This is a genomic window from Maribacter luteocoastalis (assembly GCF_048890225.1).
In the GTDB taxonomy this organism is placed as follows: domain Bacteria; phylum Bacteroidota; class Bacteroidia; order Flavobacteriales; family Flavobacteriaceae; genus Maribacter; species Maribacter luteocoastalis.
In genome coordinates this window covers 230,686-288,356 of the sequence record NZ_JBMFZG010000001.1, presented here as the reverse complement: position 1 = coordinate 288,356, position 57,671 = coordinate 230,686, and the positions used below count along the sequence as shown (strand labels likewise).

General features: G+C 37.1%; 45 protein-coding genes and 2 tRNA genes (2 of these 47 only partly in view). 23 read left to right on the top strand and 24 right to left on the bottom strand.

The genetic code is table 11. The features are described 5' to 3' along the window. The 5 genes from ACOCEA_RS01315 to ACOCEA_RS01295 form a co-directional block, all read right to left on the bottom strand. Window positions 1-930: the 5' portion of a hypothetical protein gene (locus ACOCEA_RS01315; protein ID WP_420754387.1), read on the bottom strand. It extends 1,221 nt beyond the left edge of the window; 930 of the gene's 2,151 nt are visible here — the first part of the coding sequence; the start codon lies at window positions 928-930; its stop codon lies beyond the left edge, outside the window. A gap of 158 nt (window positions 931-1,088) precedes the next feature. Then, on the bottom strand, window positions 1,089-1,403 hold the full coding sequence (rhaM, locus tag ACOCEA_RS01310; protein WP_420754386.1) for an L-rhamnose mutarotase: 315 nt from the start codon (window positions 1,401-1,403) through the stop codon (window positions 1,089-1,091). Between the two features lie 7 nt (window positions 1,404-1,410). Beyond that, window positions 1,411-2,772: a glycoside hydrolase family 88/105 protein gene (locus tag ACOCEA_RS01305; RefSeq protein ID WP_420754385.1), complete on the bottom strand. Its 1,362-nt coding sequence runs from the start codon at window positions 2,770-2,772 to the stop codon at window positions 1,411-1,413. Between the two features lie 24 nt (window positions 2,773-2,796). Then, window positions 2,797-4,071: a DUF4861 domain-containing protein gene (locus ACOCEA_RS01300; RefSeq protein WP_420754384.1), complete on the bottom strand. Its 1,275-nt coding sequence runs from the start codon at window positions 4,069-4,071 to the stop codon at window positions 2,797-2,799. A gap of 7 nt (window positions 4,072-4,078) precedes the next feature. Further along, window positions 4,079-4,435, bottom strand: coding sequence for a hypothetical protein (locus tag ACOCEA_RS01295; RefSeq protein ID WP_420754383.1), 357 nt, complete (start codon window positions 4,433-4,435; stop codon window positions 4,079-4,081). A gap of 376 nt (window positions 4,436-4,811) precedes the next feature. On the opposite strand from ACOCEA_RS01295, the gene ACOCEA_RS01290 reads away from it, so the two are divergent. From ACOCEA_RS01290 to ACOCEA_RS01275, 4 genes are read left to right on the top strand one after another with little or no spacing between them, the layout of a single operon-like run. Then, entirely contained in the window at window positions 4,812-7,550 is a 2,739-nt protein-coding gene (locus ACOCEA_RS01290; RefSeq protein WP_420754382.1) for a glycosyl hydrolase, read from the top strand. Further along, on the top strand, window positions 7,540-8,676 hold the full coding sequence (locus ACOCEA_RS01285; protein ID WP_420754381.1) for a glycoside hydrolase family 88/105 protein: 1,137 nt from the start codon (window positions 7,540-7,542) through the stop codon (window positions 8,674-8,676). Before ACOCEA_RS01290 ends, ACOCEA_RS01285 begins: the two co-directional genes overlap by 11 nt. A 23-nt stretch (window positions 8,677-8,699) precedes the next feature. Then, window positions 8,700-10,484, top strand: a complete 1,785-nt coding sequence (locus ACOCEA_RS01280; RefSeq protein ID WP_420754380.1) for a prolyl oligopeptidase family serine peptidase — start codon at window positions 8,700-8,702, stop codon at window positions 10,482-10,484. Continuing rightward, window positions 10,481-14,170: an alpha-L-rhamnosidase gene (locus ACOCEA_RS01275; protein ID WP_420754379.1), complete on the top strand. Its 3,690-nt coding sequence runs from the start codon at window positions 10,481-10,483 to the stop codon at window positions 14,168-14,170. Before ACOCEA_RS01280 ends, ACOCEA_RS01275 begins: the two co-directional genes overlap by 4 nt. A gap of 23 nt (window positions 14,171-14,193) precedes the next feature. On the opposite strand, the gene ACOCEA_RS01270 is transcribed toward ACOCEA_RS01275, so the two are convergent. Continuing rightward, entirely contained in the window at window positions 14,194-15,195 is a 1,002-nt protein-coding gene (locus tag ACOCEA_RS01270; RefSeq protein WP_420754378.1) for a Gfo/Idh/MocA family protein, read from the bottom strand. Between the two features lie 329 nt (window positions 15,196-15,524). On the opposite strand from ACOCEA_RS01270, the gene ACOCEA_RS01265 reads away from it, so the two are divergent. From ACOCEA_RS01265 to ACOCEA_RS01240, 6 genes are all read left to right on the top strand, one after another. Further along, the gene (locus tag ACOCEA_RS01265; RefSeq protein ID WP_420754377.1) at window positions 15,525-16,226 is read left to right on the top strand and encodes an NUDIX hydrolase; all 702 of its coding nucleotides are present in this window, start codon (window positions 15,525-15,527) and stop codon (window positions 16,224-16,226) included. 55 nt (window positions 16,227-16,281) lie between these two features. Next, window positions 16,282-17,199, top strand: a complete 918-nt coding sequence (locus ACOCEA_RS01260) for a sugar phosphate isomerase/epimerase family protein (protein WP_420754376.1) — start codon at window positions 16,282-16,284, stop codon at window positions 17,197-17,199. A 9-nt stretch (window positions 17,200-17,208) separates the two neighbouring features. Further along, complete coding sequence (locus tag ACOCEA_RS01255) at window positions 17,209-18,579, top strand: FAD-binding protein (protein WP_420754375.1); 1,371 nt, start codon at window positions 17,209-17,211, stop codon at window positions 18,577-18,579. A gap of 22 nt (window positions 18,580-18,601) precedes the next feature. After that, the gene (locus tag ACOCEA_RS01250) at window positions 18,602-20,221 is read left to right on the top strand and encodes a carboxylesterase/lipase family protein (RefSeq protein WP_420754374.1); all 1,620 of its coding nucleotides are present in this window, start codon (window positions 18,602-18,604) and stop codon (window positions 20,219-20,221) included. Between the two features lie 11 nt (window positions 20,222-20,232). Then, the gene (locus ACOCEA_RS01245) at window positions 20,233-22,530 is read left to right on the top strand and encodes a glycoside hydrolase family 3 protein (RefSeq protein WP_420754373.1); all 2,298 of its coding nucleotides are present in this window, start codon (window positions 20,233-20,235) and stop codon (window positions 22,528-22,530) included. 139 nt (window positions 22,531-22,669) lie between these two features. Next, window positions 22,670-23,176: a hypothetical protein gene (locus ACOCEA_RS01240; RefSeq protein WP_420754372.1), complete on the top strand. Its 507-nt coding sequence runs from the start codon at window positions 22,670-22,672 to the stop codon at window positions 23,174-23,176. Window positions 23,177-23,378: 202 nt separating this feature from the next. On the opposite strand, the gene ACOCEA_RS01235 is transcribed toward ACOCEA_RS01240, so the two are convergent. The 6 genes from ACOCEA_RS01235 to mutS all read right to left on the bottom strand — a co-directional run bounded on the left by ACOCEA_RS01235 (window position 23,379) and on the right by mutS (window position 30,779). After that, on the bottom strand, window positions 23,379-24,857 hold the full coding sequence (locus ACOCEA_RS01235) for a mannitol dehydrogenase family protein (RefSeq protein ID WP_420754371.1): 1,479 nt from the start codon (window positions 24,855-24,857) through the stop codon (window positions 23,379-23,381). 8 nt (window positions 24,858-24,865) lie between these two features. Then, window positions 24,866-26,587, bottom strand: coding sequence for a purine-cytosine permease family protein (locus tag ACOCEA_RS01230; RefSeq protein ID WP_420754370.1), 1,722 nt, complete (start codon window positions 26,585-26,587; stop codon window positions 24,866-24,868). A gap of 17 nt (window positions 26,588-26,604) precedes the next feature. Continuing rightward, a complete protein-coding gene (locus tag ACOCEA_RS01225) occupies window positions 26,605-27,648 on the bottom strand; it encodes a LacI family DNA-binding transcriptional regulator (RefSeq protein ID WP_420754369.1) in 1,044 nt (347 codons plus the stop codon). 208 nt (window positions 27,649-27,856) lie between these two features. Continuing rightward, window positions 27,857-27,940, bottom strand: a tRNA-Leu gene (locus ACOCEA_RS01220). 56 nt (window positions 27,941-27,996) lie between these two features. Continuing rightward, a tRNA-Gly gene (locus tag ACOCEA_RS01215) sits at window positions 27,997-28,072 on the bottom strand. Window positions 28,073-28,196: 124 nt separating this feature from the next. Further along, window positions 28,197-30,779, bottom strand: coding sequence for a DNA mismatch repair protein MutS (mutS, locus tag ACOCEA_RS01210; protein ID WP_420754368.1), 2,583 nt, complete (start codon window positions 30,777-30,779; stop codon window positions 28,197-28,199). Window positions 30,780-30,922: 143 nt separating this feature from the next. Here mutS and ACOCEA_RS01205 point away from each other — a divergent pair, with 143 nt between their 5' ends. Further along, window positions 30,923-31,453 carry an RNA methyltransferase gene (locus tag ACOCEA_RS01205; protein ID WP_420754367.1) on the top strand — a complete coding sequence of 177 codons (531 nt, stop codon included), beginning with the start codon at window positions 30,923-30,925 and terminating at the stop codon, window positions 31,451-31,453. A gap of 114 nt (window positions 31,454-31,567) precedes the next feature. Here the strand turns inward: ACOCEA_RS01205 and folK are convergent, their stop codons facing one another. Next, window positions 31,568-32,713, bottom strand: a complete 1,146-nt coding sequence (gene folK, locus ACOCEA_RS01200; protein WP_420754366.1) for a 2-amino-4-hydroxy-6-hydroxymethyldihydropteridine diphosphokinase — start codon at window positions 32,711-32,713, stop codon at window positions 31,568-31,570. 71 nt (window positions 32,714-32,784) lie between these two features. Here folK and sppA point away from each other — a divergent pair, with 71 nt between their 5' ends. Genes sppA through ACOCEA_RS01185 form a run of 3 tightly spaced genes read left to right on the top strand, consistent with a single transcriptional unit; the run spans window position 32,785 to window position 38,035 of the window. Next, the gene (gene sppA / locus ACOCEA_RS01195) at window positions 32,785-34,545 is read left to right on the top strand and encodes a signal peptide peptidase SppA (protein ID WP_420754365.1); all 1,761 of its coding nucleotides are present in this window, start codon (window positions 32,785-32,787) and stop codon (window positions 34,543-34,545) included. After that, a complete protein-coding gene (locus tag ACOCEA_RS01190; protein ID WP_420754364.1) occupies window positions 34,545-35,255 on the top strand; it encodes a queuosine precursor transporter in 711 nt (236 codons plus the stop codon). The genes sppA and ACOCEA_RS01190 overlap by 1 nt, the downstream gene beginning before the upstream one ends. A gap of 44 nt (window positions 35,256-35,299) precedes the next feature. Then, window positions 35,300-38,035, top strand: coding sequence for an AsmA-like C-terminal region-containing protein (locus ACOCEA_RS01185; RefSeq protein WP_420754363.1), 2,736 nt, complete (start codon window positions 35,300-35,302; stop codon window positions 38,033-38,035). On the opposite strand, the gene ACOCEA_RS01180 is transcribed toward ACOCEA_RS01185, so the two are convergent. Next, window positions 38,028-38,822 carry a DUF2797 domain-containing protein gene (locus ACOCEA_RS01180; RefSeq protein WP_420754362.1) on the bottom strand — a complete coding sequence of 265 codons (795 nt, stop codon included), beginning with the start codon at window positions 38,820-38,822 and terminating at the stop codon, window positions 38,028-38,030. The two genes, ACOCEA_RS01185 and ACOCEA_RS01180, sit on opposite strands and share 8 nt — an antisense overlap. A 77-nt stretch (window positions 38,823-38,899) precedes the next feature. Here ACOCEA_RS01180 and ACOCEA_RS01175 point away from each other — a divergent pair, with 77 nt between their 5' ends. Next, complete coding sequence (locus ACOCEA_RS01175; protein WP_420754361.1) at window positions 38,900-40,420, top strand: GH3 auxin-responsive promoter family protein; 1,521 nt, start codon at window positions 38,900-38,902, stop codon at window positions 40,418-40,420. 285 nt (window positions 40,421-40,705) lie between these two features. Beyond that, window positions 40,706-41,266 (top strand): hypothetical protein, encoded by a 561-nt coding sequence (locus ACOCEA_RS01170; protein WP_420754360.1) that lies wholly within the window; start codon window positions 40,706-40,708, stop codon window positions 41,264-41,266. On the opposite strand, the gene clpX is transcribed toward ACOCEA_RS01170, so the two are convergent. The 6 genes from clpX to ACOCEA_RS01140 all read right to left on the bottom strand — a co-directional run bounded on the left by clpX (window position 41,263) and on the right by ACOCEA_RS01140 (window position 46,667). Then, window positions 41,263-42,498 (bottom strand): ATP-dependent Clp protease ATP-binding subunit ClpX, encoded by a 1,236-nt coding sequence (gene clpX / locus ACOCEA_RS01165; protein WP_420754359.1) that lies wholly within the window; start codon window positions 42,496-42,498, stop codon window positions 41,263-41,265. The genes ACOCEA_RS01170 and clpX overlap by 4 nt on opposite strands. Before the next feature lie 84 nt (window positions 42,499-42,582). Then, window positions 42,583-43,263: an ATP-dependent Clp endopeptidase proteolytic subunit ClpP gene (clpP, locus tag ACOCEA_RS01160; protein WP_420754358.1), complete on the bottom strand. Its 681-nt coding sequence runs from the start codon at window positions 43,261-43,263 to the stop codon at window positions 42,583-42,585. A gap of 90 nt (window positions 43,264-43,353) precedes the next feature. Then, a complete protein-coding gene (tig, locus tag ACOCEA_RS01155; RefSeq protein WP_420754357.1) occupies window positions 43,354-44,676 on the bottom strand; it encodes a trigger factor in 1,323 nt (440 codons plus the stop codon). A gap of 105 nt (window positions 44,677-44,781) precedes the next feature. Further along, on the bottom strand, window positions 44,782-45,126 hold the full coding sequence (locus tag ACOCEA_RS01150) for a phage holin family protein (protein WP_420754356.1): 345 nt from the start codon (window positions 45,124-45,126) through the stop codon (window positions 44,782-44,784). A gap of 57 nt (window positions 45,127-45,183) precedes the next feature. Continuing rightward, a complete protein-coding gene (locus ACOCEA_RS01145; protein WP_420754355.1) occupies window positions 45,184-45,957 on the bottom strand; it encodes an alpha/beta fold hydrolase in 774 nt (257 codons plus the stop codon). Further along, on the bottom strand, window positions 45,954-46,667 hold the full coding sequence (locus tag ACOCEA_RS01140; protein ID WP_420754354.1) for a pyridoxine 5'-phosphate synthase: 714 nt from the start codon (window positions 46,665-46,667) through the stop codon (window positions 45,954-45,956). The genes ACOCEA_RS01145 and ACOCEA_RS01140 overlap by 4 nt, the downstream gene beginning before the upstream one ends. A gap of 99 nt (window positions 46,668-46,766) precedes the next feature. Here ACOCEA_RS01140 and ACOCEA_RS01135 point away from each other — a divergent pair, with 99 nt between their 5' ends. From ACOCEA_RS01135 to ACOCEA_RS01105, 7 genes are all read left to right on the top strand, one after another. After that, on the top strand, window positions 46,767-47,423 hold the full coding sequence (locus ACOCEA_RS01135; RefSeq protein WP_420754353.1) for a CBS domain-containing protein: 657 nt from the start codon (window positions 46,767-46,769) through the stop codon (window positions 47,421-47,423). 1 nt (window position 47,424) lies between these two features. After that, the gene (locus tag ACOCEA_RS01130; RefSeq protein ID WP_420754352.1) at window positions 47,425-48,306 is read left to right on the top strand and encodes an NAD kinase; all 882 of its coding nucleotides are present in this window, start codon (window positions 47,425-47,427) and stop codon (window positions 48,304-48,306) included. A 98-nt stretch (window positions 48,307-48,404) separates the two neighbouring features. Continuing rightward, window positions 48,405-49,091, top strand: a complete 687-nt coding sequence (porG, locus tag ACOCEA_RS01125; protein ID WP_420754351.1) for a type IX secretion system protein PorG — start codon at window positions 48,405-48,407, stop codon at window positions 49,089-49,091. An 8-nt stretch (window positions 49,092-49,099) separates the two neighbouring features. Then, window positions 49,100-49,840 carry an isoprenyl transferase gene (locus ACOCEA_RS01120; RefSeq protein ID WP_420754350.1) on the top strand — a complete coding sequence of 247 codons (741 nt, stop codon included), beginning with the start codon at window positions 49,100-49,102 and terminating at the stop codon, window positions 49,838-49,840. 4 nt (window positions 49,841-49,844) lie between these two features. Then, window positions 49,845-52,442 carry a BamA/OMP85 family outer membrane protein gene (locus tag ACOCEA_RS01115; protein ID WP_420754349.1) on the top strand — a complete coding sequence of 866 codons (2,598 nt, stop codon included), beginning with the start codon at window positions 49,845-49,847 and terminating at the stop codon, window positions 52,440-52,442. A gap of 104 nt (window positions 52,443-52,546) precedes the next feature. Beyond that, on the top strand, window positions 52,547-53,380 hold the full coding sequence (locus ACOCEA_RS01110; protein ID WP_420754348.1) for an OmpH/Skp family outer membrane protein: 834 nt from the start codon (window positions 52,547-52,549) through the stop codon (window positions 53,378-53,380). A 57-nt stretch (window positions 53,381-53,437) separates the two neighbouring features. After that, window positions 53,438-53,947 (top strand): OmpH/Skp family outer membrane protein, encoded by a 510-nt coding sequence (locus ACOCEA_RS01105; RefSeq protein ID WP_420754347.1) that lies wholly within the window; start codon window positions 53,438-53,440, stop codon window positions 53,945-53,947. A gap of 50 nt (window positions 53,948-53,997) precedes the next feature. Here ACOCEA_RS01105 and ACOCEA_RS01100 read toward each other — a convergent pair whose 3' ends face one another. The 4 genes from ACOCEA_RS01100 to gcvP form a co-directional block, all read right to left on the bottom strand. Then, window positions 53,998-54,852, bottom strand: coding sequence for a glycosyltransferase family 2 protein (locus ACOCEA_RS01100; protein ID WP_420754346.1), 855 nt, complete (start codon window positions 54,850-54,852; stop codon window positions 53,998-54,000). Further along, on the bottom strand, window positions 54,853-55,383 hold the full coding sequence (locus ACOCEA_RS01095) for a methyltransferase (protein ID WP_420754345.1): 531 nt from the start codon (window positions 55,381-55,383) through the stop codon (window positions 54,853-54,855). Between the two features lies 1 nt (window position 55,384). Further along, window positions 55,385-56,440 carry a 3-oxoacyl-ACP synthase III family protein gene (locus ACOCEA_RS01090; protein ID WP_420754344.1) on the bottom strand — a complete coding sequence of 352 codons (1,056 nt, stop codon included), beginning with the start codon at window positions 56,438-56,440 and terminating at the stop codon, window positions 55,385-55,387. Window positions 56,441-56,595: 155 nt separating this feature from the next. Further along, on the bottom strand, window positions 56,596-57,671 hold the 3' portion of the coding sequence (gene gcvP, locus ACOCEA_RS01085) for an aminomethyl-transferring glycine dehydrogenase (RefSeq protein ID WP_420754343.1). It continues 1,774 nt past the right edge of the window; 1,076 of the gene's 2,850 nt are visible here — the last part of the coding sequence; its start codon lies off the right edge, out of view; its stop codon occupies window positions 56,596-56,598.

Here is a 57,671-nt window from a genome sequence, read left to right as displayed (position 1 = left end):
GAAATCAGTGATGGCACTTTCAGGCGCGGTTTCACTGAATACTACCGTAGTTTCAAAACTTGTTGATGCTATAGGTGAAATGCTATAGTAATGGTCCTCTATTTTAGTAAGATCCCCCTTGTTTGAAAGTTTAACAGAAACAAAGTATTGATCATTGTCCAAAGTTCGGGTGAAGAGAAAATCTCTCCCTGTTTTATTGTCAATTATGGTACTGTGTTTTTCATGCCGGTCATAGTTGGTGCCTCTATCTGAAAATTCACCTGTAGGGTAGGTGAACCTGAATTTTAATTGTATTCTATTTTGGGATAAAAGAGGTGACTCTATTTTTACTGATATAGCATCCGTTTCTGCATCGCCGTATGTAACGGTTTTTATAGGAATACCTTCTACCTCAAAAGAACTTTCAATTTTGCCTGTCCAAAGGCTGAGTGTTTGGTTAATGTTTTTTAGGTCCGGGGGTTGCGCTTCAGAACCATCTTTTTTTAAAATAATCAATCCGACATTACCTAATTGAAGACGATGTGGATTTGCCCTAAAATAATCTGCCGCCGAATTATTCCGTTTATTTTCTTGGTCTTGAATGGCGTATAATGCATTGGGGTTCCCATTGAAATCAAATCCTTTTAAGGCTTCTTCGAATTTAAAATTATCAGTATTAGGGGCGGTATGCCAGCCCCATTCCGATTGTGTGCCCAAAGGCACACCATTTTGGTAATGTTCAGGAAAACTTTGTAACCCCGTAGCATCAACGGTAAAGGAAAACTTCCCATTGCCTACATTTAAGGAGCCTAAGGTGTCAATAGCTTTAATAGTTACATTATGTCTTGTTACCACCGCATTGCGGTCTATTTTAGCTTGACCGATGCCTGAATGTGACCATTGTAAGGCCAAAAAAACTACCGCTAAAAAGATGTGCTTTTTTATTGTCATAATTTTCTGTTCAATTACATGTTGTGTTTAGAAAATACAATATGGAAATGTAGCATCTGGACAATTTTATTCTATATTATTGATGAGTTTTCTTAGCTACTTTAAATCAGGTTGATAAAGGTTAATTTTATATTCATATGAAGTATTTAACTAGTTGTTTACGCCATATGAAAGACCTCTTTTAAAGAAAGTGAGACGGGTGAATTATCAGGATTAGTTTCCATAATATCCGCCATATAAGCCCACCATTTTTTAACAATAGGGTGATTGGGAATTGTATCTTCATCCAAATCTGCATTCAATTTTTGAAAAGCAAAAAGGGTCAAGGTCTCTTCATCCAGAAAAATAGAATATTCAGAAATGCCCGATTCTGACAAAAGGGTTGATAATTCTGGCCATATTTCGGCATGTCGCTTTTTATACTCCTTTTCAAAGCCTGGTTTTAATTTCATTTTAAAGGCGTTCCTTTTCATGGTATTCTTATAGTTTGGTTGATTTAACCTGTAATGAACTATCATTGATTTCAAAATCGTTGGCTTTTATCAATTTTATTATTTCTGAGCCTGCCAAAAGTACTGGTCCATAGCCATGAGCGGCATATACATTTATGGGTCTGTAAAAATAGAATGCAGGGTCAAAGCCCATTCCCGTACCTACACATGTACCTTCAACTTGGCCTTTTGCATTCACTTTTGTTGCTACGGCATTCCAACCTAACATTACAACTGGTGAAAATGCTAATTTATCTATGTAGCCATTATTGATAGCCTTTGCAATGGAATAGGTGTAAATAGCCGTTGCGGAGGTTTCTAAATAGGTGTCGTTGCGGTCTATGAGTTGATGCCAAAAACCAGTGCCGTCTTGGTATTGGACAAGGCCTTTTATGTGTGCCTGTAATTGTTTTAATACATCTTGATACCCTTCGTGTTCTTTTGGTAAAACATCCAATAATTCTACGAGGGTCATTACTGCCCAACCATTGGCACGCGCCCATCTAAATTCTGGATGGTCTTCCATGGCTTGTACCCAGCCATGCATATACAGTCCTTTTTCCTCATTGAACATTCTCTTGGAAAACTGACGTACTTGTTTTACGGCATCGTCATAGTATTTAATTTCACCGGTCAATTTTCCCATTTGGGCCAAAGCAGGTACACTCATAAACAAATCGTCTAACCACAGCGTGTTGGGTTGTGGTCTATTTCTAGCCAAGGTGCCATCAGGAAATCGAAATTGGGTATTACTTATATATGCTATGAAATTATCAATTAGTGGCTGCAAATCGGCATCTAGTCCAGCTCTTTTTGCCTTAATCATTGCCGCACAAATAGCGCCCGCATCATCTAAGGCATGAGGTTGCAACGATTGTTTTATTGGCGATGGGTAGTTTTTGTCCTTCTTATATTTTTCCAGATAAAAAGGAGCGATATCCGCTATCAATTTTAACCGTTTGTTGGTATATTCGGCATATTTTGGATTCCCTGTGGCCTCGGTTATTTGGGTCATTCCAGCATAAGTAACGCCCCATTCATAACTAGTTAACCTAAAGGCACCAGGCTCAAAAATACTATTCTTATCCAGTTTTTTAAGGTTGGTAATCTCTTTGTTGGTTTTTGAGTCTACCAATGTTGCTGCGGTTTCACTCTCGAGATAATCATATACCCTATCTAACGTACTTATAATTTCATCAATGGCTTGTACACCATAAGGGGTAGGGTAATCTGGCTGTAAAAGATGTAATGGCGTGGTAACATCGTTGGTAGGTTCTTGGGCCATTACTTGATGTTGAAAGGTCAACGATATAATTAAGATACCGAATACATAAAATAGGATGTTTTTCATTTTTTGGTGTTTTGTAGCATTGAATTATTTAATGGTTATTTCTGCAGAAAGTTGGTCTGCCAAATTTTTTACATAGCTCACAAACTTACTTCTATCAATAAAATCTTCGTTACTTAGTTCCCAGCCAGCAATAGCAAAGTAACTAATGGGTTCATAGTTTTTAATATCAAGTTTAGCCAAATAGGTATTGGATAGGTTGCCTGTTTTAGGTGCCTCTATATATCCTTTGTATTTTTCTTTTGGGAGAATTAAGGCCATGCCCAACCACCATTCTTTCTCGTATGATTGTTTGTCATGTGTTAATAGAACAACATATTTATCATTGTTTTCAAAAACTTCTAAAGGTTGGTCATTATTAATATTTACCAAACCAACAACTAAATTTTCATCGCCTTGTAATCCTTCAACAGAAACCGTGTTTTTATAACCGTAGGTACCTGGCCAGATGCTTGTGGTTTCAGATACATTATAAGTACGCTCATTTGGTTTCCAATTGCTAAACGTATACTCTAGAACAGAGTTTATAGGCCCCTCATTACGTATTTCGAAAGTTGTTTTTTCTATAGTGTTGATAGAATCGTTCACGGTAACCCCTAATCGCATCAGTTCATTCTCGGTAGCAAGTGCATAGCCGCCAAGCCCTACCGAATTGCCAACGGCCAAAATATCCCTGCCCCAGTCTTCCATTACATGGTAGTTGTCTTCAACAGCACCATTGGCATTAATGCCAACATTTTCAGGTGAAATTGCTGATGTCTTTTTGCCAAAAAGATCTTTTGCATTTCTACCATCTAAGTAATGCCTAAAACCAACCTTATCATTTTCCCAAGAAGGGCCATCGGTTTGGTATTGCTGGTAACCCAAACTTAGCGGAAGTTCATTGGCCAGCATCGTTTCTTTGGTTTGTGGGGCAACCTTTGTCTCAGCTGAGGCTCTTTTTCCAAATCTGGCACTGGTTCTTGCTTTATAGGTAGGTTTTTCAGTAACCCAGGCTACCGAAATTGTTTTTACTTCTTTAGGCTTAAAATCAATAACAAAGAAAAGTTCGTCCCAAGCTGAACTATTTCTAGATGTATTTACCTGAGATGGTATGGTGTCTTGTTCAAAAATAACAATGGGAAATAAGGAAGTAGTATCGGCTATGTTTAGTACCTTTCTTTCAATTGAAATAGGTTTGTCAAACAATTCAATATCTGAGGTATTGGTCAAAATTAATTCTTGGTTTTTTATCTCCTCATTATTGCAAGAAACTGTAATTGCAATTACTATCAATAAAAGATTTAGATGAAATGTTTTCATAGGATACTTATTTTATTTCTTGGTGAATTGGTACAATCATAATCATCTTATTTAGATGTTCTGTTCGATGAAAAAAAATGTATTTACTATCTGCAGTCCATTGTGGGTGTGTTTGGTACATTTTTGAGTTACTGTGTCTTGATGTAGTAAGTGCGTTAACCGTTACACCGGTAACTTCATCTTTAAAAGTGTAATTTTCTGATGGGAAACGTTGTCCAAAAATATCATCGCCTGCTATATCAAATGTTTTATAGACATTGGCAAGTTTAGAATAGTCTTTACCTTCTACTAGTTGTGAATACAATGCTTGACCGTTTAACATTGATCCTGCTAAAATTAGACTTACTCTGTTTTTTCCAATCATGGGTACTTTTATTTTATAATAAAAAAGACCCCATAACTTTAAAACAGGGTCTTAAACTAACTCAAACTAACTCATTCTTAATTATTTTTGGTATTCTAGATTGTATAAAATTTTAGTATTAGATTTCAATGCTATCTTTTAGTTAGACCTGTATTGGTTAAATTAGGATAGCTATTGTAATCGATTACAATTTATTTAATGGTTAATATATGCATTATAAATAACTTAGGTATCCTGTACTATGCTGAGGCATAATTTTTTGCTTTGTCAGTCAGCATAGCACAGGACACTAATTGTAATAAGTAAAGTTATTTTTAGGAAAATTATGAATGTTTGCATTTTTATGAACGCATAAAAATGAAAGATACACTGTAAAATGAAGTTTTTTATATTAAAATATGTTTTTTGCATCATTTTGTTTTCCTGTATAAATGCAGTTCATTCACAAAAAGATTCGGTCATTTTATATGATGAAGACTCAAGGGTTAAACCATGGACCCGTTGGTGGTGGATGGGAAGCGCTGTAGATAAGCAGAACATTCAATCTACATTACAATCCTACTCTAAAGCAGGTTTAGGCGGGGTAGAAATAACTCCTATTTATGGAGTACAGGGAGAAGATGCCAATAACATACCCTTTCTTTCCCAACAATGGCTAGGCCTGTTAGATTTCACCATAAAGACAGCCGGTAATCTGGGTATGCAGGTAGATATGAATTTGGGTGCCGGATGGCCCTATGGTGGGCCACAAGTGACGATTGATAATGCTGCCACGCGTTTGTTAGTAGATAGTTTGAAAGTGTCTAGAGGAAAACGTGTTAATGAAATACTAATGCCCACTAACCCTAAAGATACTTTAGGAGCTACTTTAAATTATGTATTGGCATATGGTAGCAATGGCAAGTATATTGATTTAACGTCTCTTGTAAAAGATGGGCGACTGCAATGGAAGGCTAAAAAGGACGACTATACGGTTTATAAGGTTTTTACAGGGAAAACAGGACAAATGGTAAAGCGGGCAGCACCTGGGGGCGAGGGTTACACGGTAGACCATTATTCTAATAAGGCTTTAGAGCAATATGTGACACGTTTTGATGCTGCTTTTGCAACCAGTGGCAAAGGATTACGATCAATTTTTAACGATAGTTATGAGGTGTACGAGACAGATTTTACCCCCGATTTTTTTATTGAGTTTGAAAGAAGAAGAGGGTATGATTTAAAACCCCAGTTGCAAAAACTATTATCTAAAACAGATAATGAGTTGAATAATCGTATCAAGAGCGATTATAGGGAAACACTAGGAGATTTATTATTGACCGAGTTTGATATCCCCTGGACAAATTGGGCGAACCAAAAAGGCTTTAAAACCAGATTGCAGGCACATGGTTCGCCAGGGAATTTAATAGATTATTATGCTTCGGCAGATATCCCGGAATGTGAGACCTTTGGTTCTATGCCCTACGATATTAAAGGTTTTAGACGAGAAATAGAGGATATTAGACAGGGTGATGCCGATCCAGTGATTTTGAAATTTTCTTCATCTGCCGCTCATGTTTCCGGTAAACCCTTAGTGTCCTCAGAAACCTTTACATGGTTGCGGGATCATTTTAAAACCGCATTATCACAGACCAAACCAGAAGCTGAAGATTTACTGCTTAATGGCGTAAATCATATTTTTTTACATGGTTCAACATATTCACCAGAGCGTGCCGCTTGGCCAGGATGGAAATTTTATGCGTCGGTAAATTTTAATGAGAACAACACCATATGGGAAGATGCTCCAAGTTTGTTCTCCTATATACAAAATTGCCAGAAGTTGCTTCAAAAGGGTAAACCTGATAATGAAATTTTATTGTATTGGCCTATTCACGATGTATGGGACAACTACCTAAAAGGAGATCTGTTCTTTCAGTTTAAAATACATTCTTTGAATGAATGGTTACACGGTACATCTTTCTATACAATAGCTAAAGAATTGGCTGCTGAAGGCTATTTGACCGATTTTATTTCTGATAGATTTATCGAGCAACTTTCTTTTGAAAATGGGCAATTGATGACACCGGGGGGTAGATATATGAGCTTAATTGTGCCAGATACCGATAAGATGCCTTTGCCTACCCTTGAGAAATTGATTCAACTGAAAAAACAAGGCGCCTCCATTATTTTTGATGGTCTCCCAGAATCGGTACCGGGTTTTGCCGATTATCAAAAAAAGAATAACAGGTTGGAGAAAATAATAGCTGAGAACGAAAATATCCTAAAAACATCTAAAACTATATTCGAAGATTTAACAGCAGTGGATATTCATCCTGAAACCATTGTTACATCGGGTCTAAAATACATTAGAAGGGATATAGATGGAAAAAAGAATTACTTTCTTGTGAACCACACTGGAGCCACTATAAAAGGAAGTTTTCCATTTCAAATAAAGAGTAATGAGATTGCCCTTTACGACCCTTTAACCGGCAAAGAGGGTATTGCTAATTCCTATATAAAGGATGGACAGACATTTATTCAATTGAACATTCCTTCAGGGGCATCCATATTTCTAAAGGAGAATGTAAATAAAGCTCTTTCAAACTGGCAGTATTTTGAAGAGTTGGAGACCGAGTATGTTATTAAAGGCGATTGGGATCTTACGTTCCTTAAGGGAGGTCCTGAACTTCCAAAGAAAAAAACCATTCAAGAATTAGATTCATGGACCAAACTGGGAGAAAAAGAAGTTTCTTTTTCTGGAACTGCACAATATGAAATTGTTTTTACTAATCCTGATGCAACAATAAAGTATTGGAAACTAAAGCTTGGTGAGGTAAGGGAAAGCGCCAAGGTTTGGTTGAACGATACTTATTTGGGTACGCTTTGGGCAAATCCTTTTGAAATGCAGATAATGGGATTAAAAGAGGGAGACAATAAGTTGCGCATAGAAGTCACCAACCTGCCAGCAAATAGAATCAGAGCCAAAGAACTACGTGGTGAAGAATGGAAGATTTTTAAGGAAATAAATATGGTGAACAAAGATTATAAAAAGTTCGATGCCACACTTTGGGACCCTATGCCTTCGGGTTTAATTGGCCCCGTAACGTTAACACCTTTAAAAACAAAAGATGAAAATTAGAATAAAATTTAGGAATGCAGTACTATGTGTATTGTTTTTTACAATACAGAAAGGTGTGCAATCCCAAGATATACATAGAGATTCTGTTTTGAAAAACATGCAATTGGCCAATGCTTATTTCATGGAAAAATGGCCCGATGTAGGCAAAACCATTATTACAAATAAAGAACGACCAAGTAATATTTGGACAAGGGGAGTGTATTATGAAGGACTAATGGCGTTACATGAAATTTATCCTAAAGAGGCGTACTATGAGTATGCCTATTCGTGGGCCGAATTTCATAACTGGGGATTTAGAAACGGAAGTGCCAATAGAAATGCAGATGATTATTGTGCTGCCCAGACCTATATAGATTTGTATAATTTGGAGCCAGATCCAAAGAAACTTAAAAGCACAAAGGCAACAATAAATATGTTATTGAATACCCCACAATTAAATGATTGGTCGTGGATCGATGCCATTCAAATGGGGATGCCGGTGTTTGCTAAATTGGGTGTGATAGAAAATGATGACCGGTACTTTGAAAAAATGTACCAGATGTACATGTTTACGAGAAATGAACATGGAGATAACGGATTATATAATCCTAAGGATGGGTTGTGGTGGCGCGATGCAGATTTTGACCCTCCATACACAGAACCGAACGGTGAAGATTCATATTGGAGCAGGGGCAATGGATGGGTAATAGGAGCCTTGGCAAAGGTATTGTCCATAATACCAGATGAGGCACCACACAGAAAACAATATGTAGATGATTTAACCGCCATGTCAGAGGCATTGGCATCTATTCAAAGAAAGGATGGTTTTTGGAACGTTAGCCTTCATGATCCAAATCACTATGGTGGTAAGGAATCCTCCGGGACAGCGTTGTTTATTTATGGAATGGCATACGGTGTAAACAATGGCATTTTAAATAAGGAAAAATACCTGCCTATTATACAAAAAGGTTGGAATGCGCTAACCAATGAAGCACTGCATAAAAACGGTTTTATTGGGTATCTGCAATCTACTGGAAAAGAACCCAAAGATGGGCAACCCTTATCTTATGATAAGATCCCTGATTTTGAAGACTATGGATTAGGCTGCTTTTTATTGGCAGGTAGTGAAATTTATAAAATGAAGTAATTTTGTTTAAATTGGGAACACTAATGAAATGGAAATACGGCTACCTGCTCTTTAATATTTTATTTTTTGGATTTGCTCAAGCACAAGAAATACCTTTATGGCCCAAGGGAGTACCCGGAAGTATTGAAAACGCTGATTACCAAGAGTCTTATACGTATGATGCCCTGAATAACGTTCGAGGTATCTCGCACGTTTCTATACCAACCATTACCGCTTTTCATGCAGATACTTCAATTGCAAATGGCACCGCTGTTATTATTTGTCCAGGTGGTGGGTATTCCCATTTGGCCATAAACAAAGAAGGGTATAAAGTAGCTAAGTGGTTAAACAGTTTAGGTATTTCAGCTTTTGTCTTAAAATATAGGATGCCTACTGATGTTACCATGAAAGACAAAACTATCGGTCCGTTGCAAGATGCTCAAGAAGCCATACGCTTGGTTCGAAATAATTCCCAGAAATGGAATATTGATTCAAATAAGATTGGGATAATGGGCTTTTCAGCGGGTGGTCATTTGGCTAGTACGCTTTCTACACATTTTGATGATAATGTTTATCCTTCCTATGAAGCAGTCAGTGCTAGGCCAGATTTTTCTATTTTAGTTTATCCTGTAATTTCTATGAAAGATGGGATAACGCATCAAGGGTCCAAGACTAATTTGTTAGGTAAAAATCCATCTGATGAACTTATAATAAAGTATTCAAATGCAATACAAGTAGATAAAACTACTTCCCCTACATTTTTGGTACATGCTACTAATGATCTTGCGGTACCCGTTGAGAATAGTTTAGAATATTATAATGCACTTAAAAAGAATAATGTGCCAGCAGAATTGCATATTTATGAAGATGGCGGACATGGATTTGGACTAGGGGTTTCGGGTACTAATGCAAACTGGCCAAACGATTTAAAACAGTGGTTTTTAGCTCACCATTTGGTCAAAAAAGACGAGGTATACCTCTTTTCTTATTTTGTTGGTAACGGAGAAGATGGGTTACATTTTGCCTATAGTGAGGATGGATTGAATTGGGAGACTTTAAGGGAAGGTGAATCCTTTTTAACACCCAATGTTGGTAAAGATAAATTAATGCGTGATCCATGCATTATTAAAGGTGGTGATGGTAAGTACCATATGGTCTGGACCGTTAGTTGGACGGATAAAGGCATTGGCTATTCCAGTTCAGATGATTTGGTGAACTGGTCCGAACAGCAATTTATCCCAGTTATGCTCCATGAAAAAGGAGCGCGAAATACATGGGCGCCAGAAATTACATACGATGATTCAACAGGTGTTTATATGATGTATTGGGCCAGTACTGTAGAAGGTAAATATCCAGAAACGAAAAGTAAAAAAGAAAGCGGCTATAACCATCGCATGTATTATACAACAACCAAAGATTTTAAAACCTTTACAGAGACCCAGTTACTTTACGAACCAGGTTTTAATGTTATTGATGCATCTATCTATAAATGGGAGAATAAATTTATTATGTTCCTTAAAGATGAAACGGTAGAACCAGAGCAGAAAAATATTAAACTGGCCTATAGCGATAACTTAACGGGTCCATATGGGAATGCTAGTGAACCTATTACGGGAAATTACTGGGCAGAAGGCCCAACAGCTATAAGAATAGATGGTAAGTGGATTGTATATTTTGATAAGTATATAAACCATTCTTACGGTGCTGTTTCTTCCGGTGATTTAAAAAAATGGGAAGATATTTCAGACCAGGTTCATTTTCCAACAGGTGTTAGACATGGTACTGTTTTTAAAGTGCCAAGAATACTTTTACAAAAACTAAAAAAATGATTACCAAATACAACCTTATTAACAAATTAACTTTACTTAAAATGACAATGCCAAAATTTAAATTTCAACCAAAAACACACGTTGTAGTTCTGTTAATTTTGCTGTGTGCCTTCATTCAAGGGTTTTCCCAATCATCAACTAGCGAACTAAAAGTAGAATATTTGCCAAACCCTATGGGTATTGATGTGGAGACACCAAGGTTTAGCTGGCAGATGATAACCGATGCTAATGTCCATGGGCAGTTTCAGAATGCCTACCAAATTAAGGTTAGTACAGCATCTGGTGCATTGGTGTGGGATAGTGGGAAAGTAGAAAGTGATGTTTCATTGGCGATTCCTTATGCAGGTGATAAATTACAGCCTAGGACAACATATAACTGGGAACTAATAGTGTGGGATGAAGACAATAAAATGTCGCAGAACTCTTCTTGGTTTGAAACGGGGTTAATGGATTCCAATCCTAATTCCGACCATTGGAATAATGCCCAATGGATTGGAGGAAGTGAAGAAGATTTGGTATTGTATTCCCATTATTTATCGGTCTTTAAAATGGAGTATGGTCTTCAACTAGATAAAAAATCCAAAAGTACCCGCGCATCATTTGTTTTTGGAGCCAATGACAGCAGATTAATGGATAAGGATAAGAATATTCAAGGGGCGAAATCAGGAAGGGACGAAAGTTATATTCGTTTTGAATTGGATGTTACCAGTGTGGATGGATCTGAAAATGGCCTTGCCAAATTTAACGTGTACAGGGTGGGTTACGCGCCAGATGATAGCAATGAAATAACTTTTAGATCGTATGATATTCCTTTAAGCTTGGTCAATAAGGATAACAAATATGAAAAACACATATTCTTTACGGAATGTAATTTTGGGTTATTTGAAGTGTTTCTTAATGGTAAGGAACCTCAGAATAAAATATCGGGAAATGATGATACTACACCGCCGCCAAGGGGAAGGGTCGGTTTTAATCTAAACCCAGCAGGAAAAGGAAATGATTATATCAGTTTTCCAATGGTAGCAGATATTGGCTTTTATGTTGAAGAAAATCAAGAAGCCTACTTTTCTGACGTGAAAATCAGAAATTTTAGGGAGCCTGCCAATACATTGTTTTCAGAGGATTTTAAGGACATCGATACTTACAATGGGATATATAAGGAACTTATTCAAAATAATTCAGGCATCAACTTAAAGCAAGAAGGGTTGCTCATTTCTGGCGGTACCAATGGAACCATGGTTGTGGCCGATCCCAGCAGGAATGCAGCACCTATGCTAAGAACCACATTTAATGTGTCAGATAAAAAGGTAGCCAAGGCCAGATTATATGTCACCGCTAGAGGTATTTATGAAATGTATTTAAACGGTGAAAGGATAGGTGAAGATTATTTCACTCCAGGATTAACACAGTACAATAAAACCCATATGTATAAGACCTATGACGTTACTGACCTCATAGATGGTAATAATGCTTTGGGAGCATGGTTGAGTGAAGGTTGGTGGAGCGGCAACATTACCTATAGTGGTGAAAATTGGAATTTTTTCGGAGATAGACAGTCCTTATTGGCCCAACTGATTATTACTTATGAAGATGGTACGGAAAAAATGATTACTACCAATGATGCGGATTGGAAACTTTTTGCTGATGGACCCATACAATATGGAAGTTTCTTTCAAGGAGAGGTATATGACGCGAATAAGGAAACGAATATTAAAGGATGGGCAACCACAAATTTTGATGATGCTGATTGGAAGTCGGTCGTTGAGGTACCTCTGGAAGGTACTACCTTTCAAACAGAAGATTTGAACTATAAAAATCTGAATCTTATAGGGCAAATAGGAAAGAGCCCTGCAATTGTAAAGGAGCTGAAACCTATATCTGTAGAGGAGGTAAGGCCAGATGTTTTTGTATATGACTTGAATCAAAACATGGTTGGTTTTCCTGAAATAAAACTTCCTCCTGGTAAAGCTGGGGATACCATTACTTTAAGATATGCCGAAGTAAAGTATCCAGACTTAAGGGAATATGATCCTAATGTGGGAATGGTAATGCTGGAAAACATTAGGGCGGCATTAACCCAAGATATTTATGTTAGAAAAGGGGGCGAGGAAACCATACGTCCTCGGTTTACTTTTCATGGTTTTCGGTTTTTGGAAATTACTGGAATTAATGAGCCGTTACCATTGGATAACGTTAAAGGTTTGGTCATAAGTTCTATAGATAAGTTGGCCTCTAGCTATGAAACTTCCAATGAATTGGTCAACAAACTTTGGGAAAATATAACTTGGTCTTTAAGAAGTAACTTTTTATCGATTCCTACGGATACACCGGCAAGAAATGAAAGAATGGGTTGGAGCGGAGACATCAACGTGTTTTCCAAAGCATCGACTTACCTTGCCGATGTAGAGCCATTTTTAGATAGGCACATGTTGGCCATGAGGGATATTCAAAGGGAAGACGGAAGATTTACCGATGTAGCGCCCGTAGGAGGTGGGTTTGGTGGAACCCTTTGGGGTAGTGCCGGTATTATTGTAGCCTGGGAGGTGTATCAACAATACGGCGATTTGGCATTGCTGTCAGAACACTATGATGCCATGAAACGATATGTTGCTTTTCTAAGCTCAAGGATAGATTCGGAAACGGGCATTATCAATGAAGGGCCATTGGGCGATTGGCTAAGTCCTGAAGGATTTAAAAATGAGGATACGGCATTCTGGACAGCTTATCATTTAAGGGATTTGGAGATATTGGCCAAAACGGCTGCATTGCTTGGAAAAGATACGGATGCCGAGGCTTTTAGAAAAGAGTATCGGGAACGTAAGGAGTTCTTTAATAACACCTATGTAGATAGTAAAACGGGTAAATCATTGCATTTAGGGAACCAAAGTATGCGTTTTGGCCCCCCATTGGAAGAAGGCAAAAGAAAGAAAGCCGGTGATTTTGTGGATACCCAGGCTTCTTATGCCATTCCCTTGGATATGGGTGTTTTAAACGAGGAAAACAAATCTAAGGCTATTTCCAATCTTGTAGCTACTATTCAAAGAACCAACGAGGATGAGCTTGGGGTGGAGCGCCCGGAGTATTCCCTAATGACAGGTTTTATTGGTACCGCTTCATTGAACCATGCCCTATCTGATAATGGAAAAAGTGAGACGGCATATCGTTTATTGCAACAAACATCGTACCCATCATGGTTGTACTCCGTTAAGAACGGGGCAACATCTATTTGGGAGCGTTTGAATTCGTATACCGTTGAAAATGGATTTAGCGGAAACAATAGTATGAATTCCTTTAACCATTATTCATTTGGGGCGGTTGCGGCTTGGATGTATAATTATTCTTTGGGGATTCAACGTGATGAAGAAAATCCTGGATTTAAACATTTTGTCTTAATGCCCACACCTGATACGGATAAAAATATGAAGTTTGCAAAGGGTTATTACGATAGTATGTATGGACGTATTGAGAGTGAATGGAAATGGGATAATGATGGATGGACCTATTCGACCACGGTTCCTGCCAATACTACAGCAACCTTAATAGTAAAGACCAGCGACGTAAAGAATGTAACCAGCCGAAGTAAAAAGCTTAAAAAGGTGAACGGAGCTCGATTAATTTCAGCAAATGATAATGAAGTAGTAATAGAGCTTGTTTCAGGGTCATATACCTTTAAAATTCAAAATTAAAAGTAAATTAGGGAGGGAAAGGTTTAACTATGGCATAAGCACTCCATAGTGTCCATGACCAAAAGTCCATCTTCAGCTGGACAGGGATTTTCGACTTTGCCAAGAAAATAGTTTACAGTGGCTTCTATCATGGGCTGCTGTATATGTTTTGGATTGGTGAATTCGAAAATTTCACTCCCCAATTCTGTTGTCAACGTTATGGTATCACCATAAAAGGAAAATGTTATTTTACCCTTATCACCGTAAATAATACATTCTTCTTTTCTATAAAGGTCAGATGCAATAAAATTCCATACCCCATGGAATTGAATTCCATTTTTAAAAGCTATGATGCCATTAACAATGTCTTGAACCTTTGACCTTTGCCCTGTGGGAAAGGAGTGTCCGTTACAATGCGCAATAGCCCCAAAATAGTGGTACATTAAATCTATCTGGTGTGGTGCGATATCATAAAAATAGCCACCTCCAGAAATAGCGGGATTCAATCGCCAATTTTCTTCAGATTCGGCTATCAAGCCTGATTTTCTCGGTTGCAAAATTTGAAGGTCTACATAGCGAATAGTACCAATGCTATGTTGATCTAGTAACTCTTTTATTTTTACAAAGGCGGGTACTTTTCTACGATAATGGGCAACGGTCAACTTAGAGTTTGAATTTTCTAGACATTGCAAAATGGTTCCGGCCTCCTTTGTGGTCATGGCCATAGGTTTTTCTAAATAAACATGTTTGCCCGCTGAAATAGCCATCAATGTATAATCTAAATGAGTGGAAGGTGGCGTGGCAATGTATATAGCATTAATTTCGGTGTTGTTTAATAGGTCATTTGCGTTATTGGACCAATTTGGTACACCATGGCGTAATGCAAAGTCTTTTGCTTTGTCTAAATCGCGACGCATAACGGATACTAGAGAAGAGTTAGGCGTTATTTGAAAGGCAGGACCACTTTTTATTTCGGCAACATCGCCGCAGCCAATGATGCCCCATTTAATCTCTTTTGCCATATGACTATTCACTACTTTTTCCATTAGAACGATATCCTACTTTATTTCTTTGTTAACCCTAAAATGTCATTTTGATCAATAGCGTCTGACAACATGTTTATGTCAATAGGCTTTTTTATGGATGTTCCTTTCTCATTTTTACTATACCGAAAAAAGTAGGCTACTATCTAAAATAAACAATTAGTATTGATTGCTCTTTTTATTGGTGTTGATAGTTTGGTGAATTTAGGTAAAAAAATCAGATTTTGAGATTTGAGTAAATTATCTGTAATTATTGTCTCAAAATATTACAATAATCGTTTGTTTTTTGGTTTATTTGTGCATTGTTCTGGCTAAATATTATAATATACTAAATGGAAAACCTGAAAAATGAGGAGTTTATTCATCATTTGTCCTATGACTCTGTAATTTTTGGATTTAATGGTAAGCTACTTAAAATTTTAGTGTTGGAATATCATAACACAGGTTTGTTTGCATTACCTGGTGGTTTCGTAAAACGAAATCAAAGTTTAAATGAGGCAGCCAAAGAAGGCCTAACAAAAAGAACAGGCCTTAAAAATGTGTTTTTAGAGCAGTTTTACACTTTCGGCGAAATGGAAAGATATGATGGCAATGCAATGAAACATATTTTGGAAGGGAATAGGCTAGATACAGGGAAAAACAGGTGGATGTTAGATAGGTTTATAACGGTTGCATATTATGCCTTAATAAATTATGACAAAGTTACGCCGGTGCCAGATGAGTTATCAGATAGTATTAATTGGTATGCAGTGGATGAATTGCCTCCTTTGATGATGGACCATAAAGAAATTGTGGAAAAAGCATTGGAAGTATTGCGGAAGAACCTGGACAGAAAAATTGTTGGCATGAATCTATTACCTTCAAAATTTACCATGAAGCATTTACAACAGGTATATGAGGCTATTTTAGGCGAGGATTTAAGACGAACCACTTTTCAGCGTAAAATGCTGTCATTGAATGTTTTAGATAGACATGAAAAACTTTATCAAGGTAAGGCGCATAAGGCCCCTTATTTATATAGCTTTAAACAATAGTATTAAATTAAAATTTTAGAATTACCGATAATTAACTTTTAAAACAACAACAAAGATGAAAACAACAATTTTTAAACTAACCCTTATTTTTACTATAGGCCTCTTTTTCTCATGTAAAGAGAACGCTGGAAAAAAGGAAGTAACTACCGATATTGATGCAGCGGTAGAGGAAAAAACAGAAAATTTTGGAGGATTGGCCCTGTATACGCTACGTGATGATATGGGCACAGATGCTAAAACGACACTAAAGGCCGTAGCAAATGCAGGTTACCAGAATATAGAGGCAGCCGGATATGCAGATGGAAAATTTTACAATATGGAACCAGCAGATTTTAAGGCTTACTTAGATGAAATTGGTCTTAATCCAGTAAGTACACATCAAGGTTCGGTAACCATGGAAAATGCTGATAGTATGATGGCCGATGTTAAGGCAGCCGGTTTTGAATATTTTGTAATACCTGTACCCCCAATGGGTATGTTTACATTTAACATGGAAGATAGAACCATGAATATGACGGGTACGGCCCAAGATTTGGCCAATATCTTGGACACCCTAGGTGAAAAGGCAAATAAAGCAGGTTTAAAACTATTATACCATAATCACGATTTTGAATTTAAGGCGAATGATAATGGCGTAGTTATCATTGATTATCTATTGGAAAATTGCAATCCGGAGTTGGTGAATTTTCAAATGGACCTATATTGGGTTACTAAGGCAGAAGCAGATCCAGTAGCCTATTTTGAAAAGTATCCAGGAAGATTTAAGATTTGGCATGTAAAGGATATGGATGACCAAGGTAGGTTTGCACCTGTAGGACAGGGTACAATTGATTTTAAGCGAATTTTGGCTAAAAAGGAGCAATCTGGAATGCTGTATTATATGGTAGAACAGGATATGACCTTTGATGGTTTAAAACCGTTGGATGCCATCAACATTAGTCATGAGGGACTAAAGGAAATAGGTTTTAAATAAGGTTTTATTATGAAAAGAAAGACTTTCATAAAAACAACTGCCGCATTTGCGGCAGTTACTGTTATAAATCCATTGATGTCCTGTAAATCGGACAAAAAAAAGATAATTGAGGATTTACCACAGGAACCCCTTCGTAAGAATTGGGCTGGTAATTATACCTATAAAGCCAAGAATTTATATGAACCGGAAACCACTGAGGAGGTTCAAAAGCTCGTTCGGGAATTAGATGCTCAAAAGGCGCTAGGGTCAAAGCATTGTTTCAATAATATTGCAGATAGTCCCCTGAACCAAATTTCCACTAAAAATTTGAATGGCATTGTCGCATTGGATGAGATGAATATGACTGTTACGGTGGGTGCTGGTTCAAAATATGGCGATTTTGCAAATGAACTACATGAAAAGGGGTATGCACTTCATAATCTAGCATCCTTGCCCCATATATCCGTTGCTGGTGCTTGTGCAACCGCAACACATGGATCGGGGGTGACAAATGGAAATCTTGCCACCGCTGTAGCGGCTATTGAATTGGTAAATGGGAACGGTGAGATTGTAACGTTAAAAAGAGGGGATGAAGCTTTTGACGGCGCGGTAGTTAATCTTGGAGCATTGGGTATTATAACCAAAATGACCTTGGATATTCAAAAGACCTTTGATGTTCGGCAGGATGTTTTTCAAAACTTACCATTAAAATCCTTAAAGGATAATTTTGACGCTATCCTTTCAGGTGGTTATAGTGTAAGTCTGTTTACTGATTGGCAAAATCAGAACATAAGTCAAGTATGGGTTAAAAGAAGGGTGGATCAAGAGGTGAAGGATTTAGGGAGCGATTATTATGGCGCCACCGCTGCCACAAGGGATTTACATCCAATTACCGAACTGTCTGCAGAGAATTGTACGGCACAAATGGGTGTTCCTGGACCTTGGTATGACCGTCTGCCACATTTTAAAATGGGCTTTACCCCAAGCAGTGGCAAAGAATTACAATCAGAGTTCTTTATTCCGCGTGAAAAAGCGTTGGATGCCATTCTAGCGTTAGAAAAAATAGGCAAACAGATAAAGACCCAATTAATGATTACCGAAATACGGACGATAGCAGCAGATAATTTATGGATGAGTCCTTGTTATCAACAAGATTGTGTTGCCATTCATTTTACCTGGGAACAACATCCTGAAGAAGTTGGTGCTCTGGTCAAAATCATTGAAAAAGTACTTGAACCTTTTAACTACAGACCTCATTGGGGAAAAGTATTTGCAATAGACCCAACGATTTTGCATTCTCGTTATTCAAAATATGTGGAGTTTCTTTCATTGGCAAAAAGGTTGGACCCTATGGGCAAATTCAAGAACGACTATTTAGACCAAAATATTTATAACGCATAAAAAACATTAAATAATCAAACAAATGAAGAATTATATTCAATTATTGATTGTTCTAGTCTTTATGACAGGGAGCATTATCGGGATGGCACAGGATGTTGTTCTTACTGGATCTGAAGTGCCGGTGACGGCAACGGAATATGGCCAAATTCGTGGGTATATTCATAATGACATCCATACGTTTAAAGGCATTCCCTATGCACAGGCAAAACGTTTTGAGGCAGCTGAAAAACCCGCTGTATGGGAGGGTGTGAAAAGCACTACAATGTTTGGCCCAGTGGCACCTTTATTAACACCAACTACTTCCATACAGGACGAATCTGAATTTGTTTTTGATCATGACTGGGGATTTCCAAATGAGGATTGTTTAAGTCTTAACGTTTGGACGCCAGAGGCGTCCGACACTAAAAAAAGACCTGTTCTATTTTGGATTCATGGCGGTGGTTTTACTGCTGGTTCGAGTCACGAGCTACCCTCTTATGACGGTGAGAATCTTAGCAAAAAAGGAGATGTCGTGGTAGTTTCCATCAATCATCGATTGAATGTATTGGGCTTCTTGGATTTATCGTCTTACGGGGAAAAGTACACGCATTCCGCCAATAATAGTATTCTGGATATGGTAATGGCATTGGAATGGGTAAAAGAGAATATATCGAATTTTGGTGGTGACCCTGAAAATGTCACCATTTTTGGTCAATCAGGTGGGGGAGCAAAAGTCAACACCCTTATGGCCATGCCAAAGGCCAAAGGTCTTTTTCATAAAGCCATAAATCAAAGTGGTGCGATGCGAAGTGGTATTTTAGAGAAGGAGGATACACAAGCAATAGCTTCTGAAACCATATCCATTTTAGGATTGGATACTTCCAATATCGACAGTATACAAAAGATACCATTTCAAGTTTTGGCTGATGCCAGTTCCAAGGCCCTACAGGTCGTGGCTCAAAGAATGAAGGAGGCTGGTAAACCAGTGATGGGTTTTGGATTGAATTGGGGACCTAGTCGAGATGGTGTAGATTTGCCATATCAGGTAAATTCCGATGAAGCCTTGCAACTATCCAAGGATATCCCATTGATGATCGGAACCGTAAAGAACGAATTTGCCCCTTTTGCCAATATGCGGTTCTTAAATGCTTCAGAGGAAGATATCATGGAACATATCAAGACACAGTACAAAGATAAGGCCGATGATTATATTGCTGCGGTGAAAAAGGCATATCCAAACGATACCGATCCTAAAGATCTTTTGGATGTGGATACTATGTTCCGTCCGGGAGCTGTAGCACAGGCCAATGTGAAATCTGGGCTTGAAGGCGGTGCCGATGTATATATGTATCTATTTACATGGCAGTCACCTGTTTTTGATGGTAAGTATAAATCTTTGCATTGTATGGAACTTCCGTTTGTATTTGATAATGTAGCCTTGGCAAATCAAATGACCGGCGGAGGGCGTGAAGCTCATGAACTTGCCGATAAAATGAGTTCGGCATGGATAAACTTTGCCAAAACTGGAAATCCAAATGCTGAAAATCTTCCAGAATGGCCCGCATACGATAAAAACAATACGGCAACGATGCATTTTGACATCAATTGTGAAGTAAAACCTCAATTGGACGCGGAATTATTTAGCATTGTTGCTGGTAATTAAAATTTAAACAAATGATAAGTACAAAGCTATATATCAATATTTTTTCCGTGGTACTCTGCGGAGCCATTCTAAGTAGTTGTGGTGAAAAATTCACTAGTGAAGCCAAAGATGGCGTAACCATAGTGAAGAACCAAAATGGGGCAACTTTAGGATATTCGCCCCAATCAGGAATCAAGATTGTCAATAAAGATCGCTATGCATTTAAAGACCTTAATAAAAACGGAAGTCTGGATGCGTATGAGGATTGGAGGTTGCCTGTTGAAGAGCGTGCCAAAGATCTTGCCTCAAAGATGAGTTTAGAGGATATTGCTGGATTAATGCTGTATAGTTCACACCAATCTATACCAGGTGCTAGCCGTGGCTTTGGTTCTTCTAATTATGGAGGTAAACCATTTGGGGAAAGTGGGGCAGTGGCAAGTGATCTTTCAGATGAACAAAAGAAATTTTTGGACCAAGATCATTTAAGACATGTATTGATTACCTCCGTAGAAAGTCCTGCTATGGCAGCACAATGGAACAACAATGCACAGGCATTTGCAGAAGGACTTTATTTAGGAATTCCTGTTAATACAAGTTCAGATCCAAGGCATGGAAGTGATTCCTATGCGGAATTTAATGCCGGTGCAGGTGGTGCCATTTCCATGTGGCCGGGAACTTTAGGAATCGCAGCTTCATTTGATCCTTCTTTAATGAAACAATTTGGAGAAATTGGCTCACAGGAATATAGGGCCTTGGGTATTGCTACAGCCCTTTCTCCCCAAATAGATCTAGGAACGGAGCCCAGGTGGAGCCGTTTTGATGGTACTATGGGTGAAGACCCAGATTTGGCAACCGATATGGCAAGGGCTTATGTAGATGGTTTTCAGTCTACCAACAATGGTGATTGGGGTATGCAAAGTGTAAATGCTATGGTGAAACATTGGCCTGGTGGTGGCCCAGAGGAAGGTGGCCGTGACGGACATTTTGGTTACGGTGCTTATGCCGTTTATCCAGGCAAGAATTTAAAAGATCACCTACAGCCTTTTACGGAAGGCGCCTTTAAATTAGAAGGACCTACAAAAATGGCTTCAGCAATAATGCCTTACTATACGATTTCTATAGGTGAAGGGGAAGCGGTAGGCAATGGTTTTAATAAATATTTGTTGACAGACCTATTAAGGGGAGAATATGGTTACGAAGGTGTAATATGTACAGACTGGGGAATTACCAGGGATGTGAGTGCAATTGATAAGTTTGAAGGTAAAAGCTGGGGCGTTGAAACCATGACCGAAGCGGAACGTCATTATAAGGCAATAGTTGCAGGAGTAGATCAGTTTGGTGGAAATAACGCTATGGGGCCAGTTGTTGAAGCATATGAAATGGGCATTGCTGAACATGGAGAGGAATATATGAGGAAACGGTTTGAGGCTTCAGCGGTTCGTCTATTAACAAATATTTTTAGGGTAGGGCTTTTTGAGAACCCGTATTTAGATGTGGAGGAAACGAAAACTATTGTAGGCAATAGTGACTTCATGAAAGCTGGTTATGAGGCCCAGTTGCGTTCTATTGTGATGCTTAAAAATCAAAATAACACACTTCCTATGGCAACTTTAAAGAAAGTTTACGTACCACAACGGTATGTTGCGCCAAGTGTAAATTGGTGGGGTATCGTTACGCCCGAAAAAACAATTGATGCCTTTAATATGGAGGTGGTTGCCAAGTACTTTGAAGTAGTGGAAACACCTGAGGAAGCAGATTTTGCATTAGTAGGTATTAAGAGCCCAGATGGTGGCGTAGGATATGATAGGGCAGATTTGGAAAAGGGTGGAAATGGGTATGTACCCATTAGTTTGCAATATGGTCCTTATAAGGCAGATGATGCAAGAGAGGTGAGTTTAGCAGGAGGAAGTCCGTTAGAAGATTTCACCAATCGTTCCTATAAGGGGAAATCTGTTACAACAAACAATGTTACCGATATGGATTTGGTAAATGACACAAAAGCTAAAATGGGTGATAAGCCTGTTATAGTTTCCGTACAAGTTGCTAAGCCAATGGTTTTCTCGGAAATAGAAAAAAGTACAACGGCAATTCTTGTGCATATGGGCGTGCAAGACCAAGCATTGATGGAAGTGATTTCCGGTGCTATTGAACCTTCGGGCTTATTACCATTTCAAATGCCTGCCGATATGAATACGGTAGAATTACAATTTGAGGATGTGCCAAGGGATATGAAGGCCTTTGTAGATACTGACGGGAATTCATATGATTTTGCTTTCGGATTAAATTGGAAAGGGGTCATCAATGATGAAAGAGTATCAAAATATAAATAATACATTATTTAAAACGCCCCCAAGTTTAAACTTGGGGGCGTTTTATTTTTAATAAATCTGTACATATCCATTAAACCCTTTAAGATTTTTTTAGTCTAAGCTTAATTAAAACAAATAATAACCATTAAATAGTAATCAAATGAAAATGACCACTGGATTGTACATGAGAATAATTCACCGTTACTTAGGCTTTTTCTTAGCAGGTATTATGGCCATATACGCCATTAGCGGAATCATCATGATTTTTAGAAATACCGATTTCTTAAAAAAAGAAGTTATCGTAGAAAGGCAACTGGAACCTAATTTGAGTGGTGATCAGTTGGGGCCTCAATTAAGAATGCGGGTAAATGTTGATAAGACAGAAGGGGATGTTATCTATTTTGGACAAAGTACTTATAATACCAAAACAGGGCTGGCTATTGTGCAGAAGAAAGAACTGCCGGTTGTTTTACAGAAAATGGAACATTTGCATAAGGCCACGACCGATAGTCCTATTTATTGGTTGAACATTTTCTTTGGAATTTCGTTATTGTTCTTTGTGGTTTCTGCTTTTTGGATGTTTTTGCCTAAGACCTCTGTTTTTAAGAAGGGTATTTACTTTTCATTGGCTGGTATTGTATTGACCATTATTATTTTGTTCATTTAAAATAGTAGAAAGCAAAAACGGAATTTATATAAAGTAAAAAAGCCAAGACATTTGTCTTGGCTTTTTTACTTTATATTTAAGGTTGGAGATCAATCTAGTATCACATGATGCCCAAATAAACCTAGGAAATCATATGTTTATTACTTTGAATATTGAAGAGTTCCAATCTTTATTTCTAACTTTAAAACGAGTAGATTTAGATTCATAACTTTACCAACTCTTTCAGAATTGTTTTAATGGATTCTCCAGAATATATTGTCCGAATCATTTGCTTATAACTGATCATAAATCGCTTATTCTCAATGAGGTTTCCAAAAATTTCAGGTTGTTTAAGGAATGCTGACCATTTCTTTTCTGTTTTTTTTGCCACTTCATGAAGTTTGTCTCTCTGTTCATCTATTATTTCAATAGTTTGCCCTAGTTCATTGGTTTCTTTGTCCGAGTAATAACACCACGCTGCTAAAATAAAGGTGGCATATTGGATACTTCCACCTTGATCAAGGTTTTCTTTTAACGTTGGAATCAAAAATTTCGGCAATTTTGCAGCGCTTTCAGAGCATATCCTAGAAACACTATCCTTGATATTAGGATTGGAGAATCTTTCTTCAAGGCTTTCTTTATAGGCGTCTAAATCTATACCTTCTAACCTGTCCAATATAGGTGTAACTTCCTTATCCATATATTTCCTCATAAGGCAAGATAAATCGTTATCGGCCATACAGGCATGTATGGTTTGATATCCGAGAATGGCTCCTGTGATACCCAGTACGGAATGCCCGGCATTTAGTAGCCTAATCTTCATTTTTTCATAGGGTGTTACATCGTGTACAAACTGAACACCTACTTTTTCCAGGGGAGGTCTGCCATTGCAAAAATTATCCTCTACCACCCATTGAATAAATGGTTCGCAGACTACAGGCCAACCATCATTTAATAGGTGCTTAGTTTTAAGATTTTCTATTATCTCTGGTGTTGTAATGGGGGTAATTCTATCTACCATTGAATTAGGAAATGTTACTTTATCCTCTATCCAATCGGCTAACTCAGCATCCAACTTTTGGGCAAATGCCAAAACCATTTTCTTTGCCACATCACCATTATGTTGGATATTGTCACAGGACAATATGGTGAAGGGCAAAATGGCATTGTCTTTTCTTTTCCTTAAAGCTGCAATCAAAAAGCCATACACTGTTCTAGGATTGTCAGGGTTGGCCAAATCGTATTGAATATCAGGATTTTCAAAATTAAATTCCCCAGTATTCATATTAAAGTTATAGCCCCCTTCCGTAATGGTGAGGGAAACAATCTTAATATCTGCATGGGCCATTTTATCGATGACCAAGTTGGGGCTGTTAACCGCCAATATAAATTCTTGAAGGGAACCTATAACTTCTACTTTTTCTGAATTATCTGGATTTTGTGTTACTAGGGTATATAGCCCTTGTTGAGCTTTTAGTACTTCAGCTATTTTTCTATCAGCCTCTCTTAACCCCACTCCACAGATTCCCCAATCTAGCCCTTCGTTTTTTTCCATTAACTGGTGTAGGTAATAGGCTTCGTGTGAGCGATGAAATCCACCAACACCAATATGGACTATTCCTATGTTTATTTTCGCTTTATCATAGGAGGGGGTAGCTATACCGTTACTTAATGTTTCAAGGTTTGTTAGATTCAATAGCATATCAATATTTATGAGATAGAATTTATAGATTTCGCTCTGTGCATGGCCCAATAGGCGGTCACAAAGTAAATGACCGTACAGATAAAACCATAAAAATAAAAGGTCTCCCGATTGGCAACATAGTCGCTTTCATCTGCACTTCCAAACAAGACCATTCCTGCCAATAGTAGTGTAATTCCTAAAGCAATTACTGCCATGGCTTTTAGTATTTTTGAAAATATGGTGTGGTCTTCGGATACTTGAGGTTCATCTTTTCCTTGTTTTTCATGGTAATCTAGAACTAATTTATTGAACTCTTCTTCTTTGGCTTCTTCATCTGGATAGGATTTTTTTGCTCCATACTTTCCTGCCAAAAGGGTATAAACAATGATGGTAAAAAACCATGTAGGGATAAATAAATAGTAAAATGACATCACATCCAGATAATTAAGCCCAAAACCAAATACCAAACCTAATCCCCAAGAAGCAATGGCCGGACTACTGTGGGTGTAATCCTGAAATTTGGACCAATATCTTGTATAACCAATCCTAGGGAAAATTTGATGTTCTGCAAAGACGATAGCGCCTACAGGCACAACCAACAATCCCGCATAGGTCAATAAGGGTAGAATTTGGGAAAAGACAAATGGGAAGCACGCTATAACTACCATTGCCAGGCCCACCAAAAAGGTAGTGCGCTTTCTTGAAAAACTGGAAAATATTGCTTGCGCTGCCAAGCCGGCTCTATAGAGATTCGTTATGGCGGTAGTCCATCCAGCAACAATAACTATTACAAAACCCGACCAACCCAAAGCATAATAGGCAACATCTCCTGGGTCAAGTTCCACAATCGTTTTTCCTAGAATTACGGCAGCTCCGGCTCCCATAATTCCCGCAGCTATCCAAGCGATATAGTGCCCAAAAAGCATTCCAGTACTGGTCGCTAGACCATAGATTTTCTTTTTGGCGAATCTTATTAGGGCCATATCTATTAATCCAAAATGGGTAATGGTATTTGCTGCCCATCCGAAACCTATTACTTCTACTAAGCCGATACCGGGTTTTCCTTCACTATTGACACCGGTCCAAATGGATTGATTTCCTATACTAATAAAGTCCGACCAATTCTCAGGTACGGTTTTGCCAATAACAGATAAGGTCAAAGCAGGGAGAAGGACCAAAGCACCACTGGTAAACATAACAAAGAGCCAAGGGGCACATATACCAGAAAATTCTGTGACAGCATTAAAACCATACATGGCGACCAAAACCGCCACAAGGCCAACTATGACGACAATGAGAACGAACCAAACATTAGTTGGGTACCAATCTAATTGTGCCGGAATATTGAAAGCAAATCGTACCGCAGTAGCCGAAACGGTTATCATTGCACCAGAGATGACGGTGAAAATAAGAACGTTTGCCCAATCGTATAAGTAGGACATTTTTTTTCCCGCAATCTTTTTAAGGTAGGTATAAAGACTAAGACGTGTTTCAACAGCAATTGGTGAGGTAATCAGTGTCCAACTAAGGACTGCCAAAATATTTCCTATGAGCAATCCAATGATAATATCCATTGTTTTGGCTCCCAATGCAACAAAGGTGGCGCCAATAACAAATTCTGTTGCCGCAACATGTTCTGCCGCATATAGCCCAGCAAAGTGGGTCCAGTGATGGAGTTTGTGATTTGGAACTGGTAACTGTTCCTCCTGCATTTTCTCCAAAGTTGAAAAGTTGGTTGTTTCTTTCATTTGGTATGGATTTTAGGTCAATTAATTAGTTTCATTTTATGGGGTGGATGTGATGTACTAGTATTTCTAATCTCCCCTTTGATAAATTTCATGATATTGGTTTTAGTATGGTTTTGAATTCTTCCAATAAGATAGGTCACCATTTTTTTGCTAATCTTGGCAAGTGGTTGCTCATAATATAAAATTGGAAATGGAAAAATGGAAAAATAAGGAGCATAATCAAATGTTACCAGATCCAAATCATCAGGAACTTTTTTGTGGTGTTTCAGTAAATATTTTACTGTATTCATAGCCAAGAAATCCGTGGCGCAGACCAATGCTTTCACGGGGTCTGAACCATTGAGTATGTGGTCCAATGCAGATTCAAATTCTTCATAGCTGGATTCCGCGTTAAACGCAATTATTTTCGGAGGTTCTTTTAATGGAAACGCTTTACATGCGTCCAAAAAACCTTCTTTCCGCATAGCAAAATGGTGCATTGGGGATTTAATGGTTAGCAAAGCTATGTTGTCATTTCCTTTTTTCAAGGTATGTGAAGTCAAGGCCATCATGCCAAAATGATTGTCCGTAGTTACATAGTTAAAAGAGCTTTCAGGAAAATAACGGTCGGTGAGGACATAGGGAATATCCCCATTATGAACTTGTTCAATTAATTTTTTGGAACCATCAAGGGGTAGAATAACAAGCCCATCTACTTTTCTTTCTATAAAGGAATTTAGAAGGAATTCCTGTTTTTCAGTTCTTTCATCGGAACTTCCGATTAATAATAAATAGCCATGATTGGCCAATTCATGTTCTATGTTCTTGGCAAGATGTATAAAAGAAGGATGCGTAAGGTCGGGTATAATTAAACCAATAGTTTTGGTTTTTTGGGACTTCAATCCTTTGGCAAAAAAGTCAGGGGTATAGTTTAATTTTTTAGCAATTGACTTGACTTTTTGGGCAGTTTGGGCATTGATGCGATTGGTATGACGGTCATTTAAAATGTAGGAAACCAAGGCAGTTGAAACACCTGCCTCGTTTGCAATATCCCTTAGGTTTGTTTTCTTGACCTTTTTCATGAAAGTTCACTAAAATAGGTTATTTAAACGTTTAAACAAAAAAATGTTTTTTAAGCTTATCCATCTTAAATTATGTTTTGGGTTTTGTGGGATTGGCATCTGTTAGAAATGAGTGGTTGTAGTTGGAATTTGGGTAATTTGATTGTGCGCCCATCCAAAATTTGACACAAAAAAACCCCTAAAACATTAATGTTATAGGGGTTGTTTGTACTCGAGATGGGACTTGAACCCATACGGACTAATGTCCATTGGATTTTAAGTCCAACGTGTCTACCAATTCCACCACTCGAGCTTAAATACCTATCGACAGGTATCTTAATAAAAAAACGCTGTAGCCAGCGTCTTTTTTGGAGCGAAAAACGGGATTCGAACCCGCGACCTCCACCTTGGCAAGGTGGCGCTCTACCAACTGAGCTATTTTCGCAAGTTAAAAGAACGTGCATCTCCTTACAGATGCGGATGCAAATTTAATATAATTCTATAAAATGCAAAGCAATTTTTTAATTAAAAACCAATTCTGTTGGTAAGGGCTTGAAGTCTAGATACATTTAAGAAGTTGCCTTGTTCTTTTTTGAGAGCATTCGCTTAATTTCATTCAATTTCATCAGCGCTTCTACGGGTGTCAAGGTGTTAATGTCCAAATGAATGATTTCTTCTTTTATTTGTTCCAACAAAGGGTCATCTAGGTTAAAAAAGCTTAATTGCATCTCATCTTGCGCAGATTGCAACTTATCTGTAAGTTCTTCACTGGAATGTGATTTTTCTAACTTCTTTAATATTTTGTTTGCCTTGTGAATGACTTGTTGCGGCATACCGGCCATTTTTGCAACATGTATCCCAAAACTATGTTCGCTGCCACCAGGTGTTAGTTTACGAAGAAATAGGACATTGTCCTTGAGCTCCTTTACAGAGACATTATAATTTCTTATTCTATCAAAGGTATTGGCCATTTCATTTAGCTCATGGTAATGGGTAGCAAATAGGGTCTTTGCCCTTGCAGGATGCTCATGAAGATATTCAGAAATAGACCAGGCTATGGAAATACCATCATAGGTGCTTGTGCCCCGTCCTATTTCATCTAACAAGACCAAGCTACGTTCGCTAAGGTTATTTAAGATAGAGGCTGTCTCGTTCATTTCTACCATAAATGTAGATTCTCCCATAGAGATATTGTCACTGGCCCCAACCCGGGTAAAAATCTTGTCTACAAATCCCAATCTAGCAGCCTCTGCGGGAACAAAACATCCCATTTGGGCAAGCAGCACTATTAAGGCAGTTTGCCTAAGTATGGCCGATTTTCCACTCATATTTGGCCCTGTAATCATTATGATTTGTTGTTCCTCTCGGTTTAAAAGAACATTATTGGCAATATAGGCTTCGCCTAAAGGCAATTGTTTTTCAATTACTGGATGCCTTCCGTTTTTAATATCAATATCCGTAGAATCGTTGATTATTGGTTCTACATAATTATTTTCTTTTGCTAGTTGGGCAAACCCACATAGACAGTCTAGTTGGGAAATTTGTTGGGCGTTGTTTTGAACGGGATTGATATATTCCTGCATCCAAACTACCAATTGTGAGAAAATCTGTTGTTCTAGGCTTTGTATCCGTTCTTCTGCACCTAAAATTTTGGCCTCGTATTCCTTAAGTTCTTCAGTTATGTATCGTTCTGCGTTTACCAAGGTTTGTTTGCGTGTCCACTCTTCTGGTACTTTGTCCTTATGTGTATTTCTAACTTCTATATAATAGCCAAAAACATTATTCGATGCTATTTTTAATGAGGTTATACCAGTTTGCTCTGTTTCTCTTTTAAGCATCTTATCAAGATAGTCCTTACCTGAGAAAGCAAGATTTCTTAATTCATCCAATTCAGGAGAATAGCCATCGGCAATAGTTTTGCCCTTAAGCATATTTACAGGAGCCTCCTCGTTAAGCATTTCCTTTACCCTATTTCTCAGCATTTCACAAGTGTGCAATTGGTCTGCAATAAATTGTAATGCCTCACTTTTACTTTGGGATGTGAGTTGTTTTATGGGGACAATGGCCTCTAGGGAGTTTTTAAGCTGAACAACTTCTTTAGGATTTATCTTGCCTGTGGCAACTTTGGAAATCAAACGTTCCAAGTCGCCCATCTGCTTTATGGATTGCTGTAGCTTGTGTAAATTGTTTTCTTCATTTACCAAATGGGAAACAACTTGGTGTCGCCTCTTTATTTTATCAATATTTTTAAGCGGAAGTGCCAACCATCTTTTTAGCATTCTGCCACCCATAGGCGAAATGGTCTTGTCTATAATATCTAAAAGCGTCACCGCATTTTGATGTGGTGAATGGTAAAGCTCCAGGTTTCGAATGGTAAAGCGGTCCATCCAAATATATTCTTCTTCTGCAATACGTTTTAAGGTACTGATATGTTGTAGTTGTCGATGCTGTGTTTCAGATAAATAATGCAGCACCACTCCAGATGCTATAATGCCATGGTTGAGATGGTCAACACCAAAGCCTTTTAATGTCTTTGTTTTAAAGTGATTGTTAAGTGTATCCAAGGCATAATCTTCCTGAAACACCCAGTCTTCCATAAAAAAAGCATGAAACTGGTTGCCAAAAAGTTCGGTAAATTCCTTTTTATGCGTTTTGGGTACCAAAACCTCATTTGGGGAAAAGTTTTGGAGCAGCTTATCTATTTGTTCCTCTGTTCCTTCTGAGGTTAAAAATTCCCCAGTTGAGATATCAACAAAGGAAATTCCCAGTAATTTTCTTCCAAAGTGAATGGCACATAAAAAATTATTGCTTTTGGCATTTAGAATATCATCGTTCATGGCAACCCCAGGGGTAACCAATTCTGTAACACCACGCTTAACAATAGTCTTGGTCATTTTAGGGTCTTCCAACTGGTCACATATGGCAACACGTTGGCCGGCTTTAACCAATTTTGGTAAATAGGTATTGAGGGAGTGATGTGGAAATCCTGCCAGTTCTGTGCGGTCCCCACCATTGTTGCGATGTGTAAGGATGATACCCAAAATTTTAGAGGCCTTTACGGCATCTTCACCAAAGGTTTCGTAAAAATCACCAACTCGAAAAAGCAATAGCGCATCAGGATATTTGGTCTTGATGGTATTGTACTGTTTCATTAAAGGGGTAACCTTTTTTGTTTTTGCTTTCTCCGCCACGTGCTTTTCTACCTATTTTTGTTCCTTCACAACGAATATATGGCATTACATATGCTATTTGAATTTTTGTTGATATTTAAGGTTGATAGTTGAAAAGTATTAGAATGAGAAAGCTAAAGAACGAAGAATTGGACCGGTTAGATGTAGCTGGGTTCAAAGATGCACAGAAAACCCCGGTGAGCATCATATTGGATAATATTAGAAGTTTGAACAATATCGGTTCTGTTTTCAGGTCTGCCGATGCCTTTCTTATCGAAAAAATTTATCTCTGTGGTATAACGGCAACACCACCCCATAAGGATATAAATAAAACGGCCTTGGGAGCTACAGATAGTGTTGCATGGGAATATGTTCCCGATACCTTGGATTTGGTAAAAAATCTAAAATCTAAAGGAATAATAACAGTGGCCATTGAACAAGCTGAAGGTGCCGTTATGCTAAATGATTTTATGCCCTCTAAAGAGGAATCTTATGCGTTAATATTTGGCAATGAAGTAAAAGGCGTGCAGCAAGATGTAGTAGGTATTTGTGATATGGTATTGGAAATACCGCAGTTTGGCACCAAGCATTCCTTGAATATTTCTGTTAGTGCAGGTATAGTTATTTGGGACTTTTGGTCTAAACTAATGCAATAAAAAAGCCTAGTTTTCACTAGGCTTTCGATATAGTTTGAGTTAGTTAGTTTCTCCTTAGAGGGGCACAATAACGTAATTTCAATTGTTATGTGCAAGAAAATTGCCAAAATTATGTTAATCGTGATGTGTTAAAGTAAAATCTTGTATGTTTTCTAAAATAAGTTCATAGTCTTCTTTTTTTGATATGAAATCCAATTCTGAAACATCTATAATAAGTTGGTTTTGTTGGGGGTACGATTTTAAAAAATCTAAATAACCCCTATTGATCTGTTCAAGGTATTTCGCATCTATTTGCTGTTCATATTCCCTGCCTCTTTTTTTTATTTGATCCAATAAACGTTCGGTAGTTTGGTGTAAATAAACGTAGATTTTAGGTTTTTTGATTTCCCTATACATGAAATTAAAAATCTTACGGTAAAGCTCAAATTCGTCTTTTTGCAAAGTAACCTTAGCAAATATCAGTGATTTAAAGATGTCATAATCACTGATCATAAAACTCTTGAACAAATCAAATTGATTTGTATCATCCATGAATTGTTGATACCTATCTGCCAAAAAAGACATTTCTAATGGAAATGCGTATCGGGATTGGTCTTTATAAAAATTAGGCAGAAAGGGATTGTCTGCAAATCTCTCTAGGATAAGTTTCGCATTAAAGTCTTCAGAAATTTTGGTAGCTAAACTAGTTTTTCCCGCCCCTATATTCCCTTCAATGGCAATGAATTGAAGGTTCGTGAAAAAGTCGTACCTACTAGGGAAAAGACCATTGTTTGTTTTGGTCAATTTGCTATTATCCCTACATTGCTGTAAAAGGTTACGCGTATCCTTATTTAGAATGGGATGATAAAATTGAGGGGCAATATCTGCTAAAGGCCGTAAAACAAATTTACGTTCTTCTAAACGTGGGTGTGGTACAGTAAGCGTTTCGGTATCGATGATTTCATGATCATAATAAATTATATCCAGATCTATTAACCGGCTTTCATATCCACTATCTAATTTTCTTTTCCTACCGATTCTTTTCTCAATGTCCATTAGTTTTTCCAAAACCGTTTGTGGGGCATATTCGGTTTCTAATTTTAAACAGGCATTGAGGAAATCTTCAGATTCAAAACCCCATGATGGCGCACTGTAAATAGGGGATAGGCTACTTATTTTTCCTATATGCTCCGCAATAAGAAAAATGGCCTTTTGGAGGTTTTTTCTTTTATTTCCTAAGTTGCTGCCTATTGAAAGGTATACTGTTTTTGTTGTAGTCATATAATAACGGCAAAATAACTAAAACAAATTCACTTTGGTTATCTTTGAAACGTTATAAAAATTGCAAATACATGAACTTTTTCAGAAATCTAATAGCCGCTATTCTAGGCTGTTTGGTAGCTTTTGGTATCCTATTTATAATGTTTTTTATACTAGTAGCTTTACTTGGGAGTGATGAGGATAAAGTGGTTATTGAAGATAATTCAATTTTGGAGCTACAGTTACAACGTCCTTTGGCAGATTACACAGGGAGTAGCGAGGTAAATCCGTTTTCTGGTATTTTTGAGGAACCACAGGGCTTGGATGAGATTCTACATGCCATAACTATTGCTAAGGATGACAGTCGTATTAAGGGGATAAGTATAAATAATAACTTTATTATTGCCGGTCTTGCCCAGACACAGACGATTCGTAGGGTGTTAATCGATTTTAAGGCATCTGGGAAGTTTATCTATACCTATGGCGATTTTTATAACCAAAAAGATTATTATTTGGCAAGTGTGGCCGATTCTATTTTTCTAAATCCGGTAGGTGTGCTCGATTTTAAAGGACTTTCCTCAGAAGTACTATATTTTAAGGATTTTCAGGAAAAAACAGGGGTTAAGATGGAGGTTATTCGTCATGGGAAATACAAAAGCGCGGTAGAGCCATTTTTGGATAATGAAATGAGTGAGGCCAATAGAACCCAACTTAAAGAACTGATACAATCTTTATGGAATTCTATGGTAGCCGATATTGCCGATGGCAGAGGGATTTCAGAAACCGATTTGAATGTGATTGCCGATACCTTGGGTGGTAGGTCTCCAATATATGCCTTAAAAAGTGGTTTAATAGATGAGGTTATTTATTATGATCAGTATGAGGGTAAATTGGCCAATGCACTTAATTTAAATGCGTCTGAAATAATTAATTATGTGAACTTGGATGAGTACGTTAAATACGCTAATAAAAAGGTCTTGAGATCTGGTAGTGATAAAATTGCCGTAATCTTTGCACAAGGGGAGATTTTTTATGGAGAAGGCGGTCCGGATATCATTGGACAAGGCATTATTAATGAGGCCCTAATTAAAGCTAGGGAAGATGATAAGGTTAAAGCGATTGTGTTGCGTGTAAATTCTCCTGGCGGAAGCGCCTTGACTTCTGATATTATTTGGCGTGAAGTAGAATTGGCCAAAGCGGTTAAACCGGTTGTGGTATCTATGGGCAACATAGCTGCATCAGGTGGTTACTATATTGCTGCCGGCGCAGATAAGATATTTGCAGAACCAACGACCATTACAGGTTCAATAGGTGTTTTTGGGACCATTCCTAATATTAATAAATTGGCAGCGGATATCGGTATAAATGCCGAGCAGGTGGGTACAAATAAGAATTCAATTGATTATTCCTTATTTGAACCTATGACCGATGCCTTTAGAAATCAAGTTCAGGAAGGGATAGAGGATACGTACAATACTTTCTTGGAAAGAGTGGCTGCAGGAAGGAAAATATCAATGGAACAGGTAGATGAAATGGCCCAGGGTAGGGTGTGGAGTGGGGTACAGGCAAGAGAAATAGGTCTTGTAGACGAATTGGGAACTTTGGAAGATGCTATTTCCGAAGCTGCAAATATGGCCAAATTAGAGGACTATGGTATTAGGAAGTATCCAAAATATAAATCTAGTTTCGAACAATTTATAGAAGATATAAGTGGTGCAAGCGCCAAGGCGAAGGAAAAAATATTACGGGAGGAAATTGGGGATGAAGTATATGGGATTTTAAAGGAAGTGAAATCGTTTACAGAACAAAAGGGGGTACAGGCCAGAATGCCCTTTACGTTGAACATTAAGTAATGCAACAGAAAGATAAGCTTGTGGCACGTAGGATATATTTGTATCTAGGCGCATTGTTCATTACTTCATTAGTAGTTTCTAATCTAATTTTTCAAAAATTTTTCTATTGGTATCCATTTGGTGACGCCACTATTTTTGGAGCTCCGTTGTTTGAGGTGTCCGTTGGTATTTTGCCGTATCCAATCACCTTTTTGATAACAGATTTAATTTCTGAAATTTTTGGAAAGAAGAAAGCGAACCAAATTGTGGTCGCTGGTATTTTTGCGTCCTTTTTTTCATTGACAATTGTATATACGGCAAACACTGTGCCTGCTACAAATTGGTCTCCTGTAAATGATGAACTGTTTACTTCTGTTTTTGGGAATACCATAATTGCAGTCTTTGCATCAATGATGGCTTATCTTTTGGCACAGTTTGTAGATATCCAGATCTATCATTTTTGGAAAAATATGACCAAGGGTAAATATCTTTGGCTTAGAAATAATTTCTCAACGTTTTCTTCCCAATTTATAGACACCTTAACTGTTGTTACTTTATTGTGTTCTTTTGGGCAGATACCATGGGACAGGTTTACCGGTTTGGTTATTAGTGGATTCATTTTTAAGATTATTATAGCATTTTTAGACACCCCTTTTCTTTATTTGTTCGTATATATCCTTAGGAAGCGTTTTAATCTTGCCATCGGACAAGAAATTGACCAAGACGCATAATATAATTTTCAAATTTTAGTTGTTAAGGAAAATCGAACGGTTGTATGAAAAAAAAGTTGTTAAGGATAGTCAGTGTAGTCATTTTGTTAATTGTTGCGGTATTGGTTGCAATACCCTTTTTTTTGGAAGCAAAAATTGGAGATATCATTAAGAACAATGTAAACAACAATGTCAATGCTACGTTAGATTTTTCTAATGCCGATTTAAGTCTATTTAGTAGTTTTCCAAATGCCAGTGTACGTTTTGATGAGGTACGCTTGGTGAATAAAATTCCTTTCGAGGGGGATACGTTATTTGAGGCCAAGGAGGTCTCATTATCTATGGGGATTATGCAATTGTTTAAGCGGACAAATGAACCAATTGCTATAAAGACCTTAAAATTAGAAAATGCCCTTTTGCATATTAAGGTAGATAAGGAAGAAAATGCAAATTATGATATTGCAATCGAATCCGCTGAAACTACGCAAGAAGAACTAAATACAGCCGATGGATTTACATTTAACCTAGAGTCCTATGAAATAATCAATTCCAAAATTTTATATGATGATTTTGCTACTGGGATTCATTTGGAGGTAGATGAAATGAACCATAAGGGTACTGGAGATTTATCATTGGAGCAATCAGAGTTGGATACCCATACAGATGCTTTAGTGACTTTTGAAATGGATAGCACAAATTATCTGAATAAAAATAAGGTAAAGTTAGATGCCCTTATTGGAATCAATTTAAATGACAACAAATATGCATTTCTAAAGAATGAAGCCTTACTAAATCAGTTACCCTTGGTTTTTGATGGTTTTGTGAAAATAAATGAGGAGAGTCAAGAAGTAGATATTAGTTTTAAAACACCATCTTCTGATTTTAAAAATTTCTTGGCCGTAATTCCAGAAACCTATTCCAAGAATAGTACTAATGTACACACCACTGGCGATTTTGTTGTTGCAGGCAGGTTTAATGGTATTGTAGACGATTTACATATCCCTAAATTCGATATTAAAATCAATTCCGATAATGCATCCTTTAAATATCCAGATTTACCAAAATCCGTTCGTAATATTTTTATAGATGTTTTGATAAAAAATGAAACAGGAATAACGGAGGATACTTATGTGAATATAAATAAAGCTTCCTTTATGATTGACGAGGATAAATTTAATCTTACCTCAACTATATCTGAATTAATGGGCAATACCAAGGTAAAGGCCTATATTATTGGAAAGATGAACTTTGCAAATCTAGAGAAGGCGTATCCCGTACCTTCAGGACTTAGTTTAAAAGGATTGTTAGATGTAGATATCGCTACCGCATTTGATATGGCTACGATAGAAAGAAAACAATACGAGAATACACAAACAGAAGGTGAAATGGGATTGTCTGGATTTGAATATAATTCTCCGGAAATACCCAACCCTGTGTTGATTGAGTCTACAGCGTTAACTTTTAACCCCAAAACCGTCATCTTAAAGGAATTGATTGGAAGCACTGGTAAAACAGATTTTAACGTATCTGGGACTATTCATAATTTTTTGGGCTATCTGTTCAATGATGAAAAGGTAGAAGGGAATTTTAACCTTGATTCAAATACATTTGCCTTGAATGATTTTATGGTAGAGAATGTAACTGACGATTCTGGGGGAGGAAATTTATCTAATGGTCAATCGACTGATAAAATAAAAATCCCCTCTTTTCTTGATGCTAGCTTTAATGCATCGGCAAATACCGTATTATACGATAATATTGCCTTAAGAAATGTACAGGGCAATTTAAAGATAAAGGATGAAAAAGCCATTTTAAGCGATATGACCTCAAATCTATTTGATGGTAAAGTTTCTTTTAGTGGGGAGGTGTCTACAAAAAGCGATACACCTACTTTTGCCATGAAATTGGGAATGGACCAATTACATATAGGGGAAACTTTTGAAGCTTTGGAATTGTTCAAGGTGTTAGCGCCAATAGCACAAGTGTTAAAAGGTAACTTTAGTTCTGATATTTCTTTATCAGGCAATCTAACAGACGATTTTACCCCAGACTTACTTTCGTTAACCGGTGATATACTTGCCAATGTGCTGACTAGGGAGATAAGTGCAGAAAAAGCACCAATACTTTCTTCGTTGGACAGTAAGTTGGACTTCATTGATTTGGAAAAATTAAATCTAAAGGAACTCAAAACAAAGCTATCATTTAAAGAAGGGCTAGTATCGGTAAAACCATTTACAATCAATTATAATGATATCGCTATCAATGTTGATGGAAGCCACACGTTCGATAAAAAAATGGACTATAGGGCAACCTTAAGGGTTCCTGCAAAATATTTAGGTAAGGATATAAATGCACTAATCTCCAGAATTGATGATAGATCATTGGATAGCCTTACTATTCCCGTAACAGCCAACATTGGCGGCTTATATAACAGTCCAGAAGTTACTACCGATCTTACTTCTGGCATAAAAAATTTAACTAGTCAATTAATAGAAATAGAAAAGCAAAAACTAGTAAATAAAGGTAAGGATAAAGCTAAAGATTTAATTGGTGATATACTTTCTAAGAATGGCACCGAAAAAGATACTACCGAAAGTAGTAATGACTTAAAAAATGAGGCTAAAGAGGTACTTGGTAATATACTGGGCGGAAATAAAAAAACCGATACGGTTACTACAAACAAGGATACTTTGGCTACAAAAAAAGAAGGTGACGCAGTTAAAGAAACCGCAAAGGACATCCTTGGTGGTCTTTTTGGTAGAAAGAAGAAAGAAGAGGCGAAGAAAGATTCTGTTAACTAACTGTCAAACCAACGTAATAGCCTTCGCTTCCCCTAATATTAAACACTGTATTGTCATCAAAAATGAGATACTGACCTTTAATGCCTTTTAATAACCCAGTGTAAATAGGAGTTTTGTCCAGATTTAGGCTTTTTACTTTTTCTGGATATTTGAGAACTGGGAATTCTAAATTTGTTTCAATATTGTTTTCAATATAGTATTCCTTTGCCTCAGAAGGTATGTAAACCTTTAAACGGTTACGCCATTCTATAAGATTAAGGTCCTTCACATCATTGGTGAGCATTTTTCGCCAATTTGTTTTGTCGGCAACATGCTCCTTTAGGGCAATTTCAGTTATTCCTGCAAGATAACGGTTAGGAACCTCAACTATTTCAATGGCTTCATGTGCTCCCTGGTCTATCCAGCGTGTTGGTACTTGGGATTTACGGGTTACGCCTACTTTAACATTGCTTGAATTTGCGAGATAAACAATGTGTGGTTGTAGTTGTATTTTTTTTTCATATGCCAAATCACGATCTTCTTGGTCTAAATGTGCGGTACTTAATTCTGGTCTCATTATCCAATCACCAGCCGAAGGGATATCAAAAAAACAGGACTTACAAAACCCTTGTCTGAAAATAGGACGATCATTACCACAATTTAAGCATTGATGCTTAATAAGCTCTATTTTCAAATCTTTGTTTAGAACTTGATTTACATTTAAAAAATCGGTTTCAAAAATGAGGTAATACTGAATTGGGGTTCCAATTTCTGTCTGCATTTTTTTTAATACACCTTCATATTGCATGTCTTTACCTTATTAGAAGTTCTATTTGAAAATGATTGGGATATAGTCTATTTTTAGCCATACAAAGATACCTAAAAATGTCAATTCCGCTGTTTAACTCAATTGCTTCTTGGTTGCTCAAAAAGCGCTATCACCAAATAGAACTTTTTTTAAAGTACCCGGAGGAAGTACAGGAAGAGGTGCTTTTACAATTGGTAGAAATTGCTGAGGATACTGAAATTGGTCGTACGTATGATTTTGAGTCCATTAACAATTACAACGCTTTTAAGGAGCGCGTACCCATAGTGTCCTATGAGGACATTGAGCCTATTATAGAAAGGACAAGAAGGGGAGAGCAGAATTTATTCTGGCCAACATCTGTTAAGTTATTCGCAAAAAGTAGTGGTACCACCAATGCAAAAAGTAAATTTATTCCGGTTAGTGCTGAGGCGCTGGAAGATTGTCATTATAAGTCTGGAAAAGACCTTTTGTGTTTGTATTTAAACAACAATGAAAATTCACAATTATTTACCGGTAAAAGCCTTCGCTTAGGGGGTAGTAAGGAAATTTACGAGGACAATGGCTCTTATTTTGGAGACCTTTCCGCTATATTGATAGATAATATGCCATTGTGGGCAGAGTTCAGTAGCACACCTAGTAACAAGGTGTCGTTAATGAGCGAATGGGAGAGTAAATTAAAGGCAATTATTTATGAAAGCGTTCAAGAAAATGTTACCAGCTTGGCTGGGGTACCTTCTTGGATGTTGGTTTTGTTAAACAATGTACTTAAGGAAACGGGTAAGGAGCATTTATTTCAAGTTTGGGAGAATTTGGAGGTTTATTTCCATGGTGGGGTAAGTTTTAGTCCATACATGGAGCAGTATAAAGCCCTTTTGCCAAGAAAGGATTTTAGGTATTACGAAATATATAATGCTTCTGAAGGGTTCTTTGCCATTCAAGATCGCAATAATTCAAATGATTTATTGCTTATGTTAGATTATGGGATTTTCTATGAGTTTATTCCAATGGATGTCTATGGCACCCAAGAACAAGAAGCTATTGCTTTATGGGATGTTGAGGTTGGTAAGAATTACGCTATTATCATCACTACAAATTCAGGACTATGGCGTTATAAGATTGGAGATACCGTTAGATTTACATCTATACGTCCTTATCGCATTCGTGTTACCGGCCGTACCAAACATCATATCAATGTCTTTGGTGAGGAGCTGATTATTGAGAACGCTGAGGAGGCCTTAAAAACAGTTTGTGTAAAAGCTGGTGCCGAGATAAAGGATTATACCGCTGGACCTATTTTTATGAAAGGGAATGAAAAAGGTGCACATGAATGGATAATAGAATTTAGAAAACCACCTAAAGACTTGGCTTATTTTACTGAGTTCTTGGATAATGCCCTTAAATCCCTAAATTCTGATTATGAAGCCAAACGTTATAATAATACTACCTTGAAAATGCCCATAGTACACGTGGCTAGGGAAAACTTATTCTATGACTGGTTAAAGAATAATGATAAGCTAGGAGGTCAGCACAAGATTCCGAGACTTTCCAATAAGCGGGATTATATAGAGGAATTACTTATAATGAACGCTAACTATTAAAATTTATGGCTAATTTCAATTGAATGATTTCATTGGAAAAAATAAGCTAGTACCAAAGGATGCTTCATAACCTATTAAAGTACCTGTTCAATAAAATTCATTTCGATAATTACCAGAGAATTTTTCCTTTAACAGAATAATTAAGCAGTTCATCCGTTATATATTTCCGTTCAGATTCTATATCGATAAATTCCTACAAATGAACCATTAAATACGGATATTTATTTATAAAGAAAGAATTTAGTCAAAAATAGGCCCCCAAACAAACATTTATAAACTACAATTATGGCTGAAAGATTAGTTATTGTCTCCGATATGTGGGGATCTAAGAGAGGACTCTGGATTACATCTTATTTAGGGTATTTGCAACAGTATTTTGATATTACTTATTATGATAGTCAACAACTTGCAAATTTGGATTTGACGGTAAATTCAGAGGAAAATGTTCATAATGCTTTTGTGGATGGGGGTATAAATACTGCTGTCGCCCATTTATTGAACAAAGAAAAAACCCCGGCATATTATTTAGCTTTTAGTACAGGAGGTACCATTGTATGGAATGCAGCAAAAAAGGGTTTACCGGTAAAATCGTTTTATGGGATTTCCGCTACCAGGATTAGATTGGACAATGATAAGCCAGATGTGCCTTTTAATTTGTTATATGGTGAAAATGATCATCAAAGGCCAAGTGATATTTGGACAAACAAACTAAGTATAAATCCAGAGGTAGTATCTGATTTTGGGCATACACTATACACTGATGAGAAAATAATACGTAAAGTGTGCTTTGATTTACTTCAGCAGGTTACTCAATTGCCACCATTAGAAAAAAAGGCTGTATCTTAAGATACAGCCTTTAATTTTTTAACCGTTTCATAAGAAAGTTTTTGCTCTGCGTAAGGTTTGGAAACCTTAAATTCCTTCTCCTCACTACTAGGTAACTCAAACATGGCATCTGTAAAAATCGCTTCACAAAGTGATCGTAAGCCTCTAGCGCCTAATTTGTATTCAATAGCTTTGGAAACAATATAGTCTAATGCTTGTTCTGTTATAGTGAATGAGACATCATCCATGGCAAACAATTTCTCATATTGTTTTATTATGGCATTTTTTGGTTCTGTAAGTATGGCCCTTAAGGTCTTTTCGTCCAATGGGTTCATGTGTGTTAAAACCGGAAGCCTACCAATAATTTCAGGTATTAACCCAAATTCTTTAAGGTCTTTAGGGATAATATATTGTAAGATATTGGTTTCATCCAATTTCTCATCTGCTTTAGATGCGCTATAACCTACTGCTTGTAGATTTAAGCGTTTTGTAATTGCCCTCTCTATTCCATCAAAAGCTCCACCGGCAATGAACAGTATATTTTCTGTGTTTACCTCAATAAATTTTTGGTCAGGATGTTTTCTTCCTCCTTTTGGTGGTACGTTAACTACAGTGCCTTCCAATAATTTTAAAAGTCCTTGCTGTACTCCTTCCCCAGAAACATCCCTTGTGATTGATGGGTTGTCGCTTTTACGTGCAATTTTGTCTATCTCATCTATAAAGACAATACCTCTTTCTGCCTTTTCCAAATTATAATCTGCAGCCTGTAGCAATCTAGTCAAAATGCTTTCTACATCTTCACCTACATATCCAGCTTCAGTAAGTACAGTAGCGTCAACTATAGCTAAAGGTACATTTAGCATTTTTGCTATGGTTTTGGCCATTAGGGTTTTTCCGGTCCCTGTTTGGCCAACCATTATAATATTACTCTTTTGTATTTCGATATCATCTTCTTTTGAAGAGGGTTGTAACAATCTTTTATAATGATTGTAAACTGCAACGGACATTACTTTTTTTGTACGTTCTTGTCCAATGATAAAGGTGTCTAAAAACGATTTTATCTCAAGTGGTTTCTTAAGGACCAGTTCAGATGAAAGATCGTTTGTTTTGGTTTGTTTAGATTCTTCTGCAACAATACCATGTGCTTGCTCTATACACCTATCACATATGTGTGCATCTAGACCGGCAATCAGCAGATTAGTTTCCGGTTTTTTTCTTCCACAAAAAGAGCACTCTAAATTTTCTTTAGCCATAAACTATAAAATATCCAAAAGTATAACGTTTCTATATCACTTTTGGTTTAATCTATTAATAGAAACCTAAGGTATTGGTCGTAATTACTCTTTTTCCCTAACTAGAATCTCGTCAATCATGCCGTATTCTTTGGCCTCATTTGCTTTCATCCAATAGTCGCGGTCACTATCTTCATGGATTTTATCTAAGGTCTGACCAGAATGTTTGGCAATAATCTCATAAAGTTCCTCTTTTAGCTTTAGAATCTCGCGTGCAGTGATCTCTATATCACTTGCTTGTCCTTGTGCACCTCCCATTGGTTGGTGTATCATAACTCTTGAGTGGGTAAGTCCGCTACGTTTTCCTTTTTCACCGGCACAAAGTAATACCGCTCCCATAGAAGCTGCCATTCCTGTGCAGATTGTGGCTACATCTGGTTTTATGAACTGCATGGTGTCATAAATTCCCAAACCTGCATATACACTACCACCTGGTGAATTGATATAAATTTGAATATCCTTATTGGCATCTGCACTTTCTAAGAATAACAACTGTGCTTGTACAATATTGGCAACTTGGTCATTAATACCAGTACCTAAGAATATTATCCTATCCATCATTAATCTAGAAAAGACATCCATGGCAATGGCATTTAATTGTCTTTCCTCAATAATATTGGGCGTCATATTTACAGGGTACATACTGCTCATGATCTTATCATAATATGTACTGCTTATACCTTGGTGGTTTATGGCGTAATTCTTGAACTCTTTTCCGTAATCCATAAATTATTAAATCAATTTTAGTAGTAAAAAAAACGGTGCCGGAAATGTTAATTTCGGCACCGTAAAGATACTTAATTTATTCTTTGGATATTACCCGTAAACCTCTTTAACAAAGTTTTCATAGGTAACTTCCTTGGTCTTAAGATTGGCCTTTTCCTTATAAAGGTTCAATAGTTTTTGACTCATAAGTTGTTCAGATAAACGTTTTACTTCATCTTGGTTGCCCAAAACTCTAGCTGCAATGTTATCTAATTCCTCTTCTTTAGGGTCTAACTGACCAAATTGGGCCATTTGTGATTTAATAAATCCTTTGGCAAATTCCTTTAATTCATCAAACTGCACTTGAAGGTTATTGTCATTAATAACTTTTCCTTCTATTAACTGATAACGTAAACCTTTTTCAGATTTTTGATATTCTTCAGTGGCTTCTTCTTCAGAAAGTTCTTTTTCACCAGTCATTTGAATCCATTTGGTCAAAAAGCCTGCTGGTAATTCAAATTTGGTATTTTCAATAAAATATTCAGTAACATCGTTAAGCAACTTTTGGTCTGCTTGCTGTTCAAACTGTTTTTCAGAATCTTCTATGATACGCTCTCTAAGTTCCTTTTCTGATTTTATGGCATCCTTGCCGAAAAGTTTGTCAAAAAGTTCTTGGTTCAATTCAGCTGGCTCTCTTTCATTGATCTCAGTAATTGTGAAAGTAACCTTAATATTTAAATCTTCAGCTTTATCACGTGCAACGCCTAGAATACTTGATAATAATTGATCTTCTTTTAAAAGACCCTTTGTTTTTAAGGTAACTACATCTCCCACCTTTTTACCTAATAAGCTGTCAATGGCTTTTTTGCTTTTAAGCTGGTCCATTTCTAGCGTAGTCTGGTTCTCTATGCCTTCTTCTTCATTCACAAATTTACCGGAAACCTCATCTTTCTTGCTTACGGTATCTTTGCTAACTAATTTCCCATATTGCTTTTGAATTCTTTCTACCTGTTCGGAAATCATTTTTTTGTCAGCAACAATTTTGTAATGGGTTATAGCTTTTTTGGTTTTAAGGGGAACCTCAAAACTTGGAGCCAAACCTAATTCAAACTCAAAAGAAAGTTCGTCTTGATCCCAATCAAAATCATCTTGTTGTTTAGGTAAAGGGTTGCCCAGAACATCTAATTTTTCCTCTGTTAGGTACTTGTTCAAATTGTCCTGTAACAATTTGTTGACCTCATCAACCAAAACAGCTTTCCCATATTGCTTTTTGATAAGCCCCATTGGTACTTGCCCTTTTCTAAAGCCAGGGATATTGGCTTGTTTTTTATAATCTTTAAGGATGGTGTCTACTTTGTCTTGATAATCATCCTTGGTGATAGCAACTTTTACAACCGCGTTTAAATTGTCTATCTGCTCTTTTGTAATATTCATTCCTTAGTATCTTAATTGCTTTTTATAAAACGGGATGCAAAATTACAGCATTTTAGGCTGTTCAGCAAGTTTTTAAAGTGTTGAATTTCAAAACTTAACTTCTTTTTATTTGTCTTCTTTCAATAGAGAGAACAAAACCGATTGCAAAAGTGATAGTAAAAGGCTAAAAAGCAGCGCCCAACCAAGACCGTCCACATTAAAACCATCTATTAAATTATCAGCCAATAATATAATTATGGCATTAATTATTAATAGAAAAAGTCCAAATGTGATAATGGTAACAGGTAATGTAAGGATTACCAAAATAGGTTTTACGATGAAGTTGAGTAAACTTAAAACAACGGCAACAATAATTGCGGTTACGTATGAGTCTACAGAGACATTTGGTAATATGTTTGCCAAGACCACAACTGCCAAGGCGCTTAATAATATTCTGAGTATTAGTTTCATTTTTTTATAGTTTTCGTGATTGATTTACTACATTACATTTCAATTAAAAATACACTTTTATTGTGATAGAAAAGCTAAGGACTTTTTTAAAAATTGAGTAGGATTTTCTGCATGGAGCCAATGGCCGGCATTCTTAATTACATCAACTGTCGCATTCGGAAAATGCTTTTTTATCTCGTCTATATCCCGTTCGCTTATATATTCTGATTTTTCACCTCTTAAAAATAAAGTGGGCCCATTATAGGTTTCCAAACTATGTATAGTGTCACCTATTTCCTCCATTTTATTGCTTAAAACCTCTAGATTAAAACGGAATGCCAACTTTTTGTCAGACGTCCAATACAGGTTTTTCAATAAAAACTGCCTAATGCCTGCATTGTTAATGTGGTTTTTAAGGATGTTGTCCGCTTCATTTCTTGATTTAATTTCGTCTAAATCCAAAGCGTTTAAACCATCTATAATTTCATGGTGGTGAGGCGGATAGAATTTTGGCGCTATATCAGCCACAAGTAATTTATCGGTTTTTTCTGGATAGGTACAGGCAAACTGCATGGCGGTTTTACCTCCCATGGAGTGGCCAATTAGTATCGTGCTTGCTATTTGGTGATGCGTAAGGTAATTGTTTAGGTCCTTTGCGAGTAGGTCATAATTAAATTCCTCTGAATGAAAACTTTTACCGTGGTTTCTTTGATCTATTAAATGTACTTCAAAACCATTTTCAGCATATGAGGCGCCTATTGTTTTCCAATTATCTGACATGCCCAAGAAGCCATGTAAAATACAGAGGGGTTTGCCTTTTCCAATTATTTTTGAATGTAGTATTTGGCTCATTTTAGTTTGTGCAGATACATATTTATTACATTTTCCAGCCCTAGGTACAGTGATTCGCAAATGAGGGCATGACCTATGGAGACTTCCAGTAAATGTGGAATTTGTGTTTTAAAATAGTGAATGTTATCTAGACTTAGATCATGACCAGCGTTAACGCCTAATCCTATTTCATGGGCCTTCATGGCAGCGCCTATAAAAGGTGCTATGGCTTTTTCTTTATCTTCTGTATATTCTTTCGCATAACTTTCTGTGTAAAGCTCTATCCTGTCTGCCCCTGTGGCTTTGGCGCCTTCGACCTTTTCTAATTCTGGGTCAACAAATATAGAAGTTCGAATGCCTGCTTCCTTAAATTGTTTTATAACTTCTTGTAAGAAATTCAAATGTGTTATAGTGTCCCAACCGGCGTTAGATGTGATGGCGTCTACGGCATCTGGAACCAAGGTTACCTGTGTGGGTTTGGTTTCTAGAACAAGGTCTATAAATTTTGGGTTCGGGTTACCTTCAATATTAAATTCGGTGGTAACCAATTTACTAAGGTCCCTAGTGTCTTGATATCTTATATGTCGTTCATCGGGTCTAGGGTGAACCGTTATGCCCTGTGCGCCAAATCGCTCTATATCTGCCGCAACTTTTAATAAATCAGGAACATTTCCGCCCCTAGAATTTCTTAAAGTGGCTATCTTGTTTACGTTAACACTTAATTTTGTCATCGTCTAAGTTGTAATATTAGTATTTATACCGACCCAAAAATACGAATTAGGCATGCCTTTTGATATTAATAATTGCTATTTTGCGTTATAATTAAGCTTATGCAGATTCAAAACCACATAATAACTAATATCCCTGTATTTGAAATACGGGATACCTTTGAAAAATTGTTGGATTTTTTTAAGGAGAACACTTTTTCACATATAGCTGTTTGTGAGCAAGGCAGGTATCTTGGCGTTTTTTCTGAAAATGACATGGATGTTGTCAATCGTAATGCGATTGTAGACGACTATAGGTACGATCTAGAATCTTTTTTTGTGAGAAAGGAGACCAATTGGTTAGATGTGTTGGAGGTATTCGCCAGAAACGAAGCTAATTTGGTGCCGGTCTTAAACGAGAAAGAAGAAGTGCTGGGTTACTATGATTTGACAGATATCGTTTCGGTATTTATAGATACGCCTTTCTTTACCGATCCCGGTAATATTTTGGTGCTTGCCACTGGTATAAAGGATTATTCATTTAGCGAGATTTCCCAGATTGTAGAAAGTAATAATGCTCGGTTTTTAGGTGGTTTTATTACCGATATTCAAAATGATGTAGTACAAGTCACCATAAAGATTAGTACAACCAATTTTAATGAAGTGGTGCAAACCTTTAGGCGTTATAACTATCATATACTTTTTGGCAATGTTGATGACCAGTTTATTGAGGATTTAAAGAATAGATCCGATTATTTGGACAAGTATCTAAATGTATAATATGAAAGTTGCCATTTATGGACAAACATACCAGGATAATGCCATAGAATACTTACTGGAGTTATTGGAAGAACTGCATAAAGAGTCGGCGGAAATTTGGATTGAGGAAGAATTCCATGATTTGTATATCTCTAAGGGCAATAGTACCACCTATGCTACATTTACAATGACAACAGGGTTGGATTCCTCATTTGATATGTTTGTGAGTTTTGGTGGTGATGGCACTATACTAAGGGCTACAACCTTTGTGAGGGATTTGGGAATACCCATTGTAGGTGTTAACACAGGCCGATTAGGTTTTCTGTCAACCTTTAAAAAAGAAGATGTTAGAAAAGTGGTGCAGGAATTTGTGCTTGGCGCTTTTACCATAGTGGAAAGAAGTTTGGTACAATTGAATACTGAATCTTTAGATGAAGAGTTTGGTGAGCTTAATTTTGCATTAAATGAAATAACCGTTAGTAGAAAGGATACCACATCCATGATAACGGTAGAAACGTTTTTGAACGATGAATACCTAACCTCGTATTGGGCAGATGGCCTTATTATATCGACGCCTACAGGTTCCACAGGCTATTCCTTGAGTTGTGGGGGCCCTGTTATTGTTCCTACGGTAAAATCATTGGTTTTGACGCCAATTGCTCCTCATAACCTTAATGCGAGGCCTTTGGTGATTTCAGATAACACCGTAATACGGCTAAAGGTGTCCGGTAGAGAGGAGAATCACTTAGTTTCTTTGGATTCTAGGATAGCCTCTTTGGAAAATGGACAAGAGATTACCATTAGAAAGGCACCTTTTACTATAAAAATGATAGAATACACTTCAGAAAGCTTTTTAAAAACCCTTCGGAATAAGTTATTATGGGGTGAGGACAAGAGAAATTGAACCTTGTGCCAAACAATAAATAACTTCAAAACCTGTTTATCTTGAGAGAACAAATTAGATGGTCTTGAACTAGAAGGTCATTACTAAAATTAATAATTATGCATCGATTTTTTTTGGTCATTCTTTTGCTTTTTGGTTTTGCGGTCCATGCACAAACGTATGAAGTTGGGGTATTTGCTGGGGGTGCCAATATGATCGGCGATGTAGGTAGAACCAATTATATATTGCCTTCAGATATTGCTTTTGGAGGTATTTTTAAATGGAACAAAAGTAAGCGTTATGCATGGAGAGGTAGTTTAATGTACGGGCAATTTACTGCGGATGATACAAAGTCCAATATGTCGTCAAGACAACAGCGAGGTTATATAGTTGATAATTCTATACTAGAAGGTTCTGTAGGTTTGGAGTTTAATTTTGTGGAATATAATTTGCATAAACTGGGCCCAGCATTTACTCCTTATTTATACACAGGTGTTACCTATTTTAGGTATGACTACAATTACTTTAATGGTAGTGTTTTACAAGATATATCACAAAAAGATGGCTCCTTAGCCATACCAATGACGGCTGGTTTTAAGTATCGTATCAATCAGTTTCTTATTTTTGGGGCAGAAATTGGAGCAAGGTATACCTTTACCGATAATTTGGATGCCAGTAATCCTGAAGGTTCTAATTTTGACGAATTTAGTTTCGGAAACATTTTTAGTGATGATTGGTATGTTTTTTCTGGGGTAACTTTGACGTATACCTTCGGCAGAAAATTATGTACCGATTGTTTTGAGTAAAGCAAAACATGAATAAAATAGAAGATATAGATAATCATAATTTACCTAGTCATTTAGCTATAATAATGGATGGCAATGGCAGATGGGCCAAGCAAAAAGGGCGTTTGAGGGTTTTTGGTCATGAAAATGGAGTAAAAACAGTTAGGTCTACCGTTGAGAATTGCGTGAAAATTGGCATTGAGTACCTTACTTTATATACTTTTTCTACAGAAAATTGGAATCGACCAAAGTATGAGGTCGAGACGCTGATGCGTTTGTTGGTATCTTCCTTAAAGAAAGAACTTGCCACTTTTAACAAGAATAATATTCGTTTAAATACGATTGGAAACATTGCGGCACTTCCTGAAAAAGCACATAACGAACTCCTTGATGTTATGGAAAAAACAAGGGAAAATACGGGAATGACATTAACATTGGCCTTAAGCTATGGGTCTAGGGAAGAGATTACATCGGCTGTTAAAGCAATAGCAATCAAAGTTAAAAATAATATAATTTCGCCAGAAATAATTGATGAAACCATTATAAATACTCATCTTTACACGCACAATTTGCCAGATGTAGACTTGCTTATCCGTACTAGTGGAGAACACCGGATCAGCAATTTTTTATTATGGCAGATTGCATATGCCGAATTATATTTTATTGATGTATTTTGGCCCGATTTTGAAGAGCATCATTTGGTAGAGGCCATAAAAAATTACCAGAACAGAGAACGAAGATTTGGAAAAACTAGCGAACAACTCACTTAGAGATATGACAAGGTTCATATCCTTGAACCACTTACTAATTTCATTATTACTTTTTTTAACTGCCAATGCCATAGCACAGGAGATTTCCTATGAGAATGGTAAAAATTATATTTTAGGTGGTTTAGAGGTAACAGGTTTACAAAGTTACAACGAACAGACCGTAAAAACGTATACAGGTCTAAGGGTTGGACAACCCATTACGCTGCCAGGTGAAGAAATTAGTGCTGTAATTAATAAATTATGGGGCTTGGAACTTTTCAGTGCTATAGATTTTTATATAACCAATATAGAAGATGATAAGGTGTTTTTAGAGCTTAATATTATTGAGCGGCCAACCCTTACCAATGTTACTTTCTATGGTATTAAAGAAAGAAAGGTAGAGGAGTTAATAAAGGATACCGATCTTAAAAAGGGCAAAAAAATTACGGAGAGCCTTATCTCTAACTCAAAAAACTATTTAGCCAATAAGTATAAAAAACAAGGATATTTAAATACAACCGTGAATATTGCAACGGCTGTAGATACTTCAGAAACCAATGCGCGCAGCATGGTCATCAATATTAAAAAAGGTGACATGGTTAAGATTAAGGATATTGTCTTTGAAGGAAATGAGCAATTGCCTGATAAAAAGTTAAGAAAAGCGTTGAAGAGTACCAAAAAGAAAAAGTTTGGTCGTTTCTGGAAAAAATCAAAGTACATTGCTAAGGATTATGAAGAGGATTTAGGCTTGTTGATTGATAAATACGCTGAAAATGGATATAGGGATGCCCGTGTAATTTCTGATACACTTGTAAAGCTAGACGAAAACAATATTCAGCTAAACATTAAAGTAGAAGAAGGGGACAAGTATTACTTTGGGGATATAGATTTTGTTGGTAATACGGTATATACGGATCGTCAATTAGGGCAGGTATTGGGGATTAAAAAAGGGGCAACTTATAACGGTGTGCTATTAAGGGAAAGAATCGCGGATAATTCCAAACCCGATCCAGAAGATGTCACTAGCCTTTATCAAAACAATGGATATTTATTTTCTACGATAAACCCTGTTGAGATTTCAGCAGCAAATGACACGATTAACTTTGAGATTAGGATTATTGAGGGTAAAGAAACCTTTTTAGATCATGTGACAGTTTCCGGTAATGACAAGACTAATGACCATGTAATTTTTAGGGAATTAAGAACTAGACCAGGTCAAAAATATAATAAATCTGATATCATTAGAAGTATCCGTGAATTGGGTCAGTTAGGATTCTTTGATGCTGAGCAAATAAAACCGGATGTACTTAATGCAAACCCAAATGAGGGAACGGTGGATTTAGCTTGGAGTTTAGTAGAATCTGGCTCTAGCCAAATAGAGTTACAGGGTGGTTATGGCGGCGGCGGTTTCATAGGAACGCTAGGTTTATCGTTTAGTAACTTCTCCATACAGAACTTGTTCAAAGGTGAGTCATATAAACCGGTGCCAATGGGAGATGGCCAAACCTTTGCATTGCGTTTACAGGCAAGTAGAACCTTTAGGGTGTATAGTTTAAACTTTTCTGAACCATGGTTAGGTGGTAAAAAGCCAGTCCGTTTTAATCTTAACATGTCTAGAACCCAACAGTTTGCCGCAACTTATGGAACTAGGGGGATTAAAGTTGAAAAAGATAGACAGTTTTCAATAACAGGTGTAAGCGTTGGCTTGGCAAAGCGTGTACAATGGCCAGATGATTTCTTTACCATTTCACATTCTTTGGGCTACCAATTGTATGACTTTAGAAATTACAATATAGGCTTGTTTAATTTTGGTAATGGTAAAGCAAACTCCTTGGCGTATACCTTGGGTATTTCTAGAAACGCAACACAAGGTGGTCGTATATTTCCAAGAGGGGGCTCTAATTTTGAGATTACCGCAAAATTTACACCACCCTATTCTTTGTTCAGTAATAAAGATTTCGCCGCTTTGCGGGACCGTAGTGAAGAGTTGACGATGAAAGGGGCTCAAAATTTAACAACTGCAGAAACTAAGGAATTGGAAGATTCCGATCAAGAACGTTTTAGAATGTTGGAATATTACAAGATAAAGTTTAAGGGAGATTGGTTTACTACATTGGTAGATAAGTTGGTGCTTAGGACAAATGCGGAGTTTGGTTTCTTGGGTAATTATAATAGCGATATCGGCGATGTGCCTTTTGAGCGATTCTTTGTTGGTGGTGATGGTCTGGGTAACTTTACCTTAGATGGTAGGGATGTGGTGCAGTTAAGAGGATATGACAATCAATCATTAACGCCATTAGACCCTATAACGGGTCAGCAAGAGGGCGGGTTGGTATATAATAAGTTCTCTATGGAGCTTAGATATCCACTTACATTAAAGCCTTCCGCATCTATCTATGGTTTAGCATTTTTAGAAGGTGGTAATGCTTTCAACAATTTTCAGGAGTTTAATCCGTTTGAATTAAAACGATCGGCCGGTGTGGGGCTTCGCATTTTTATGCCAGCGTTTGGATTATTGGGAATAGACTTTGGTTACGGATTTGATGAGGATTTAAGACCACAATCTATTGGTAATGGTCCAAGTGGTTGGCAAACACACTTCATAATTGGTCAACAGTTTTAATTTAAGTTAGGAATTTAATAATTGTGTACTATACTAATCCTTTCATTTTAAAAGATTTAGTAATTTTGGCACGATATTTTCTATATGATTAAACGATATCAAAAATGAAGTCAAAAACAAAAGTTCTTTTATTTCTTATCGCAGCTGCAACAAGCTTTGGTGCATTGGCACAAAGAGGCGTAAGAATTGCGTATGTTGATATGGAATACATATTGGAAAATGTTGAGGAGTATAGGGAAGCCAGTACGCAATTGGAGTCCAAGGTACAGAAATGGAAGGTGGAGATAGAACAGCGCCAAAGTGGTATTGCGCAAATGCGAAAAGACCTTATGGCAGAAAAAGTTTTGTTGACCCCGGAGTTGATTGCTGAACGTGAAGAGGAGATTCAAATCTTGGAAAAAGAGATGATAGAGTATCAACAAGACAGGTTTGGCCCTCAAGGCGATTTAGTGTTGCAGAAAAGAAGGTTGATACAGCCGATACAAGATCAGGTGTTCAATGAAGTTCAAAAACTAGGTGCCAATAAAAAGTATGATTTTATTTTTGATAAATCTGCGGATGTTGTAATGTTGTATTCCGAAAAAAGACACGATATCAGTGATTTGGTTTTGCGAGGTATTGCTAGGACGAGAAAGATTAGCAAGCCCACAAAAAAGGCTGATGATAGAACACGATTGGATGATTTTGAAGGCGAGGAAATAGAGCAGGAAGAAGTAGTTAGCGAAGCACTTCAAGATCGTATGGATAAGGCCAAGGAGGCAGAGGCGGCAAGAAATAAGACCGCAGATGAGAAAAGGGAAGAGCAATTAAAGTTAAGGGAAGAGCGTAAAAAGGCATACGAAGAAAGAAGAAAGAAACTTTTAGAAGAGCGTGAAGCTAAGAAAAAAGAGAAATTGGAAGAGCGTTCAGAAGATGAAGAAAAAGACAGTGAAAAATAGATTATAGCAAGGTAAAAACCATTAATTAACACTCAAATTAGATTTAAATTTTAACTCATGAAACAAGTAAAGAAAATAGCGGTAGCCTTAATGTTGTTCGTGGCGGCGACCAGTTTTGTAAATGCACAAAGTAAAGTTGCCCATATAGATGTAACACAATTGTTGTCTGCTATGCCAGAAATGAAAACCGCTGAGGCAGAACTTAAAAAGCTTTCAGAAACGTACCAAGCAGACATACAAGCTTCCATGACGGAACTTAGAAACAAGTTTACTCAATACCAAAATGAGGCAGCGTCCAAGTCTAAGGAAGAAAATGACAAAAGAGCCGTTGAACTTCAAGGAATGGAAAAGACAGTTGGTGAATTTCAGCAAAATGCACAACAGGAAATCCAAAAAAAGCAGGCAGAATTGTTTGCACCTATTTCAGAGAAGGCTAAAGCTGCCATTGAAAAAGTTGCCGCTGCACAAGGATTTGACTACGTTATCGATGCACAAGCAGGTGGTGGCCTTATAGTTGCCAATGGAAAGAACCTTTTGGCAGATGTAAAAAAAGAATTGGGATTCTAGGAATTAGTGTCCATTAGCATAAAAAAAGCCACCCATTTAGGTGGCTTTTTTTATGGTAGTAGTTTTTGTTTGATGTTCTTCCACCTTAAATTTCTAATAAATTTACCTTCTTGTTTAGATACTATAAAAGGTGATTTTTCTTTTTTGGCTTCAAAGTAGCCGTGCATATTGTCAAAAAAGGCCATTCGTTTATGTTGCTTAAAAGCCATTTTGAGTGATGCTATAAGGGTAATCCAAAAACCATAGCGCATGGTGTACATTGCCTTTCCTTGTAATAATTTAGCTTTTTGGTCATAGGCAATTCCTGTGGGCCTTAGATGTTTTACCTTAAGCAATGGATCAGTATGTACACCATAACCATGATATTGTGCTAAAAGTTCATCCACGGTATCCCAGCCCATTGCATTTTTAAGTCCACCAATCGCTTCAAAACACTTTTTGGTATATGCTTTAAAAGCACCTCGAACATGATCCTTGTTCATAGGGTGGTTAAGTTCCCATTCACCAGCCTTGTTTTGCTCGTATGCAAAACCACCAGCAATGCCTGTTTGCGGCCTATCCTTAAAAACATAAGCAATATTTTCAAAATAATTATCAGGTAAGATGATATCCGCATCAAGCTTCACTATGAAGTCATAATCTGTATCTAGTTGTTTCAGTCCTTTGTTAAAGGCATTAATCACTTTACTTCCTGGTATATGTTGTGTTGAAGATAGGGTGTTCAACTTCTGTATCGTAGTATTCTTTGCTACAAACTCATCTATAACTTTTTCTGTGCCATCGCTAGAATTATCATTTACAACGATTACTTTTTTAGGTGGTAGGGTCTGCTGTAAAATGGAGTTTAAGGCAAACCTTAAAAAGGATTCTTCATTATGTGCGGGTATTACAACGTAGTAGTCCATTTACCCTTTGTTCTTTCTAGTGGCATACACTATGTAGTATCTAGGGGTAAAAAGCCTTAAAAATGGTCTAAAACCTATTTTTTTTACCGGGTGTGTCCATTTTTCGCTAGCTTGTATTTCCCAGCCTGCTTTTTCTAGTAACCAATTAAACTGCCAATCTTCAAACTCATGATAATGTCTGTCCCAAGGGTCAGTTTTGCTCTGGTAGGCTTTAGAAAACCATAAGCGTAAAGGGATACTCGTAACCAATTTATCAGCCTTAATTTTGGAAAGAACATTAAGCGGCGATAATAGATGTTCAAATATTTCGAAAGCGGTAACTACCTTGGCGTTAGAGTTGATCACTGCACCCATATCAAAATCCAAATCCTCACCAGATGTGTTTTGAACGGAATACCCTTTAGATTGCATAATTTCGGATAATGGATTGGGCACTCCCAAATCAAGAATAGATTCTTTAATGTCTATGTATTCTTCTAAAAATTGTATCGTATGTTTAAAACGTTTATTTGGAAAAGTTTTCTCGTACATATTACATTCGGTAAACTATAGCATTGACGTTCATTCCTGCGCCAACACTAGCAAAGATAACAACATCGTCCTTTTTAAGTTGATGATTTTCAAGATTTCCTTTTAATAGCATATCCAATAAAGTTGGTATGGTAGCCACAGAACTATTACCCAATTTTTGTATAATCATCGGCATAATGTCTTTGGGCATTTCTAAATCATAAAGTTCATAAAATCTTTTTATAATCGCTTCATCCATTTTCTCATTGGCTTGGTGAATGAGTATTTTTTTTACTTCGGTTATGTCTACCCCACTATGTTTTAAACAGCTGGCCATAGCTCCTGGTACATGGGTAACCGCAAATTCATAAATTTTTCTACCATACATTTTTATGTATTTGGTAGTGTCGCGATTTGATTTAAAGGATTCGCCAAAATATAACATAAAGGCCTCGTCATATGCGTAAGTGGCACTTTCATGAGCTAGTATTTCACCACTATTCTCTGTTTTTTCCAAAATAGTTGCCCCTGCACCATCTGAGAATATCATTGAATCCCTGTCATAAGGGTCAACCACGCGAGACAATGTTTCAGCTCCAATAACCAAACATTTTTTGGCCATCCCACTTTTTATAAAGGCATTGGCTTGTATAATACCTTCTATCCAGCCTGGACATCCAAAAAGCATATCATACGCTACACATTTAGGATTTTTTATTTGTAGATGATGTTTGACCCTTGTTGCCAAACTGGGCAACATATCACCTTGATTTTCACCTTTGTTTACATCCCCAAAATTATGGCAAAAAATAATATAGTCCAGTTCTTCTTTATCTATTCCAGCATCGGATATTGCTTTTTCAGAAGCTAAAAAACCAAGGTCAGATGTGTTTAAATTGTCTTCTGCATATCGCCTTTTCGCTATTCCTGTTATAGCCTTAAATTTTCTAATAAGGGTAGCATTGTCTTGCGGGAAAGTACTACCATCGTTATTTAAGAATTGATGCTGTATAAAATCATTATTTGCTATAACCTTTGAGGGTATGTAGCTTCCAGTGCCAGTAATTGCAATACGCATGTAATTAAATTTAAAATATCTTATAGAAGTTAAAAATTAAATTTTCCTATTGTATTTCTGCATTGAAGGTAATACGATGTTCAATTTAAATTTAATGCAACAAAAAGAGGCGCTATTAGTAATAGGGCCTCTTTTTTAAAGTATTTACGGTGGTTTTATGCTTCTATGTATGCTTCAATAGGGGCACAAGTGCAAATCAAATTACGGTCTCCATAAGCATCATCAACCCTTCTTACTGATGGCCAAAATTTATTTTCTTGAACATAGGGCAATGGGAACGCTGCCATTTGTCTAGAATATGGAAACTCCCAGTTGTCATTGGTAACCATTGCCAAAGTATGTGGTGAATTTTTAAGTACGTTATTTGGATTGTCTTTGGTGGCCTGGTCAATTTCCTGCCTAATGGAAATCATTGCATCACAAAACCTATCCAGTTCCGCTAAACTTTCACTTTCTGTGGGTTCTATCATAAGCGTCCCTGCTACTGGAAATGAAACGGTTGGTGCATGAAACCCATAGTCCATAAGCCTTTTGGCAATATCTGTCACTTCTATACCATTTTGTTTAAATGGTCTGCAGTCAATAATCATCTCGTGTGCCGCTCTTCCTTTTTCACCGGAATATAAGACATCAAACTTACCTTCTAATCTATGTTTAATATAGTTGGCGTTTAAAATTGCAATTCTAGTGGCATCTGTAAGTCCGGGTTCGCCTAACATTTTTATGTATCCGTATGAAATTAGGCAAACCAAGGAACTGCCCCATGGTGCTGCAGAAATTGCCGTAATAGCCTCATTACCCCCTGTCTTAATAACTGGGTTTCCGGGTAGGAAAGGTACCAATTGTTCCGCTACACAAATTGGACCAACACCTGGGCCACCACCGCCATGTGGTATGGCAAAGGTTTTATGCAGGTTTAAATGGCAAACATCAGCTCCAATTGTTGCAGGGTTGGTTAATCCTACTTGTGCGTTCATATTGGCTCCATCCATGTATACTTGTCCACCATTATCATGAATTAGTTTGGTGATGTGCTGTATTGAAGACTCAAAAACCCCGTGGGTAGATGGGTACGTAACCATAAGCGCAGCTAAATTTTCTGCATGTATTGTAACCTTTTCCTCTAAATCTGCAACGTCAATATTACCTTTTTCATCAGTTTTGGTAACTACCACTTTCATCCCGGCCATGACCGCTGATGCTGGATTGGTGCCATGTGCCGAAGCTGGAA

Coding starts and splice junctions, on each gene's coding strand:
- rhaM (WP_420754386.1), bottom strand. CDS start 1,403: ATGAAAAGGAACGCCTTTAAAATGAAATTAAAACCAGGCTTTGAAAAG.
- ACOCEA_RS01305 (WP_420754385.1), bottom strand. CDS start 2,772: ATGAAAAACATCCTATTTTATGTATTCGGTATCTTAATTATATCGTTG.
- ACOCEA_RS01300 (WP_420754384.1), bottom strand. CDS start 4,071: ATGAAAACATTTCATCTAAATCTTTTATTGATAGTAATTGCAATTACA.
- ACOCEA_RS01295 (WP_420754383.1), bottom strand. CDS start 4,435: ATGATTGGAAAAAACAGAGTAAGTCTAATTTTAGCAGGATCAATGTTA.
- ACOCEA_RS01290 (WP_420754382.1), top strand. CDS start 4,812: ATGAAGTTTTTTATATTAAAATATGTTTTTTGCATCATTTTGTTTTCC.
- ACOCEA_RS01285 (WP_420754381.1), top strand. CDS start 7,540: ATGAAAATTAGAATAAAATTTAGGAATGCAGTACTATGTGTATTGTTT.
- ACOCEA_RS01280 (WP_420754380.1), top strand. CDS start 8,700: ATGAAATGGAAATACGGCTACCTGCTCTTTAATATTTTATTTTTTGGA.
- ACOCEA_RS01275 (WP_420754379.1), top strand. CDS start 10,481: ATGATTACCAAATACAACCTTATTAACAAATTAACTTTACTTAAAATG.
- ACOCEA_RS01270 (WP_420754378.1), bottom strand. CDS start 15,195: ATGGAAAAAGTAGTGAATAGTCATATGGCAAAAGAGATTAAATGGGGC.
- ACOCEA_RS01265 (WP_420754377.1), top strand. CDS start 15,525: ATGGAAAACCTGAAAAATGAGGAGTTTATTCATCATTTGTCCTATGAC.
- ACOCEA_RS01260 (WP_420754376.1), top strand. CDS start 16,282: ATGAAAACAACAATTTTTAAACTAACCCTTATTTTTACTATAGGCCTC.
- ACOCEA_RS01255 (WP_420754375.1), top strand. CDS start 17,209: ATGAAAAGAAAGACTTTCATAAAAACAACTGCCGCATTTGCGGCAGTT.
- ACOCEA_RS01250 (WP_420754374.1), top strand. CDS start 18,602: ATGAAGAATTATATTCAATTATTGATTGTTCTAGTCTTTATGACAGGG.
- ACOCEA_RS01245 (WP_420754373.1), top strand. CDS start 20,233: ATGATAAGTACAAAGCTATATATCAATATTTTTTCCGTGGTACTCTGC.
- ACOCEA_RS01240 (WP_420754372.1), top strand. CDS start 22,670: ATGAAAATGACCACTGGATTGTACATGAGAATAATTCACCGTTACTTA.
- ACOCEA_RS01235 (WP_420754371.1), bottom strand. CDS start 24,857: ATGCTATTGAATCTAACAAACCTTGAAACATTAAGTAACGGTATAGCT.
- ACOCEA_RS01230 (WP_420754370.1), bottom strand. CDS start 26,587: ATGAAAGAAACAACCAACTTTTCAACTTTGGAGAAAATGCAGGAGGAA.
- ACOCEA_RS01225 (WP_420754369.1), bottom strand. CDS start 27,648: ATGAAAAAGGTCAAGAAAACAAACCTAAGGGATATTGCAAACGAGGCA.
- mutS (WP_420754368.1), bottom strand. CDS start 30,779: ATGAAACAGTACAATACCATCAAGACCAAATATCCTGATGCGCTATTG.
- ACOCEA_RS01205 (WP_420754367.1), top strand. CDS start 30,923: ATGAGAAAGCTAAAGAACGAAGAATTGGACCGGTTAGATGTAGCTGGG.
- folK (WP_420754366.1), bottom strand. CDS start 32,713: ATGACTACAACAAAAACAGTATACCTTTCAATAGGCAGCAACTTAGGA.
- sppA (WP_420754365.1), top strand. CDS start 32,785: ATGAACTTTTTCAGAAATCTAATAGCCGCTATTCTAGGCTGTTTGGTA.
- ACOCEA_RS01190 (WP_420754364.1), top strand. CDS start 34,545: ATGCAACAGAAAGATAAGCTTGTGGCACGTAGGATATATTTGTATCTA.
- ACOCEA_RS01185 (WP_420754363.1), top strand. CDS start 35,300: ATGAAAAAAAAGTTGTTAAGGATAGTCAGTGTAGTCATTTTGTTAATT.
- ACOCEA_RS01180 (WP_420754362.1), bottom strand. CDS start 38,822: ATGCAATATGAAGGTGTATTAAAAAAAATGCAGACAGAAATTGGAACC.
- ACOCEA_RS01175 (WP_420754361.1), top strand. CDS start 38,900: ATGTCAATTCCGCTGTTTAACTCAATTGCTTCTTGGTTGCTCAAAAAG.
- ACOCEA_RS01170 (WP_420754360.1), top strand. CDS start 40,706: ATGGCTGAAAGATTAGTTATTGTCTCCGATATGTGGGGATCTAAGAGA.
- clpX (WP_420754359.1), bottom strand. CDS start 42,498: ATGGCTAAAGAAAATTTAGAGTGCTCTTTTTGTGGAAGAAAAAAACCG.
- clpP (WP_420754358.1), bottom strand. CDS start 43,263: ATGGATTACGGAAAAGAGTTCAAGAATTACGCCATAAACCACCAAGGT.
- tig (WP_420754357.1), bottom strand. CDS start 44,676: ATGAATATTACAAAAGAGCAGATAGACAATTTAAACGCGGTTGTAAAA.
- ACOCEA_RS01150 (WP_420754356.1), bottom strand. CDS start 45,126: ATGAAACTAATACTCAGAATATTATTAAGCGCCTTGGCAGTTGTGGTC.
- ACOCEA_RS01145 (WP_420754355.1), bottom strand. CDS start 45,957: ATGAGCCAAATACTACATTCAAAAATAATTGGAAAAGGCAAACCCCTC.
- ACOCEA_RS01140 (WP_420754354.1), bottom strand. CDS start 46,667: ATGACAAAATTAAGTGTTAACGTAAACAAGATAGCCACTTTAAGAAAT.
- ACOCEA_RS01135 (WP_420754353.1), top strand. CDS start 46,767: ATGCAGATTCAAAACCACATAATAACTAATATCCCTGTATTTGAAATA.
- ACOCEA_RS01130 (WP_420754352.1), top strand. CDS start 47,425: ATGAAAGTTGCCATTTATGGACAAACATACCAGGATAATGCCATAGAA.
- porG (WP_420754351.1), top strand. CDS start 48,405: ATGCATCGATTTTTTTTGGTCATTCTTTTGCTTTTTGGTTTTGCGGTC.
- ACOCEA_RS01120 (WP_420754350.1), top strand. CDS start 49,100: ATGAATAAAATAGAAGATATAGATAATCATAATTTACCTAGTCATTTA.
- ACOCEA_RS01115 (WP_420754349.1), top strand. CDS start 49,845: ATGACAAGGTTCATATCCTTGAACCACTTACTAATTTCATTATTACTT.
- ACOCEA_RS01110 (WP_420754348.1), top strand. CDS start 52,547: ATGAAGTCAAAAACAAAAGTTCTTTTATTTCTTATCGCAGCTGCAACA.
- ACOCEA_RS01105 (WP_420754347.1), top strand. CDS start 53,438: ATGAAACAAGTAAAGAAAATAGCGGTAGCCTTAATGTTGTTCGTGGCG.
- ACOCEA_RS01100 (WP_420754346.1), bottom strand. CDS start 54,852: ATGGACTACTACGTTGTAATACCCGCACATAATGAAGAATCCTTTTTA.
- ACOCEA_RS01095 (WP_420754345.1), bottom strand. CDS start 55,383: ATGTACGAGAAAACTTTTCCAAATAAACGTTTTAAACATACGATACAA.
- ACOCEA_RS01090 (WP_420754344.1), bottom strand. CDS start 56,440: ATGCGTATTGCAATTACTGGCACTGGAAGCTACATACCCTCAAAGGTT.